At 28.4% G+C, this 57671-nt stretch carries 56 protein-coding genes (2 of these 56 cut by a window edge); 24 read left to right on the top strand and 32 right to left on the bottom strand.

The window, feature by feature from the left end; translation table 11 throughout:
* The 22 genes from RT575_RS04275 to RT575_RS04380 form a co-directional block, all read right to left on the bottom strand.
* Window positions 1-580, bottom strand: partial view of a DHA2 family efflux MFS transporter permease subunit gene (locus tag RT575_RS04275; RefSeq protein ID WP_313579059.1) — the 5' portion only. The gene continues 818 nt to the left of window position 1, outside the view; only the first 580 of its 1398 coding nucleotides appear in the window; the start codon lies at window positions 578-580; its stop codon lies beyond the left edge, outside the window.
* 11 nt (window positions 581-591) lie between these two features.
* Window positions 592-984, bottom strand: coding sequence for a hypothetical protein (locus RT575_RS04280; protein ID WP_313385502.1), 393 nt, complete (start codon window positions 982-984; stop codon window positions 592-594).
* Between the two features lie 3 nt (window positions 985-987).
* Window positions 988-1992 carry an alpha/beta hydrolase gene (locus tag RT575_RS04285; protein WP_313579061.1) on the bottom strand — a complete coding sequence of 335 codons (1005 nt, stop codon included), beginning with the start codon at window positions 1990-1992 and terminating at the stop codon, window positions 988-990.
* 5 nt (window positions 1993-1997) lie between these two features.
* Window positions 1998-2735 (bottom strand): dienelactone hydrolase family protein, encoded by a 738-nt coding sequence (locus tag RT575_RS04290; RefSeq protein WP_313579063.1) that lies wholly within the window; start codon window positions 2733-2735, stop codon window positions 1998-2000.
* 9 nt (window positions 2736-2744) lie between these two features.
* A complete protein-coding gene (locus RT575_RS04295; RefSeq protein WP_313579065.1) occupies window positions 2745-3857 on the bottom strand; it encodes an L-dopachrome tautomerase-related protein in 1113 nt (370 codons plus the stop codon).
* 12 nt (window positions 3858-3869) lie between these two features.
* A complete protein-coding gene (locus RT575_RS04300) occupies window positions 3870-4769 on the bottom strand; it encodes an MBL fold metallo-hydrolase (RefSeq protein ID WP_313579067.1) in 900 nt (299 codons plus the stop codon).
* Entirely contained in the window at window positions 4766-5830 is a 1065-nt protein-coding gene (locus RT575_RS04305; RefSeq protein WP_313579069.1) for a Gfo/Idh/MocA family oxidoreductase, read from the bottom strand. The genes RT575_RS04300 and RT575_RS04305 overlap by 4 nt, the downstream gene beginning before the upstream one ends.
* Window positions 5831-5938: 108 nt before the next feature.
* Window positions 5939-6790, bottom strand: coding sequence for a shikimate dehydrogenase (gene aroE / locus RT575_RS04310; protein WP_313579070.1), 852 nt, complete (start codon window positions 6788-6790; stop codon window positions 5939-5941).
* Between the two features lie 21 nt (window positions 6791-6811).
* Window positions 6812-7318 (bottom strand): DNA-binding protein, encoded by a 507-nt coding sequence (locus RT575_RS04315; protein WP_313579072.1) that lies wholly within the window; start codon window positions 7316-7318, stop codon window positions 6812-6814.
* 12 nt (window positions 7319-7330) lie between these two features.
* On the bottom strand, window positions 7331-7720 hold the full coding sequence (locus RT575_RS04320; protein ID WP_313579074.1) for a DoxX family protein: 390 nt from the start codon (window positions 7718-7720) through the stop codon (window positions 7331-7333).
* A gap of 15 nt (window positions 7721-7735) precedes the next feature.
* Window positions 7736-8401, bottom strand: a complete 666-nt coding sequence (locus RT575_RS04325) for an NAD(P)-binding domain-containing protein (protein WP_313579076.1) — start codon at window positions 8399-8401, stop codon at window positions 7736-7738.
* Window positions 8402-8403: 2 nt separating this feature from the next.
* Window positions 8404-8994 carry a cupin domain-containing protein gene (locus tag RT575_RS04330; protein WP_313579078.1) on the bottom strand — a complete coding sequence of 197 codons (591 nt, stop codon included), beginning with the start codon at window positions 8992-8994 and terminating at the stop codon, window positions 8404-8406.
* Window positions 8994-9764 (bottom strand): alpha/beta hydrolase, encoded by a 771-nt coding sequence (locus tag RT575_RS04335; RefSeq protein WP_313579080.1) that lies wholly within the window; start codon window positions 9762-9764, stop codon window positions 8994-8996. The genes RT575_RS04330 and RT575_RS04335 overlap by 1 nt, the downstream gene beginning before the upstream one ends.
* Window positions 9764-10051, bottom strand: a complete 288-nt coding sequence (locus RT575_RS04340) for a putative quinol monooxygenase (protein WP_313385518.1) — start codon at window positions 10049-10051, stop codon at window positions 9764-9766. The genes RT575_RS04335 and RT575_RS04340 overlap by 1 nt, the downstream gene beginning before the upstream one ends.
* An 11-nt stretch (window positions 10052-10062) precedes the next feature.
* Window positions 10063-10587: a DUF1440 domain-containing protein gene (locus tag RT575_RS04345; RefSeq protein WP_313579082.1), complete on the bottom strand. Its 525-nt coding sequence runs from the start codon at window positions 10585-10587 to the stop codon at window positions 10063-10065.
* A gap of 3 nt (window positions 10588-10590) precedes the next feature.
* Window positions 10591-11109: a VOC family protein gene (locus tag RT575_RS04350; RefSeq protein WP_313579084.1), complete on the bottom strand. Its 519-nt coding sequence runs from the start codon at window positions 11107-11109 to the stop codon at window positions 10591-10593.
* 39 nt (window positions 11110-11148) lie between these two features.
* A complete protein-coding gene (locus tag RT575_RS04355; protein WP_313579085.1) occupies window positions 11149-12000 on the bottom strand; it encodes an NAD(P)-dependent oxidoreductase in 852 nt (283 codons plus the stop codon).
* 12 nt (window positions 12001-12012) lie between these two features.
* Window positions 12013-12867: an aldo/keto reductase gene (locus RT575_RS04360; RefSeq protein WP_313579087.1), complete on the bottom strand. Its 855-nt coding sequence runs from the start codon at window positions 12865-12867 to the stop codon at window positions 12013-12015.
* 18 nt (window positions 12868-12885) lie between these two features.
* Entirely contained in the window at window positions 12886-13176 is a 291-nt protein-coding gene (locus RT575_RS04365; RefSeq protein WP_313579089.1) for a DUF3861 domain-containing protein, read from the bottom strand.
* A 3-nt stretch (window positions 13177-13179) separates the two neighbouring features.
* Window positions 13180-14304 (bottom strand): aldo/keto reductase, encoded by a 1125-nt coding sequence (locus tag RT575_RS04370; protein ID WP_313579091.1) that lies wholly within the window; start codon window positions 14302-14304, stop codon window positions 13180-13182.
* An 11-nt stretch (window positions 14305-14315) separates the two neighbouring features.
* Complete coding sequence (locus tag RT575_RS04375; RefSeq protein WP_313579093.1) at window positions 14316-15299, bottom strand: aldo/keto reductase; 984 nt, start codon at window positions 15297-15299, stop codon at window positions 14316-14318.
* Between the two features lie 12 nt (window positions 15300-15311).
* Entirely contained in the window at window positions 15312-16424 is a 1113-nt protein-coding gene (locus RT575_RS04380; protein ID WP_313579095.1) for an L-dopachrome tautomerase-related protein, read from the bottom strand.
* A 146-nt stretch (window positions 16425-16570) separates the two neighbouring features.
* On the opposite strand from RT575_RS04380, the gene RT575_RS04385 reads away from it, so the two are divergent.
* The 3 genes from RT575_RS04385 to RT575_RS04395 are packed head-to-tail and all read left to right on the top strand — an operon-like array spanning window position 16571 to window position 19487.
* On the top strand, window positions 16571-17416 hold the full coding sequence (locus tag RT575_RS04385) for an AraC family transcriptional regulator (protein ID WP_313385533.1): 846 nt from the start codon (window positions 16571-16573) through the stop codon (window positions 17414-17416).
* Complete coding sequence (locus tag RT575_RS04390; protein ID WP_313579097.1) at window positions 17413-18390, top strand: D-glycerate dehydrogenase; 978 nt, start codon at window positions 17413-17415, stop codon at window positions 18388-18390. Before RT575_RS04385 ends, RT575_RS04390 begins: the two co-directional genes overlap by 4 nt.
* A gap of 23 nt (window positions 18391-18413) precedes the next feature.
* Window positions 18414-19487, top strand: a complete 1074-nt coding sequence (locus tag RT575_RS04395; RefSeq protein ID WP_313579098.1) for an FUSC family protein — start codon at window positions 18414-18416, stop codon at window positions 19485-19487.
* 29 nt (window positions 19488-19516) lie between these two features.
* Here the strand turns inward: RT575_RS04395 and RT575_RS04400 are convergent, their stop codons facing one another.
* The gene (locus RT575_RS04400; protein WP_313385538.1) at window positions 19517-21466 is read right to left on the bottom strand and encodes a KUP/HAK/KT family potassium transporter; all 1950 of its coding nucleotides are present in this window, start codon (window positions 21464-21466) and stop codon (window positions 19517-19519) included.
* A gap of 301 nt (window positions 21467-21767) precedes the next feature.
* Between RT575_RS04400 and RT575_RS04405 the strand changes: the two genes are divergently transcribed.
* The 6 genes from RT575_RS04405 to RT575_RS04430 all read left to right on the top strand — a co-directional run bounded on the left by RT575_RS04405 (window position 21768) and on the right by RT575_RS04430 (window position 29323).
* Window positions 21768-22229, top strand: coding sequence for a MarR family transcriptional regulator (locus tag RT575_RS04405; RefSeq protein WP_313385540.1), 462 nt, complete (start codon window positions 21768-21770; stop codon window positions 22227-22229).
* Window positions 22213-24612, top strand: a complete 2400-nt coding sequence (locus RT575_RS04410) for a 3-hydroxyacyl-CoA dehydrogenase/enoyl-CoA hydratase family protein (protein WP_313579100.1) — start codon at window positions 22213-22215, stop codon at window positions 24610-24612. The genes RT575_RS04405 and RT575_RS04410 overlap by 17 nt, the downstream gene beginning before the upstream one ends.
* Before the next feature lie 35 nt (window positions 24613-24647).
* Window positions 24648-25007 (top strand): four helix bundle protein, encoded by a 360-nt coding sequence (locus tag RT575_RS04415; RefSeq protein WP_313579102.1) that lies wholly within the window; start codon window positions 24648-24650, stop codon window positions 25005-25007.
* Window positions 25008-25045: 38 nt separating this feature from the next.
* Entirely contained in the window at window positions 25046-26227 is a 1182-nt protein-coding gene (locus RT575_RS04420) for an acetyl-CoA C-acyltransferase (protein WP_313579103.1), read from the top strand.
* 104 nt (window positions 26228-26331) lie between these two features.
* Complete coding sequence (locus RT575_RS04425) at window positions 26332-28134, top strand: acyl-CoA dehydrogenase family protein (protein WP_313579104.1); 1803 nt, start codon at window positions 26332-26334, stop codon at window positions 28132-28134.
* A gap of 514 nt (window positions 28135-28648) precedes the next feature.
* On the top strand, window positions 28649-29323 hold the full coding sequence (locus tag RT575_RS04430) for an NAD-dependent deacylase (RefSeq protein ID WP_313579106.1): 675 nt from the start codon (window positions 28649-28651) through the stop codon (window positions 29321-29323).
* A 115-nt stretch (window positions 29324-29438) separates the two neighbouring features.
* Here the strand turns inward: RT575_RS04430 and RT575_RS04435 are convergent, their stop codons facing one another.
* From RT575_RS04435 to RT575_RS04445, 3 genes are read right to left on the bottom strand one after another with little or no spacing between them, the layout of a single operon-like run.
* Window positions 29439-30335: a DMT family transporter gene (locus tag RT575_RS04435; RefSeq protein WP_313385550.1), complete on the bottom strand. Its 897-nt coding sequence runs from the start codon at window positions 30333-30335 to the stop codon at window positions 29439-29441.
* A 54-nt stretch (window positions 30336-30389) separates the two neighbouring features.
* Window positions 30390-31757, bottom strand: coding sequence for a DNA-3-methyladenine glycosylase I (tag, locus tag RT575_RS04440; RefSeq protein ID WP_313579107.1), 1368 nt, complete (start codon window positions 31755-31757; stop codon window positions 30390-30392).
* Window positions 31754-33760, bottom strand: coding sequence for a thioredoxin domain-containing protein (locus RT575_RS04445; protein WP_313579109.1), 2007 nt, complete (start codon window positions 33758-33760; stop codon window positions 31754-31756). The genes tag and RT575_RS04445 overlap by 4 nt, the downstream gene beginning before the upstream one ends.
* 78 nt (window positions 33761-33838) lie before the next feature.
* Here RT575_RS04445 and putP point away from each other — a divergent pair, with 78 nt between their 5' ends.
* From putP to RT575_RS04480, 7 genes are all read left to right on the top strand, one after another.
* Window positions 33839-35338, top strand: a complete 1500-nt coding sequence (gene putP, locus RT575_RS04450) for a sodium/proline symporter PutP (RefSeq protein WP_313579111.1) — start codon at window positions 33839-33841, stop codon at window positions 35336-35338.
* A 133-nt stretch (window positions 35339-35471) separates the two neighbouring features.
* The gene (gene mutL, locus RT575_RS04455; RefSeq protein WP_313579113.1) at window positions 35472-37259 is read left to right on the top strand and encodes a DNA mismatch repair endonuclease MutL; all 1788 of its coding nucleotides are present in this window, start codon (window positions 35472-35474) and stop codon (window positions 37257-37259) included.
* Window positions 37260-37265: 6 nt separating this feature from the next.
* A complete protein-coding gene (locus RT575_RS04460) occupies window positions 37266-38018 on the top strand; it encodes a rhomboid family intramembrane serine protease (RefSeq protein WP_313385559.1) in 753 nt (250 codons plus the stop codon).
* Window positions 38019-38021: 3 nt separating this feature from the next.
* Window positions 38022-38912, top strand: coding sequence for a rhomboid family intramembrane serine protease (locus tag RT575_RS04465; protein WP_313579115.1), 891 nt, complete (start codon window positions 38022-38024; stop codon window positions 38910-38912).
* Window positions 38913-39149: 237 nt separating this feature from the next.
* Window positions 39150-39956: an endonuclease/exonuclease/phosphatase family protein gene (locus RT575_RS04470; RefSeq protein WP_313385563.1), complete on the top strand. Its 807-nt coding sequence runs from the start codon at window positions 39150-39152 to the stop codon at window positions 39954-39956.
* A 39-nt stretch (window positions 39957-39995) separates the two neighbouring features.
* Window positions 39996-41543, top strand: a complete 1548-nt coding sequence (locus RT575_RS04475) for a helicase HerA-like domain-containing protein (RefSeq protein WP_313385564.1) — start codon at window positions 39996-39998, stop codon at window positions 41541-41543.
* Between the two features lie 4 nt (window positions 41544-41547).
* Entirely contained in the window at window positions 41548-42912 is a 1365-nt protein-coding gene (locus tag RT575_RS04480; RefSeq protein WP_313579118.1) for an exonuclease domain-containing protein, read from the top strand.
* Window positions 42913-42977: 65 nt separating this feature from the next.
* Here the strand turns inward: RT575_RS04480 and RT575_RS04485 are convergent, their stop codons facing one another.
* Both RT575_RS04485 and folK read right to left on the bottom strand, forming a co-directional pair.
* Complete coding sequence (locus tag RT575_RS04485) at window positions 42978-44366, bottom strand: OmpA family protein (protein WP_313579120.1); 1389 nt, start codon at window positions 44364-44366, stop codon at window positions 42978-42980.
* A gap of 73 nt (window positions 44367-44439) precedes the next feature.
* Complete coding sequence (gene folK, locus RT575_RS04490) at window positions 44440-44850, bottom strand: 2-amino-4-hydroxy-6-hydroxymethyldihydropteridine diphosphokinase (protein ID WP_313579122.1); 411 nt, start codon at window positions 44848-44850, stop codon at window positions 44440-44442.
* Window positions 44851-44884: 34 nt separating this feature from the next.
* Here folK and sppA point away from each other — a divergent pair, with 34 nt between their 5' ends.
* From sppA to rodA, 6 genes are all read left to right on the top strand, one after another.
* Window positions 44885-46654 (top strand): signal peptide peptidase SppA, encoded by a 1770-nt coding sequence (sppA, locus tag RT575_RS04495; RefSeq protein ID WP_313579124.1) that lies wholly within the window; start codon window positions 44885-44887, stop codon window positions 46652-46654.
* A gap of 201 nt (window positions 46655-46855) precedes the next feature.
* Window positions 46856-47881 carry a rod shape-determining protein gene (locus RT575_RS04500; protein ID WP_019975837.1) on the top strand — a complete coding sequence of 342 codons (1026 nt, stop codon included), beginning with the start codon at window positions 46856-46858 and terminating at the stop codon, window positions 47879-47881.
* Between the two features lie 14 nt (window positions 47882-47895).
* Window positions 47896-48753: a rod shape-determining protein MreC gene (gene mreC / locus RT575_RS04505; protein WP_313579126.1), complete on the top strand. Its 858-nt coding sequence runs from the start codon at window positions 47896-47898 to the stop codon at window positions 48751-48753.
* Window positions 48743-49252: a rod shape-determining protein MreD gene (mreD, locus tag RT575_RS04510; protein WP_313579128.1), complete on the top strand. Its 510-nt coding sequence runs from the start codon at window positions 48743-48745 to the stop codon at window positions 49250-49252. The genes mreC and mreD overlap by 11 nt, the downstream gene beginning before the upstream one ends.
* Window positions 49253-49254: 2 nt before the next feature.
* Window positions 49255-51171 (top strand): penicillin-binding transpeptidase domain-containing protein, encoded by a 1917-nt coding sequence (locus RT575_RS04515; protein WP_313579130.1) that lies wholly within the window; start codon window positions 49255-49257, stop codon window positions 51169-51171.
* The gene (gene rodA, locus RT575_RS04520) at window positions 51168-52712 is read left to right on the top strand and encodes a rod shape-determining protein RodA (RefSeq protein WP_313385576.1); all 1545 of its coding nucleotides are present in this window, start codon (window positions 51168-51170) and stop codon (window positions 52710-52712) included. Before RT575_RS04515 ends, rodA begins: the two co-directional genes overlap by 4 nt.
* A 12-nt stretch (window positions 52713-52724) precedes the next feature.
* Here rodA and RT575_RS04525 read toward each other — a convergent pair whose 3' ends face one another.
* Window positions 52725-53837: an ionic transporter y4hA gene (locus RT575_RS04525; protein WP_313579132.1), complete on the bottom strand. Its 1113-nt coding sequence runs from the start codon at window positions 53835-53837 to the stop codon at window positions 52725-52727.
* Between the two features lie 154 nt (window positions 53838-53991).
* Here RT575_RS04525 and RT575_RS04530 point away from each other — a divergent pair, with 154 nt between their 5' ends.
* Window positions 53992-54291: a DUF3817 domain-containing protein gene (locus RT575_RS04530; RefSeq protein ID WP_313385579.1), complete on the top strand. Its 300-nt coding sequence runs from the start codon at window positions 53992-53994 to the stop codon at window positions 54289-54291.
* On the opposite strand, the gene RT575_RS04535 is transcribed toward RT575_RS04530, so the two are convergent.
* Entirely contained in the window at window positions 54292-54579 is a 288-nt protein-coding gene (locus RT575_RS04535; RefSeq protein WP_313579134.1) for a helix-turn-helix domain-containing protein, read from the bottom strand.
* 14 nt (window positions 54580-54593) lie between these two features.
* Window positions 54594-55013: a transposase gene (locus tag RT575_RS04540; RefSeq protein WP_313385582.1), complete on the bottom strand. Its 420-nt coding sequence runs from the start codon at window positions 55011-55013 to the stop codon at window positions 54594-54596.
* 126 nt (window positions 55014-55139) lie between these two features.
* Here RT575_RS04540 and fabV point away from each other — a divergent pair, with 126 nt between their 5' ends.
* Window positions 55140-56339, top strand: a complete 1200-nt coding sequence (fabV, locus tag RT575_RS04545; protein WP_313385584.1) for an enoyl-ACP reductase FabV — start codon at window positions 55140-55142, stop codon at window positions 56337-56339.
* Between the two features lie 56 nt (window positions 56340-56395).
* Here the strand turns inward: fabV and RT575_RS04550 are convergent, their stop codons facing one another.
* Window positions 56396-57671 carry the 3' portion of a hypothetical protein gene (locus tag RT575_RS04550; protein WP_313579137.1) on the bottom strand. It continues 98 nt past the right edge of the window, so 1276 of the gene's 1374 nt are visible here — the last part of the coding sequence; the start codon falls outside the window, past its right edge — the gene reads right to left on this strand; the stop codon is at window positions 56396-56398.

The raw sequence follows: 57671 nt of genomic DNA on the forward strand, positions 1-57671 counted from the left end.
CAAGAGGTTTATTTTTATTATAAATTTTATTAGGAACATACTTTAAACTTAATAAAATAGCAATAATTCCTAATGGAATATTTATAAAAAATATCCAATGCCAAGAATGGTAAGTTGTAAAATATCCGCCAATAAATGGTCCACATATAGGTCCTGCCAATCCTGGCCAAGTAATAAGAGCAATAGCGGTTACAAGGTCTTTTTTTTCAGTATTACCTAATACAGCTAATTGACCAACAGGAACCATCATGGCTCCAAAGAAACCTTGTAAAATTCTTGCTCCAACAAAAGTTGGTAATGATTCTGATAGGCCACAAAGAATAGAACTAATTACAAAACCAGCTATTGCAGTAACAAAAATTGTTCTTGTTCCGTATCTTTCGGCAAACCAACCACTAATAGGAATAAAAACAGCTAACATAATAACGTAAGCTGTGATTCCCATACTCATTGTAACAGGTGAAACTCCAAAATCATGAGACATCTGTGGAATAGCAGTGGTGATTGCTGTTCCATCTACGTTTTCCATAAAAAATGTAGTTCCAACAATAAGTGCAATAATGAGAGCGCTTTTTTGCATTTAATTTTTAATTATTTATTTAAATCTTTTTCTTTTTGTAGCATTTGAGGGTAGACAGGTAAAAAATCGTAAGTAGGATAAAATTCTGTATTGAATCCTCCCCAAGCACCTTTTTCAAAGACATTATTTACTTCTCTTAAATATTGAGCACTAAATTTTAATGTAAGAATTTGTCCTATTCCCATTACAACATTCCAACTTAGTATTTTAGCATGACTGCTTGTTAGTTTTTCGTAGAATTTTTGTTTCATTACTTTCTCTTGAATAGCTTCTACAGGATTTGTTTGTTGATGACGTAAAACAACTGTCATCATAATACTATCATTATTAGAAGTGTTATTTTTATTCTGTGCTGAACAAAATGTTATAGTTAATAGATATATAAGTGCAAATAATCTACTCATATTTTATTTTTTTAAAAAAGTTTTTAATGGAGTAATAAATTTTTCAAAAACCTCTATATGTGGTAGATGTCCTGTGTTTTCTATTTCAACTAACTCAGAACCTTTTATTTTCTTTTGTGTAGCTTTACCTAACAATTCATAATGTCCCATTTTTTCTGCTACAACAGGATCTTTTACATTTACTTTTCCTATTGCAGTACGATCTCTAGTACCAATAATTAACAATGTTGGAACATTTAATTTATCAAATTCATAAATAATAGGTTGAGTAAATATCATATCAGATGTTTTAGCATTAACTAATGCTACTTTTGGGTAATCTGGAGATTTTGTCCAACCAGTTAAAAGGTAAACCCATTCATCATATTCAGGTTTCCATTTATTGTCATAATAGAATCCAGCTTGGTATTTACGTGTTGTTTCGTAATCTGCTTTTAATTCGTTTTGATAATTTTTTTCAATTGATGTATATGGAGCAACTAATTTCCAATCTTCTAATCCTAGAGGGTTTTCTAAGATTAATTTTTCTACTGTATCAGGATACATTAGTGTAAATCGAGTAGCAATCATTCCTCCCATAGAATGACCTAATAAATAAATCTTATTTATTTTTAGTTCATCTAAAATAGCTTTTGTGTTTTGCGCAAGCTGTTGAAAAGTAAATTGATAATCTGTTGGTTTAGATGATTTTCCAAATCCTATTTGATCGGGAACAATAACACGATAACCTTCCTTTGTTAATGCTTCAATTGTTGTTTTCCAATAAGCTCCATTGAAATTTTTACCATGTAATAAAGCTATAGTTTTACCATTTGGTTTTTCTGGATGAATATCCATATAAGCCATTTTTAGATCATCATTTTGACTTTTTAAATTTAAATAATGAACATCGTAAGGATATTCATAATTCGTCAACATGATATCTAAAACTGGTCTATTTGTTTGTGCTTTTGTTGTTGTAAAAATACTTAGTAGAGCAAAAGCTGTTATTTTTATAATTTTTTTCATTGGTGTTATTTTAATATTTCCTCTAAAAATAAAAGAGTATGTTTCCAGGCTCTATCTGCCATTATTTTATTGTATTCAGGAGATTCAGGATTTGTGAATGTATGTCCAGAATTAGCGTAAGTTATAATTTGCCAATCAGCTTTTCTGTCATTCATTTCTTTAATAAGATTATCATAATCTTCTTTCGTTACACTTTTATCATCTGCTGGATTTTCAACTAAAATTTTAGTTTTGATAGGACTGTTAGTTCTTGTGGGATCTTTAAATAAACCTCCATGAATAGAAACAACTCCCACAACTGGTAAATCAGCTCTAGCAGACTCTAAAGCACCTGTACCCCCAAAACAGTATCCAATAATAGCTATTTTATTAATATTGATACCTTGTTTTTTTAATTGTTCTAGTGCTAGCTTAATACGATGTTGATAAGCTTTATAATCTTTTTTGTATTGTGTTGCTATTTTAGCAGCCTCAGTATTATCTTTTGGAATATTTCCTTCTCCGTAAATATCAGCAATAAAGGCTTTATATCCATTTTTTTGTAAGTCTAATGCAGCTTGTTTTGCTTCATTATCAATTCCTTTCCATGCTGGTAAAATTAATACAGCTGGTAAATTTTTTTCAGAATTAGAAGTAACTAAACCGTTTAGTTTTTGGTTACCATCTTTATATGTAACTGTTTTTAATTCTTGTGCTTGCATAATTGTAGTTATAAATAAGCAAATTGCTAGTATTTTTTTCATGATTAATTTTTATTGAGGTAATTTAACTTTAAATATTCTATATGGTAATTCTACTCGGTTTTCACCATCGTTCCATTTTGGATCTCTAGGTAATTGTGCACAAGAAAAATATAAATATCCATCTGTACCAATTCCTAGAGAATCAGGCCAAATTAGACGTGAATCCTGAATCAAGGTATGTAATTTACCATCTGGACTTAAATATTTTATTGTATAATCTATAGAGGTTGTTAAATAAATATTTCCTTTTTTATCTGCAATTAAACCATGAGTAATTCCAACATCTCCCATATTTTCAACTTTTTGTTCTAAATCTTTGTCAGATAATTTTTCATCAACTAAATATTTAGTTTCAATTCTAAACAATTGATTTTTATTAATAGGTTTGAAATAGAAATATTTAAAATCATGTGTCAATGCAATTCCATTAACATTAGACAAAAAAGGTTTTCCATCTTTATCTTTCATCACAATTCCATCATAAGAAAGAACGATAGAAGGGTCAGCTAAAGTGAATTGAGTTTTTTCTAAAACTTTTCGTGTTTTTCCAGAATTCAAATCAAGAACAATAATTGCAGCTTGACCTGGGTCAGAAAAATAAGCTTTGTTTTTTTTGACATCTACACGAATATCATTTAACCCAGATGTTTTTTTATCTAAATCATCAAAAGTATAAATACGTTCAACCTTGTTAGTTTTAGTATTTATTTTTAATAATTTAAATTGCCCTTCTGTTTCTTTTTCTGTACTTCCGAAAATTGATGCAGAAGGAGCTGGTTTAGAGTCTAAAACCCATAAAAAGTCATTCGCATCAACAAATAAATCTTGTACATTTACAAAATGATTTGCTTCATCTCCTTTTTTATTCCACTCTATGTTTGGATAAGGAACTCGTTCTCCATTTACAATTTCTGTTAATCCATATTGATAATCATCATTTGCTTTTGGAAAAGAAACAAATAATCTATTATTAGAATTGACACTTACACCAATAGCCTTATATTTATCTAAAGAGGCTGCGGTAATTAAATTATCACTATGATATTTTTGAGCAAAACTATTCATACCTGTACATAAAGTTATTATAATTAAACATAAATGTTTGATTCGTTTTCTAATCATAATTTTAAGTTTTTAGTTAATTAATAATTTATCTTTTAAAATGCCTTTTTTTACAAGCTGAGGTTGTATAATATTATCATGACTAACAATTAATTGAATACCTTTATTTGGAAGAGTATTTAACCAATCCAATTGGTATTGAATTTTAGTTTCATCTTCACCAATACGTTTTATTTGTTCTTTTGGTTTTTGCTTTTTTTCTTCAATACCTGCATAAGACCAACTAACATCACCAGTAAAAAGGTATTCTTTTCCATTTTTCATTTTTGTATAAACCATAATTTCTCCAGGAGTGTGTCCAGGTGCTTTAATTAAAACTACTCCAGGTGCGATTGGAAGAATATCATAAAAATCTACAGCTATGAAATCTTTAATTTGTGTCGAGTCAATTTTTAATTGAGGCATTTGCGGTTTATTAAGCAGTGTATTAATTTGCTGATATGTCATGATTGTTTTAAGGGCATTTTTTTTGTAATTTTTTGACCTTAAAACTCCTGCAACATGATCTCCATGTTCATGTGTAATAATTATTTTTTCAGCTTGATTTAATGCTAATTGAACGCTATCGTTTTTTGATTTGAAATAAGGTTGTTTAGTACCATTCCCAAAAAAGTTATGCACTTCTTCGTCCATTCCTGAATCAATCATAATTGTTGATTTTGGAAAAACTAATTGGTATGCAGTTCTAGCCTGTATATATGGTTTATCATCACCGCCTTCTATTGTTGCTTTAAAAGTTCTAGGGCTTTCAGCAAAAATTGTATAACGAACTTCTTTTGCTTTATCTCCATGAACAGATTCTGACGCTTTTCTAATTTTATTTAATAGGACATCATTATATTCTATTTGTTGTGCATTTGTTGTCATTAATAGTCCAAAAGTCATTAGACAACTTATTAAAGTTTTTATCATGATAGTTTACTTTTATCAATATTAATTACTTTTTTAGTTGCAGCACTTTCCCTTGCAGCATCCATAACAAGCATTGTTTTATAACCATCCCAGCCTGTTACAGGCGAAGGGGCATTATTTCTGATTGACTGAAATACAGCTTCAAAATAATTATAATAATTCCCATCTTCTGTAAGAATTGTTTCTACAACTTTCTCTCCATTTTCAAGATAAGTCAGCTTTCCTTGTTCAGATTTATCTTCACTGCTCCATGGTGTTGATTTTGGTTTTTCTCCATCTAATAATCGCTCTTCTTGTATATCTGATCTCGATTTAAGAAAACTACCATTTATCCCATGAATAATATATCCATGTTGATTGGCTAAAGAAATATCAGTTGCACGAACTTTAACTCTTTTATCTGGATATATTAATATTACTTCAAAATAATCCTCTACTGGAGAATTTGGTCTAAAGGCTGAAAAATCTGCGAAGACAGCATCTGGGACATCAAATAATTTTATAGCTTGGTCAATAACATGAGATCCTCTATTATTAAATTCGCCTCCACTTAGAGCTTGTTCAGTATGTACATCTCCTCGAGTTTTAGGAATGTAAAAATCATAAGAGATAGTTGCTTCTACAATTTTACCTAATTTACCAGAGTTAATAACTTTTTCTGTTGTCAGAAAATCACTATCAAAACGTCTATTTTGGTAAACAAATAAATGTAAATTTTTAGATTTTGCTAATTCAAATAATTCTAGTGCTTGTTCAGCATTATTAGTAAATGTTTTTTCTACAATTACATTTTTACCAGCTTCTAATACTTTTTTCGCTAACTCATAATGTGTGTCAATTGGAGTATTTACAACAACTAATTCTATAGTATTATCATTTAATAATTCATCAATAGTGTCAAATGATTTTACATAATCATAGTCTTTTTGGATTTTTTTTGTATTTCTTTCTACAGCACCAATTAGCTCAAAACCATCATGTAAATGTAGAAAAGGTGCAAAAAAAATAGAGCCAGAAAAACCGTATCCAATTATTGCAGTATTTATTTTATTTTTAGTCATTTTTAAATGTATTTTTTGTGGTTTGTAGACAGTTAAGATAGACTTTTAAATAAAAAAAATAAAGCATTAATAATTGAAATAATCTATTACTAATGCTTTATTTTTAAATTATATACCTAAAACATTTTTTAATTCATCATGCATAACTTTAGCATCAACATCAACATTAGTCCAATATTTTACGCCAATTACACCTTGGTTAACTAACATTTGTAAACCATTTACAGTTTTGCAACCTTTTGAGATAGCGGTTTTTAAAAAATGAGTTAATGGAGGATTATGTATTCCATCAGCAACAACCATTTCTGGTAAAATTGAATCAAAATTTATATTTAATTGATCATCAACATTAGGAAATAGACCAATACTTGTTGCATTAATTACAATATCAGAATCACTTTCAATAGAGTAATTGTCAACCCAAGAAACATAAGAAGATTTTGCATTGGTATTAGTATTAACTAATTCAGCAACTTCTTTTCCTCTTTCTTCGCTTCTATTTACAATTAGTATTTCTTTCGCACCAGCTAATGCCATTTCTACAGCAACGGCTCTTGCAGCTCCACCAGCACCAAATAAAGTTACTTTTTTCCCTTTTGGATCAATGACTTCTTTCATCGCTTTAACGAAGCCTTTTCCATCAGTATTTTCGCCTATCCATTTGTTATCTCTTTTAACAATAGTATTTACAGCACCAATTAATTTTGCTGATTCACCTAATCCATCTAAATATTGTATAACATCTACTTTATGAGGAATTGAACAATTAAAACCAGTCCATCCCATTGCTTTAGCACCTTCTACAGCATTCTTCAAATTTTCTGAAGTTACCTCGCAGTTTAAATAACGAAAATGTAAGTTATGATGTTTATATGCTGCTTCTACCATAGCAACTGTAGGGTTTTCTGATGCAGGATTAGCAAATGATCCTGTAATTTCAGGTAAAAAATCTGTTGTCATTTTTTTATTGTGTTATATAAATTATTTTTCAAAATCATAGATATTAAGACCTATGTTTTCATTTTTTGTTTTTATTATTTTACTGTCTAATGGATAAATGTATATTTCTCCAGCACCACGAATATTTGCATCCAATAAGTGACCTGCTAAAGCTGTGTAATCATTTCTTCCTAATGTTATATGTAAATGGAGTAGAGGAGAACCATTGTTTTCAGAAATATTACCAGATAAATTAGCAATCTCCATTTGCTCTTTAAAAGTTTTATCTACATATTTTTTTGTCACTGGATCAAAAAATCTTAGAGTAGCATTATTGGTCGCTCCAATTCCTGTAATCTGTCCAGATTTTATATTCTGATTTTTTACAAAATCAGTTAATGCATCAATAATACTTGCTTTATCATTTATACTTATAACATAAGTATTTTCTACTTTTTTAGCATTCCAAAGAGTGCCTTTTATAACTTGTGCATTCATATGACTTGAGATTAATAAGATTAAAAAATTTAAGATGAATATTTTTTTCATTTTTCATTTTTTTTAATTAGTTTTTGAAGGAATTAATTCCTCTTTTTCTTTAAACCATAACAACCCAAAAAGGTAAAAGCTATGTAATAATTGAGCTTCAATAGCTCCCCAATTTTCGATAGAACAACTTCCAAAAATTAGGATACTCATTAATATTAAACCAGCATAGAGACTATAATTTATTTTAAAACCTATTAATAATAAACCAATAATAGCCTCAGCAATAGGAAGAATATAACTAAAAGGAATGATTAAAGATGTAGGTAATATGGAAGGTTCCATTTGTTTTACCATCCAAGCGCTAAACCCCTCTAATTTTGGTAGCCTTACTAATCCATGACCAGCAAGAGATATAGCGATAGGTAATCTTAGAAAGAAAAATGTGGTTTTAAAGTTTTTCATTTTTTATAAAAATTTTTAATAATCCAAAGACTTACTGTTTTTAATATCACCGATATATCTAGGAATTCCATCAGTAGCAATTATCAGTTCTTCTGCAATGTTTTTTATAGAATTATCAGATAGTGCATAAGGAACTGTTATAGGATTATTTTTATTAGCATTTCTAATATTAACAATAGCTGAAGAACTAAATGCACGAATCATTTTTACATTAGGAAAATAATGTTGAAAAGAGTAATAAGCAACACCGATAGCTTTCGCTTCATTTGCTATATCACCATCTCGACCAGGGTAGGCATTGTCACAGTCTAATAAAATTTTACCTTCAATCAATGTTCCAATTTGTTTACTAAGTGATGCTTCTGCTTTAAAAGGAACAGCAAGTACAATTATATTTCCTCTTTTTGCAGCATCTTCAACTGAAACTCCTTCTGATTGATGACCAGTTTTTTCAGCTAGCTTTTTAGATTCTTCAAGATTCAAACTACTAAATAAAACTTTATATCCAGCCTTTGCCCATTTTTCTCCCAATGTACTTCCCACATTTCCGGCACCTATAATTCCGATTGTTTCTTTTGTTGGAATCGAATTATCCGATTCTTTATTTGATTTATTTTGTCCACATGCTGTTATAGAGCAAAATAGACAGAATAAAACTGTTTTTAAAATCCACTTTTTCATAATTATTTTGTTTTCCATTGTTTCATTAATCCTCCATTACCAAGTAATGGGTCTTCTGGGGGGAAAGGAACCTGAGCAATATTTTTTACAGCTTGCTCATGTTTATTTTTTTCTTCTTTTATTAAATCCCAAGTCATTCCATTAGGATAAGCACCAACTACAGTAAAATCATTAGAATGTGAAATACATTTGTGTCCAACTCCTGCAGGAATAATAAGAATGTCACCAGCTTCTATTTTCATTTTCTTACCATTAGGGCCACCCATATGTACTTCTGCATTACCTTGGAAACAACCCAATACTTCGTGCGTAATACTATGGTAATGATGAAAAGGATAAATACCCCATCGCCACGAATTGTACCAATCATTTGCTTTGAATTTCTTTTCTAGCCAGTCAGCACCTGTTGTACCTCTTTCCGAAAAAGCATTTTTATACACCAAAAGAGGATATTTACTATTTGGAATTATACCATCATCTTTAAAAAAAAATTCTTCATGTTTTACATCTAAATTCAACATAGCATTCAATTTTACAAAAGGTATAAAAGCTAAACCCATAGCAGAGTTTTTAATAAACTTTTTTCTATCCATTACTCTAAGTTTTTATGTATAAATTCAGCTAAATCATTTATTTCTTGTTCAGAAATAGAATGAGATATTCCTTTGTAAGTATGAAAATCAACAGAATATTTATTTTCTTCTAACCATTTTTTGGCTGTTTCAGCTTCACTATAAGGAATTCTATTATCTTGGTCTCCATGACCAATAAAAATTTTTAATCCAGAAGATTTATCAAGTTTTTTATCATTTTTTATTCGACTAAAAATAGTACCACTTAAAATAGCAATACCTTTTACTAATTTCGGATTTTCTAAACCTATCAAGTAACTCATATTCGCCCCTTGACTAAATCCACCAATAAAAGTTCTATCACTTTTTATCTTGTATTCATTTTGTAGATATTTTATTAAATCTTCTATTTTATGTATACTATTATCTAAATCTTCTTTTCGTCCACTAAAATTTCCATTTTTATCTTTCTCATTTTTATACCATTGGTAATTATCATTCCCAATCTTATAAGGAGCTTGTGGGGTTACTACAATATAATTTTCAGGCAAAGATGCGGCTATAGGGAATAAATCTTCTTCATTTGCCCCAAATCCATGCATTAATATAAGTAAAATAGGCTTTTCAGACCCCTTTGCATCACGAATCAGATAATTAAGAGAATCATTCTCGACAACAGAATTTTCTTCAATTATATTTTTTTCTATCGTTTCAACTTTTTTATTCTTGCCATTGCAACATATAAAAAGTAAACATATACAAATAGATGATAATAACCCCGTAACTCTCATTATGCTAATTTTTCTAATAATGAAACTTCCATAGGCTCTTTCAATAATGTTTTTGAAAGTTCAGCCCAGTTTACTAAATGAGGTTGTTTTAGATGAACTTCTAATTTAGCTTTACTTTCCCATTCTTCCGAGAATACAAAAACTTCAGGATGATCTAAATCTTGAAATAATTCATATTTAATGCAACCATCTTCTTTTCTTGTTGGATTAACTAAAGCTTCTAAAGCTTTTTTAGTTTCTTCTATTTTATCGTCTTTTGCGATACTTTTTGCAATTACTTGTAACATAATTTTATTTTTTATTTAATAATTTTTTTAATCAGTTTATAACTTTTTTCTAATGCAACTCCAAAAACAAGATGAGATCCATATTCCCAAACCCACCAAGATTTTGGCATATCTTTTACTTTACCTTGTAATCCTAATTCTGGAACAGTAGATCCATGTGTTGCTAACCATACTGCAGAACCAGTAGCTAAACCCTGTAGAGGAAATGATTTTTTTTGTTGACTGAAAATCTTAGCATATACAATTCCAATGAATGCACCTAAACCATAATGAATGTGTTTCATAGATTTTAGAGTGTCTTTTTTAGATAGGTTTTTATCAGTATAACAGTGATAAACTTGTTTTGATAATACAGCAGGAGGCATATTTTCTGGTTGACCATTTACATCAGCGCCCTTTAATTCTAATTCTTCTGAAGTAGGAGGAAAATATTTTTCACCGATTTCTTGAAGAGGAGGTTCAGCTAAAGATTTTACCCATGAAGCAAATAGGCCTATTGCAATACCTTGTAATACTATTTTTGAAGAATTTTTCATGTTTTATTTTTTTGGTGTCCAACGATGTAAATTTTTGTCTTTTAAACCATCAGGATAAGAAATTAATTCAATCAAGCTACCCCATGGTGATTTAAAATAAACACCTCTGTTACGAGGTCCATTTTCTACATTAGCTAAAGGATGAGGTTCTGATAATAATTTTCCTCCAGCTAATTTCACTTGCTCAGTTGCTTTTTCTATATCATCTGTATATAATGCAATATGTTGCCAACCAAAATCATTTAAGTTAGCAGTATCTTTCTGAGGTGTATTAGAAAATTGAAACATCTCTATTGTTGGACCATTTCCTATTTCTAATAAACGCATATGTACTATTTTACTATTTTTTGGAATACCTAATTGAGTTTCTGTTTCTTTACCTTCCATTGGTTTATCATCTTTTGGAAGTACATCATATAAAACATTAGCATTTAAGGCATTTTTAAAAAATATAGTAGCATCTTCAATATCAGGAACTGTTAAACCTATATGGTCAATTCCACGAAAAATTCCATTATTCATATTAATAGTTTTAGAGGTGGTTATATAGTTTATTTAAGTTTATTTTAAATTTTTTAGATAGTTGATAATTCCAATGACATCATCATTTCCAAATCCATTATCATGCGCAGCTTGGTAAGATTCAAAAATAGTTTTACCAAGAGGATAATTTGCTCCAGCATCTTTAGCTAGTAAAACATCTTTTAACATTAAATCTAAACCAAAAGCTGGTGTGAAATCATTCTCTAGTAACAAAGGAGTTTTTACTTTCGTAGCACCACTTCCACTAGCACTTTCATTTATAATTTCTAACATATCACCTTTGTCAATACCTAATTTATCTGAGAACAAAACTGTTTCTGCTAAACCTTGATAAATCATAGACAAAAAATAATTAATAGAAAGTTTAGCCGCAATTCCTTTCCCATTTTCACCAAGATGTTTTACTAGTTTCCCCATTTTATTTAAGTAAGGTTCAGCTTTTTCAACATCATTTTTATCTCCTCCAGCCATAATGATTAAAGTACCATCGGTAGCTGGTTTAGTACTTCCAGCAACAGGTGCATCAATTAAAGAAGCGCCTTTACTTTTTATAAGTTTAGCATTCTCTGTTGTAGCTTCTTGTGATATTGTGCTCATATCAACAAATAATTTTCCTTTAATGTCTAAAGAAACAATTTGTTCATAAACATCTTTTACAGCTTTATCATTAGTAAGCATTGTAAAAATTATATCACTATTTTCTACTAATTTTTCTATACTATCATAAATAGTAGATTGTTTTTCAAAATCTTTTGCTTTCTCAATAGTTCTATTATAAACAGCTAAAGAGAAACCTGCTTTTTCAAGGTTTTTAGCCATCGGATGTCCCATGTTTCCAAGTCCGATGAACCCTATTTTGTTTGTACTCATTTTTTTCTTTTTTTATGATGCAGGTAAACGGTCTGGCCATTCATTTGGTAATTCTCCACTAAATCCTATTTGCGGAATTTCATTTATTTCTAGCATTTCTTTTTCTGTTAATTCAAAATCAAAAATGTCTATATTATCAATAATTCTATCTACAGTTGTAGACTTAGGAATAGGAATTACATGATGTTGTAAGCACCATTTTAAACAAATTTGTGGAATAGATTTTTTATGTTTTTCTGCTATTTTTTGTAATAATTCATTATTGAAAACTCTTCCTCTTGCAAATGGAGACCAAGCTTCTACAATAATATTCTTATTGTCACAATATTCTTTAACTTCTTGTTGCCAATAACCTGGATGAAATTCTATTTGGTTGATTGCTGGGATTACTTTAGCAGTTTCTAACAAAGCCTCTAAGTGTTCCACTAAAAAATTACTTACACCAATAGATTTTATTTTTCCTTCCTCTTGTAAATCTTCTAAAGCTCTCCAAGTATCTGCATTCACTTTTTTCCAATTATCACCAAAATTTTTATAATTGGCAGGCCAGTGAATTAAATAAAGGTCAATATAATCTAGTCCCAATTGTTTTAAAGAAGTATAAAAAGCTTTTTTTGTTTCTTCATAACCAAGATGTTCTCTCCAAACTTTAGTTGTGATAAAAACATCTTCTCTAGAAAGACCACTTTCTTTTATACCTTTTCCTACAGCTTCTTCATTCTCATATCTTGCAGCACCATCAAGTAAACGATAACCATTTTTTAAGGCTTGTTTCACAGATTCTATTCCTTCTTGCTCTGTTGCTTTATAGGTTCCAAATCCAATAGGAGGAATTATGTTTCCATCATTTAATTTTATGTATTCCATTGTATGAGATTAATTTTATTATTGACTTTTTAATTTTTTCATAAAATCCATTATTGCTGGACGTAATTCATCAAATAAAGGATTTTCTTTATTTTTAATAATTACTTCTGTAAATAATTTTAAACCAAGTGCAAACTCATTTGAAGTTTGTTCTGTGTCAAAAATATTTTTAGAGCGAATAATATCAAAAATCTTAAACAAATCATCATGATTATCAAACTCAAAATTTAGCGTTTGTGAACCTTCTGTACCATCTTTTAGTTTTATTTCTTTTAAATCTATTTGATAGGTATTATTTCTTTTTTCCATTTTTTAAATAATTGGAATTGGAGCATTTTGCTCAATTAATTTTTCATGTTTTAATTCTTTCCAAAAATCAGAAGGAATTGTAGCTTTAAAAGAGGCAGCATTTTCTTGTGCTTGTTGTATTGTATGTGCTCCTGGAATTACAGCAGAAACAACCTCTGGAGCAGCAGCAAACTGTAATGCGGCAGTTCTTAAATCTACCTTATGATTTTTAGCAATACGATTTAATGCTGTTAATTTTTCTTTTACCCCATTAGGAAATTCACCTCCATATAAGTAACGGTCTTTTCCTGATAAAAAACCTGCACAAAGAGGAGCTCCAACAACAATAGAAATATCTCTTTCAGAAGCTTTTGGAAATACTTTGTTTAAATCATCAGCATGATGTATTAAAGAATATTGACATGCAGATAAGAATATGTCAGGGTCAGCAACATCAATTGCCTTAATAATAGGTTCTATTGTATTAACACCAAATCCCCAACCTTTAATCAAACCTTCTTCTCGCATTTTTGTTAATTCAGGCATGGCACCTTTAGTTGCAATATCAAAATATTTAACCCAATCTTCTTTCATATCACCGTTATCTGGAGATAAATCATGAATAAAAACAATATCTAAAGAACCAACGCCTAATCGTTGTAGACTATCTTCGACACTTTTTCTAACTCCAGCAGCAGAATAATCATATTCATACGAAAAATTAAGTTGTCCTTTCCATAAACCACGTTCTAGTTTAAAATCGTTATGAGGTTTCAAAATTCTTCCAACTTTTGTTGAAAGTGTATAATCTTCTCGTTTTTTATCTTTAAGAAATAATCCCATTCTACGTTCACTAATTCCTAAGCCATACCAAGGTGAAGTATCAAAATAGCGAATACCAGCATCCCAAGCAGCTTCAATAGATTGTAAACATTCTATGTTTGGATTTTCATTAAATCCATTTCCTAAAGCAACTCCACCAAAACCTGCTTTATGTTTTGGACGAAATCTTTTGTGTTTATCTGAGTTTTTAAATTGTTCCATTGGATTATTTTTAAATAAGTTTGTTGCGAAAGCAGGAATAGAAGACATTGTAGCTAGACCTGCTGATGCTAATGTTGTATTTTTAATAAATTTTCTTCTGTCCATGATTTCAAATTTTAAAATTGGTTTACAAACTCATTGATTGTATTAATTTCTTCTTGCGATAATTTAATATTAATTGCATTTGCATTTTGTACTGCTTGTTCAGCATTTCTTGCACCTGCTAAAGCAACTGTAATTCCAGCACGTTCTATAGTCCAACGTAAAACAAGTTGACCTAATGTTGCTTCATGTTTTTCAGCAATAGGTTTTAGTTTATTTAATAAAATTGTTGTTTTTTCAATAAATTCAGGCTGAAAATGAGGTAAATTAGCTCTATGGTCACCTTCTTGGAATTTATAATTGGTATGAATTTTACCAGTTAATAATCCTCTTTCTAAAGGACTGTAAGCAAGGATTGATTTATTGTGTTCGATGCAGTAAGGAACAGTTTCGTCTTCAATACCTCCATTAACCATACTAAAAGGAATTTGATTAGAGACTAATTTTAATGTCTTTTCAGCTTCCTCCATTTGTTTTGCATCATAGTTACAAACACCAGCATAACGAATTTTTCCTTGTTCTATTAGTTTTGATACTGCTTCAAAAGTTTCATCTATTGGGGTTGTAGAATCAGGCCAATGAATCTGATATAAGTCGATATAATCTGTATTTAGACGTTTTAAACTTTGTTCACATTCATAAATGATACTTTCTTTACCAGCATATTTATAAACATCAATATCTTTACCATCATTATTTTTACTATGCATTGCAAAATCACCTTTAGCTAAGTCCCAACGCATTCCAAATTTTGTTAAAATTTGGACTTTGTTCCTTGAAATTTCTTTGATAGCTTCACCTACAATTTCTTCACTTGTTCCTTGTCCATAAATAGGAGCAGTATCTATAGAAGTTACTCCAACATCATAGGATGCTTTAATAGCTTCTATAGCATCATTTCTATCTGTACTTCCCCACATCCATCCTCCTGCAGCCCAAGCTCCAAAAGTTATTGCAGAAACTTCTAAATCACTATTTCCTAATTTTCTATATTTCATATTAAGTATTTTTTATTGTTGTTCAGTTTTTATTTTTACAACTAAATATGGAGGTTTTCTTAAATCTTTACCACCATTAAAACCTGGTAATCTATTCCATTGTCCAAGAGTTACATATAAATAACCATTGCGATAAGCTAATCCATCAGGCCAAACAAAATTTTCTTTGTCATGAGCAAGTAAGGTGTAATGTCCTTCTTTATTTCTTTTTAATAAAGACTGTTGTTCAAATGATCCAAAGAAAATATTTCCTTTTTCGTCTTCTGCTAATCCATCACAAGCAGGATGTTCTCCTTCAAATTTTACGGCATCTTCCACTTGTTTTTCTGTTGCATTAAAATCACTCAAAATAGTTGTTGGTAAGCTGTATAATTTTCTTCCTGTAATGGCAGTCCAATAAAGTGTTTTTTCATCTGGACTAATTGCAATACCATCTGCACCTCCATTTGGAAAAGTCTGATTTTTAAAATCATATTCATGCGGTTGACCTTCTAAAAATCCCATAAAACCTGGATCAGGTGAAGTAGAATAATGGTTAAGTAAAACTTCTTTTCCTTTTCCCGTTGCTACATCTAATACAACTAAAGAAAAATTTTGACCAAAGCCAGAATTCGCTATATATATTGTACCTTGTTTACCATGAGAAAGATCAACACGAAGATCGTTATAATGGGCTTCATTTGATAAAACGTTTTTAGGAACGATAACTGAATGAAGTATTTTTTTTGAATTAATATCTATTGCAACAACTTTAGCAGCTCCTTCAGGAATTTCTTTTATTCCAGCTCTTTTACCATCATCTAAAACCCATAAAACATCATTTTTATCGATATATATTCCATGAGGAGAAACTAACCAATTTTTATAAGATTTTGAATTTGGATAAACATAATCTTTTGAAGGAAAGGGAATTATTTTATTGTTAACTAATTCAGCTAGCGCAAATTCTTTATGATTATCTGCATGTCTTGGAAAACCAAGAAAAATACGATTACTTTTACTTACTGCAATACCAGAGGGATCTGGATTTGGAGGATTAATTTTAGTTACAATTTCATATTTTGTTTGTGCATTTGTATATAAAATACTACTAATCAAAAAGGTTATGAATAATATTTTTTTCATTTTTACTTATTTGGTGGAACATAATAATTGTCTTTAAGTTAAGACATTATTGTTGAATGGTCGTAACAAAGATTTATAAAATAACTAACTTTAATGTTGTAATAACATTATAAAAAATTGTAATTTTATAACATTAGTATTTTATTATGAAAAGGAAGCAATACGAAACTTTATTAATTGAAGATATGATTACAGAGCAATATAATTTGCCTTTGCATAGTCATACTTATTATGAAATGATTTACGTCTATAAAGGTACAGGACAGCATTTCTTGAATAATAATGTATTTAATTATAAGACAGGAGATTTGTTTTTATTATCACCAGAGGATAAACATTATATTGTTTATAACAAACCCACAAGACTAATTTTTATAAAATTTACGGATGCTTATTTTAAAGATAATAAGTATTTATCTCCGGATAATTTATTTATTAATTCTCCTCTCACAATCATGAGAAAACAAGTTTTGAAAGAAGAAAAATTAAAATTTGATGAACCATGTAAAACAATATTAAGAAAAACAATAGAAAATATTTTATCTTATAATTGTAAACCAAATATAACTTCATCTCCATTAGTATTTTTTCAGATTTTATCCATTTTTGGATTGGTTAGGGAAGCAGCAGATAAATTTAATATTAGAATAGACGATGGAGCTCCTAATAATGAAGACCTTATTTCATATATCAATCAAAATATATATGATCCCAAAAAGATAAGAATAAAGTCAATTTCTTCACATTTTAATATAGCAGAAAATTATTTTAGTACATATTTCAAACGGAATTTTGATGTTTCCTTCAGAGAGTATTTAGATGATTATCGTATCAAATTAATTGAAAAAAGATTAGAATTTAAGCAAAATACTATTAAACAAATTGCTAATGAATTTGGTTTTACAGATGAAAGTCATTTAACAAATTATTTTAAAAAACATAAAAAGACAAGTCCGTCACAATACACAAATCAATTAAAACAAACAGTATGAAAATTTTTTTAAACAAACGTATTCCAAAAATAGGAATTGAATTATTAAATCATCCAAATATTGAACTTATTTTTCCTGATAAAGAAGAGTTGACACACGAAGAATGGTTGGGGTATTGTAAGCAAAGTGATGCTTTATTAAGTGTAGGAAAATCTAAATTTAATGAAGAATTTTTTGAAGAGTGTCCTAACATAAAGGCAATAGCATTATTTTCTGTAGGGTATGATCATGTTGATATTGATGCTGCTACAAAACATGGTGTTGCAATTACTAATACACCAGATGTTCTGAGTAATGCGACTTCTGATACTTCATTCTTATTGATGCAAATGGTGGCTAGATACGCTTTTTTTAATTTAAATAAAGTAAGAAATGGTGAATGGTCTAGTAATTTTAATCCAATTGCTAATCTTGGTCAAGAATTAAAAGGTAAAACTTTGGGTATTTTAGGTTTAGGTAGAATTGGTTATGAAATGGCAAAAAAATGTATTGGAGCATTTGATATGCCGATTATTTACCATAATAGAAATAGACATCCTGAGATAGAAAAAGAGTTAAATGCTAAATATGTTTCTTTTGATGAATTATTAGAACAATCTGACGTAATAACTATACATGCCAATTATACAGCAAAAGATCAACATAAATTTAATAAAGAATCTTTTAATAAAATGAAATCATCTGCAATATTGGTTAATACAGCAAGAGGAGGTTTTGTGAATGAAGAAGATCTATATTTAGCTTTAAAAAATGGAGATATATTTGGAGCTGGACTTGATGTAACTGAAAAAGAACCATTAGCTAAAGATTCAAAATTAAATACATTAGATAATATATGTATTTTTCCACATATAGGATCAGCAACAGTTGAAGCTAGAAGCGGAATGGCAAGGGTTGCTGCAGAAAATATTGTAGCATTTGTGGAAGGTAAAAAATTACCAACGATTGTTAATCCAAGTGTTTTTGATAATTAATTTATAGTTTAAAATCATAAGTTTTGGAGTATAAACAGAATTTAATTAATGAATTAAAATCAATTTTTAAAATAGGAAAAGCTAAAAGACATTGGGCTATTCCTGTTATGGCTTCATTGTGTGTGGGTTTACCATTGTTAATAGGTTACTTTTTAGATAATTTTAGTGCATCTTTAACTGTAAGTTTAGGAGGTTTAGTTATTCTTTATTTACCAACAGAAGCAAATCTTTTAGGTCGTGTTTCTAAACTTTTATTGTGCTCTTTTGGTTTTGTATTTTCTTATTTGATTGGAATTTTTTTTAGTTTTAATTATTGCATTTCTTATATAGTATTTGGAATTTTTTCTACAATAGTATATATTATTACAAAAAAAGTAAAATTAAATCCTCCAGGAACATTCTTTTTTATTTTAATAGCTGCTATGGCCAGTGGAATACCTTTTTCTTTAGGTGAGATACCTTACAGAATAGGATTAATGACTTTAGGAGTATTTTTTTCATGCTTTATAGCTTTTTTGTTTAGTTTATTATTTATTAAATCAGATATAAAAAGTGAAGCAAAAAATATTTTATCAAATATCGATATTCAAGATAATATTGATTATTTAGAAGCTATAATAATAGGAATATTCATGTCGTTATCATTTTTTATAGCACATATGTTTGGATTGAATAATCCTTATTGGGTTCCTATTTCTTGTTTAGCTGTAATGCAAGGTGTAAATGCAAAACATATATGGCAACGTGGGTTTTATAGAGTTTTAGGAACAACATTAGGAATGATATTATGTTGGTTTATTTTATCATTCTTGAAGACACCACTTGAAATTATTATTTCAATCATGATTTTTCAATATATTATTGAATTGTTAGTTGTTAAAAATTATTTTTATGCTGTTCTATTTATTACTCCAATGACAGTTTTATTATCCGAAGCTGGTCATCCGAATTCAATTGATCCTAATCTTTTGATTCTAGCTAGATTGAAAGATGTTTTTTTAGGCTCAACATTTGGAGCTTTTGGAGGCTGGATATTGTATAATGAAAAATTTCGATATCAAATTAAAAAGCATATTCAAATTAAAACAAAAAAATAGAGCTCAGAAATGAGCTCTATTTTTTTGTTTTAATCCAATCGCTCTAGTCTATCAACTGAATGTTTATGCATGTATAAAGGTATATGTTCTATAAACACATCGTTTTTTTCTAAACCGAATGATTTTAAAAGATTAAATTCTATTTTTTTAATTAGATAATAAACTTTAAGTGTAAAGAATTCTTTCATACTTAACTTAGTTTCAATTGAAGGGAATTTTTCTATTAAAACAAACTTCATATCTAATTCTTGATTATACTTTCTTAAGTTAGCACTTAAATCTTTTAAATCTAATTCTCCATTTGTACACATATCACTAATAACTTTTTTTATGTATTGCTCCGTTTTAGGCTGAACTCTAAAACCAATATTAAAAGTTAATCGATATATTTTTTGATCTGTAATAGGTGTTATTTTATAGTTTAATGTATAAGGTTCGCTATCTCTATTTAGGTTAACAAACCAATAAACATCTGCTCTTTTTGGTCTTTTAGATAAAATAGATTGAATACTAAATTTTTCAACATTTTTTACATTAGTAGATTTTGTTAGATAAAATAAAAACGTAGAGAATTTAGGAACATTTTCATCTTCACTTAATTCAGTTAAAATATTTGCGTAACGTTTTATTTTAACAAACTCTAAATTTCTAGAATTTAAAATTTTTCCATAGAAACTACAATACATTATCGCAAAGAAAACCCATCCCATTAATAAAGCTAAATACCCTCCTTCAACAAATTTTACAACATTAGCAACAAAGAAAGAGCTTTCTATTGAGACAAAGATTCCGAGTATTAGCGCAATAAAAATTTTATTGAGTTTTGTATAGTAATTAAGATAGTATCCTAGTAATAGAGTAGTCATTAACATGGTTACTGTAATAGCTAAACCATATGCAGCTTCCATATGTGATGAATCTCTAAAGTAAAGAACAATAAAAATACATCCAGCCCAAAGCATAAAATTTATTGTAGGAATATAAACCTGACTTTTATGTTCATTTGGTTGAATAATAAATGTCCTTGGCCAAAACCCTAAATTTATAGCTTCGTTAATTAATGTAAAAGAACCTGTTATTAATGCTTGTGATGCAATAATGGCAGCGCCTGTAGCAATACAGATACCAGGAATTAAGAACCAATGTGGCATCATTTCATAAAAAGGATTTCTTCCATCTAAGAAAGGGTTGTCTTGATGCATTAACCAAGCTGCTTGTCCTAAATAGTTTGTTACTAAACAAATTTTGACATAAATCCAGCTTATTCTTATATTTTTTTTACCACAATGTCCTAAGTCAGAATATAATGCTTCAGCTCCTGTTGTACAAAGAAAAACGGCTCCAAGAACCCAAAAACCATGAGGATAATTAGTTAATAAGTTGTAAGCATAATAAGGGTTTAAGGCTTTAATAATATTGGGATGATGAATAATATGTAAAATTCCTAATCCTAAAAGCATAGAGAACCATATAACCATAAAAGGGCCAAATATTTTTCCAACTTTATTTGTTCCAAATCGTTGAAAGAAAAATAATAAAGATAGAATGACAATAACAATAGGTATCGTAGGTAACCCTTGAAACCCATCAATCATTCTAAGTCCTTCTACAGCCGAAGAAACAGATACTGGTGGGGTGATAATTCCATCTGCTAAGAGAGCTGATGCGCCTATAATTGTAGGGATTATTAAACTTTTTCCTCTTTTTTTAATTAATGAATAAAGAGAAAAAATACCTCCTTCTCCATCATTATCAGCTTGTAAAGTTAGCCATACATATTTCACTGAAGTCTGAAAAAATAATGTCCAAAAAACACATGAAACTCCTCCGTAGACAATACTTTCTTCAATTTCACGATGCTCACCAATTATAGCTTTCATTACATATAATGGACTAGTACCTATATCTCCATATATGATACCAAATGCTATTAACAATGTAGCTGCTGTTACTTTGTTCATTGTATGGTTTGATTCCATAAGCAATACTTATTTTAATTTTTTACGAATGTATGTCGTAGAAAAGAGATTATTCCAACTTATTAATTTATATTATCTATAACTATAGGGTGTTACTATATTAATTATCGATTATTATTTGGTGTAATAATACACTATAGTGAAAATATAACTTTATTTTAAAACTTATTTTTATTATAATTTGTAAATTTTTAATAAATATACACTATTGAAATTGTTTTTTATCAGATGTTAATTTTATAATAATACTATGCTTGCATAATAAAAAAAATATTATATTTGTTATAGATACACTAAAAAAATGTTGAGAGAAGATTTTACAATCGATTATTTATTACGTTCCACTTGGCTTTCTATTCAGAAAATGTACAATGAACAAGCTGGAGAATATAATTCTACAATGGTTTATGCATTTACATTATTATCAATAGATCCTAAAGGAGGTACTCCAAGTACATATTTAGGACCAAAAATGGGAATTGAGCCAACAAGTTTGTCTAGAACTTTGAAAAATCTAGAAGAGAGAGGTTTTATAACGAGAAAACCTAATCCTGAAGATGGAAGAAGTGTTTTGATAACTTTAACAAAAGAAGGTTTGAGAATGAGAGATATTTCAAAGTTTTTTGTTTTACAATTTAATGAATCAATAAATAAACATATAGAACCAGAAAAAATGGAGGTTTTTTTGGAAGTTATTTATAAAATAAACCAATTGATCTCTGATAAAAAAATATTTAAAAACAATTATGAGAAAACACATTAAACATGTAACCGTATTAGGTTCAGGAGTAATGGGTTCAGGTATTGCATGTCACTTTGCTAATATTGGAGTTCAGGTCTTGATGCTAGATATGGTTCCTCGCGAGCTTACGCCACAAGAGCAAGCGAAAGGGTTGTCTTTAGAAGATAAAGTTGTTCGTAACAGAACAGCTCAATCTCATTTAGATTTTGCTCTTAAAAGTAAACCTTCCCCAATTTACGACGTAGCTTTTGCATCTCGTATAACCGTAGGTAATTTTGATGATGATTTAGAAAAGATTAAAAATTCGGATTGGGTTATCGAAGTTATTGTAGAGAGATTAGATATTAAAAAATCGATGTTCGAAAAAGTTGATGCTTTAAGAAAACCAGGGACTTTAATATCTTCTAATACATCTGGAATACCAATTCATTTAATGTCTGAAGGTAGGTCAGAAGATTTTCAGAAACATTTCTGTGGAACACATTTTTTCAATCCTCCACGTTATTTAAAATTGTTTGAAGTTATTCCTGGACCAAAAGCAGAGAAAGAAATTGTTGATTTCTATCAAAGTTATGCTTCATTATTTTTAGGTAAAACACCAGTTTTATGTAAGGATACACCAGGTTTTATAGGAAATAGAGTAGGTGTTTATTCTATGGCAAAAATTATGGAGCTTACACAAGAATTAGGTCTATCTATTGAAGAAACTGATACATTAACAGGTTCCATATTAGGAAGACCAAAAACTGGAACATTTAAATTAGGAGATTTAGTAGGGTTAGATACTGCGTATAATGTAACAAAAGGTCTGCAACAGAATACGACAGACGATTTGATGATACAAGATTTAAAAGAATCTAAATTCTTAGACTTTTTAATCGAAAATAAATTTCTTGGAGATAAATCAAAAAAAGGTTTTTATTACAAAGAGGTTGATAAAGAAGGAAAAACAAACCGTTTTGCTTTAAATCTTGATACATTAGAATATCGACCAATGGAACGTGCTAAAGTTTCTTCAGTTGAATTAGCAAAACAAGCAGGTTCTACCAAAAATAAATTAGCAGTTTTATTAAAGGATACAACAAAAGCAGGTGATTTAATTCGTAAACATTTTGCATCTTTATTTGCTTATGTATCTCAAAGAGTTCCAGAAATAACAGATGTTTTTTATCCTATAGATGATGCGATAAGAACAGGATATGCATGGAAATATGGACCTTTTGAAACATGGGATTATGTTGGTTTAAAAAAAGGAATTGAATTAGTTGAACAAGAAGGTTATACTGTTGCTTCATGGGTAAAAGAATTAGCAGATTCTGGTGTAGATTCTTTTTATAAAGTTGAAAATGGTAAAAAGTTATTTTACAATCAAACAACGAAACAATTTGAATTAATTCCAGGTCAAGATTCATTTATTATTTTAGATAACATTCGTAAAACAAATGAAATTTGGTCGAATAAAGAAACTTCAATTCAAGATTTAGGAGATGGGATTATCAATTTAGAGTTCCGTTCTAAAATGAATTCTTTAGGTGGTGGAGTTCTTCAAGGAATTAATAAAGCAATAGAGTTAGCTGAAAAAGATTATAGAGGTTTAGTTATCGGTAATCAAGCAGATAATTTTTCTGTTGGTGCAAATTTAGCAATGATTATGATGATGGCTGCTGAGCAAGATTGGTGGGAATTGAATATGGCAATTAAGACATTTCAAGATACCATGATGAAAGTTCGTTATTCTTCAATTCCTGTTGTTGTTGCTCCTCATGGAATGGCTCTTGGAGGAGGATGTGAAATAACAATGCATGCAGATAAAGTTGTTGCAGCAGCAGAAACTTACATTGGTTTAGTAGAAGTTGGTGTTGGTCTTATCCCAGGAGGTGGTGGATCTAAAGAATTTGCTTTACGTGCTGCAAAACATATGTTAGCAGATGATATAAAAACAAATCATTTACGAGAAGCTTTTATGAATATAGCAATGGTAAAAGTAGCAACTTCTGCTTATGAAGCTAAAAAAATGGGGATTATAAGAGACCAAGATATTATTGTTGTCAATAGAGATCGCCAAATAGCTGAAGCAAAAAAACATGCTATTATTCTAGCTGAAGCTGGGTATACTCAGCCTATACGACAAAAAGTAAAAGTTCTTGGACGTGAAGCTCAAGGAATGTTTTATGTAGGTACAGATCAATTAGTAGCTGGTCATTATGCTTCTGATCACGATCGATTAATTGCTAATAAATTAGGTTATGTAATGACTGGAGGAAATTTATCTGAGTCTACAGAAGTTTCAGAACAATATTTATTGGATTTAGAAAGAGAGGTTTTCTTATCACTTTGTGGAGAAAGAAAAACGTTAGAGCGTATTCAACATATGTTAAAAACAGGAAGACCATTACGTAATTAAAATTTAGAAGTTAGATTTTAGAAATTAGAATTGAGATGCATAAAATAGAGGATTTAATTATTTGGAAAAAGTCAATTGAATTAGCTAAACAAGTTTATTTGATTTGTGAAAAATTACCTCAAGATGAAAAATTTGGATTAATTAGTCAAATAAAAAGATCTGTAATTTCAATATCCTCAAATATAGCAGAAGGAGCAGGAAGGAATTCTAATAGAGAATTTATTCATTTTTTATCAATAACAAATGGTTCTTCTTATGAATTAATGACACAGATAATTTTATGCATAGAATTGGATATTTTAAAAAAAACAGATACTGAAAAAGTAATTAATTTAATAAATGAAATTCAGAAAATGAATTATGTTTTTCAACAAAAATTGAAGTCTAATATTTAAAATCTGTTATCTAAAATCTAAAAAAAAGTAAAAAAAACATGAAACAAGCATATATTGTTACAGGATATAGAACAGCAGTAGGAAAAGCTCCAAAAGGAACTTTACGTTTTACTCGTCCAGATGAAATGGCTGCAACAGTTCTAAAAAGATTGATGGAAGATTATCCATCATTAGATCCAGCACGAATAGATGATTTAATAGTTGGTTGTGCAATGCCAGAGGCTGAACAAGGTTTAAACATGGCAAGGTTAATCTCATTAATGGGATTATCAACAGATAAAGTACCAGGAGTTACAGTTAATCGTTACTGTGCATCAGGTTCTGAAGCAATAGCATTAGCTGCTGCAAAAATTAGAACAGGAATGGCAGAATGTATTATAGCTGGTGGAGCGGAATCGATGTCTTATATTCCAATGGGTGGATATAAACCAATTCCGGAAACAGATCTAGCAAAAGAACATCCAGATTATTACTGGGGAATGGGATTAACTGCAGAAGCAGTTGCAAATGAATTTAAAGTTTCTAGAGAAGACCAAGATCAATTCGCTTTTAATTCTCATCAAAAAGCATTGAAAGCATTAGCAGAAGGTAAATTTGATTCTCAGATTGTTCCATTAGATGTTGAATACAATTTCTTAGATGGAAATGAAAAAATTCAAACTAAGAAAATAACTTTTAAACAAGATGAAGGACCAAGACCAGATACATCAGTGCAAGGTTTGGCAAAGTTACGTCCAGTTTTTGCTCATGGAGGTTCTGTAACAGCAGGTAACTCTTCACAAATGTCAGATGGTGCTGCTTTTGTAATGGTTATGTCGGAAGATTTAGTTAAAGAATTAGGTTTAGAACCTGTTGCTCGTTTAGCAGCATATTCAACTGTAGGTTTGGCACCAAGAATTATGGGAATGGGACCTATGTTTGCAATACCAAAAGCTTTAGAACAAGCAGGATTGAAACAAGAAGATATTGATTTATTTGAGCTAAATGAAGCGTTTGCATCTCAATCTGTTGCAATTATGCGAGAGCTTAATTTAAATCCTGATATCGTTAACGTTAATGGAGGAGCTATTGCATTAGGACATCCGCTTGGTTGTTCTGGTACTAAATTAACAGTTCAGTTATTACATGAAATGGAAACTAGAAAAGCAAAATATGGAATGGTAACAATGTGTGTTGGTACAGGCCAAGGAGCAGCTTCTGTATTTGAATTTTTAAAATAAATAAAGATTTGAGATATTAGGAAATTAGATATTATATTTTTAAAATCTGACTACTAATATCTCAATATCTGAATCAAAACATAAACAACAAAAAAATTATTACAATGTCAGCAAATCAAAATAGATTAATAGGAGGTGAGTTTTTAGTTAAAAATGCATCTTATAACGATATTTTTACTTTTGAAGATTTATCAGAAGAGCAAAAAATGATTATGGAATCTGCAAAAGAGTTCATAGATAAAGAAGTTGTACCTAATAAACACAGAATCGAGAAAAAAGATTACGCATTAATTGAAGAATTAATGAAAAAAATCGGTGAATTAGGTTTACTTGGAGTCTCTGTTCCAGAAGAATATGGAGGGTTAGGAATGAGTTTTTCTACAACAATGCTTGTTTGTGACTATATTTCTGGTGCTACTGGTTCATTAGCAACTGCATTTGGAGCTCATACAGGAATAGGAACAATGCCAATCACATTATATGGTACTGAGGAACAAAAACAAAAATATTTACCAAAATTAGCATCAGGAGAATGGTTTTCATCTTATTGTTTAACTGAGCCAGACGCAGGTTCTGATGCTAATTCAGGAAAAACAAAAGCAACTTTATCTGATGATGGTAAAGAATATATCATTACAGGGCAAAAAATGTGGATAACTAATGCAGGTTTTGCAGATTTGTTTATTGTTTTTGCTCGTATAGAAGATGATAAAAATATAACTGGATTTATTGTAGAAAAAGATAAAGCAGGAGAAGGTTTTTCTTTAGGAGAAGAAGAGGATAAATTAGGAATTGTATCTTCATCTACTCGTCAAGTATTTTTTAATGAAGTTCGTGTTCCTGTAGAGAATCTTTTAGGAGAAAGAAATGGAGGGTTCAAAATTGCAATGAATGCTCTAAATGTTGGTCGTATAAAATTAGGTTCAGCTTGTTTAGATGCACAAAGACGTATTTTAGATAATTCATTACAATATGCTGCAGAACGTAAGCAGTTTAATACTTCTATTAATACTTTTGGTGCTATAAAAGAAAAACTAGCAGATATGGCTGTTTCTACTTTTACATCTGAAGCAGGATCTTACAGAGCTGCAAAAGATGTTGAAGATGCAATTGCTGATAATATAACTTCAGGTATGTCTCATGCAGATGCTGAATTAAAAGGGATAGAAGAATATGCAATAGAAGCTTCTATACTAAAAGTTTGGATTTCTGATGCGACTCAAGTGGTTTCTGATCAAGGTATTCAAATCTATGGAGGTATGGGATATTCTAAAGATATGCCAATGGAAGCTGCTTGGAGAGATGCTCGTATTTCAAGAATTTATGAAGGAACGAATGAGATTAATACATTATTATGTATTTCTATGCTTGTAAAAAGAGCTTTTAAAGGGAAACTTGATTTAATGTCTCCAGCTAAAAATGTTGCAGAAGAATTAATGTCAATTCCATCATTTGATATTCCAGATTATTCTGAATTATTTGCTCAAGAAAAGGAAATTATAGAAAATCTTAAAAAAGCATTTTTTATGGTTGCTGGAGCTGCTTTACAAAAATTTGGAGCTGAGTTAGAAAAACATCAACAGTTAATTATTGCAACATCTCATATTATGCAAGAAATATATATGGTAGAATCAGCGATGTTACGTGCAGAAAAAATTGCAAATGTAAAAGGAGCTGATAATGCAAAATATGCTGTTAAATTAGTAGAATTACAATTGTTTAAATCTGTAGAAATTGTTAAAACAGAAGCGACAAAAGCTATTATTTCTTTTGCAGAAGGAGATGAACAAAGAATGATGTTATCTGGCGTTCGAAGATTTACTCGTTATAATGAGTATCCAAATGTTATAAATTTAAAAACTGAAATAGCAGATTATATTATTAGAGAAAATAAATACATATTCTAAATAATATTTAATTCATTGATTTGTAGTTTGGTATATTATTTGTTTAACTAATATTAAAAGTACTAATTTACAAATTAGTGGAGTTTTCATGGTACTTAAAGTTTTAGTAGAGAGAAAGACCTTAGTTGTTTCAGCTAAGGTTTTTTTTATTCATTAAAAATAAGCAGGTTATGTTATTCTAGTGAGTGATAATGTTTTAATTATATGTAAATTTATATCAATGTATTTAACCCCTTAAAAAATACTATTATGATTATTAATGCAGCAATTCTAACGTTCACAATGTTTATAACATTTAGTATAATGTGTCTAGTAAAATTGGATGAGTTGAAAAAGTTAAAACAAGATACTTGGAAGAATTTCAAGTAATTTGATAATAGTAAATTATAAAAAATAATTTGTGTTTTTTGTAAAAGTTTTAAATATTTGTTAATTAAGTAGTTATTTGTAAAATGCATATCAAATAAATTGATATGCATTTTTTATTCTATTTTTAGATATTTAATAATAAATTATGAAAAAAATTGTTGTTCTAACTGGTGCTGGGATTAGTGCAGAAAGTGGAATTTCTACATTTCGAGATTCAAATGGTTTATGGGAGAATCATGATATTATGGAAGTTGCGTCAGTATCTGGTTATAATAAAAATCCACAATTAGTTCAAGATTTTTACAACAAAAGGCGTCAACAATTATTTGAAGTTCATCCAAATAAAGCTCACTTATTTTTAAAAGAATTAGAACAAAATTTTAATGTAACTATTATCACTCAGAATGTTGATGATTTACATGAAAGAGCAGAATCATCTCATCTCATTCATTTACATGGAGAATTACGAAAGGCAAGAAGCGAGCGAAATGAGAATATGATTATAAATTGGAATAAAGATATAAAAATAGGAGATTTAGCAGAAGATGGAAGTCAATTACGACCACATATCGTTTGGTTTGGTGAAATGGTACCTATGATGGATAATGCAATAAAAGAAGTAAAAACAGCAGATATACTACTTGTTATAGGGACTTCTATGAAAGTTTATCCAGCAGCATCACTTATTGATTATGTTAAAAATAATATACAAATTATATATATTGACCCAAATGATTCATTTCAGTCTAATTCCATAATTCATATCAAGAAAAAAGCAACAGAAGCTATAGATGATATAAAAAAAATATTGGGACTATAATTTTTGGGCAATCCCTTCGGGCACGCTTTTCATTGCAATCTTTTCTGATTGGTTTTATTCTTTTTTATAAGAATCCAATCAGAAAAGGATTTACATTACAATCGTTATTGCGTTTTTATTGTAGAATTTCTCGTTGTTTACTTTTACTCGTCTTCTGAGCTAAAAACACACCAGATAGAATCATTATAAAACCAACTAAATGCATCCATGTTATTTTTTCTCCAACCATAAATCCCCAAAAAACAGAGATAATAGGCATTAAATAAGTTACCATAGAAGAAAAAATAGTTCCTGTGGCTTGAATTAATTTATAAAATAAAATCATAGCTAATGCGGTTCCTACTAATCCTAATATAGCGACAAAACCAAGACTTTTTAATTGTTGACTAGTCCCTTCAAATGTTTCAAAAAAACCTGAAAAGAATAATATAATAATTGCTGGTAAAAGCCAAATAGTAAATAAGGCAGATGATAACTGGAATGATGGAACATCATTTAAATAGCGAGTCAAAATTAAACTATTCATTCCATACAAAGCTGTTGCAAGAACAATTAGTAAACAATGAGGAATACTATTTTCTCCAGAAAAACCATCACCACTAATTAATAATACAGCTCCAAAAAATCCAATCAATGCACCAATAATTTGATTTTGAGTTCCTCTTATATTGAAAAATAATGCACCAAATAATAAAATAAATAAGGGAACCAATGAGTCTAATATTCCAGCCATAGAGCTAGAAACATGTGTTTGAGCCATTGGGAATAAAAACATGGGAATAAAATTTCCACAAAATCCAGCTAAAGCAACGTATTTCAATTTATTTTTAGGAATTTTAAATAAACTAGGAATTCCCCATATAGCCAAAACAGTACCTGCAATAGATAAGCGTAATGCTCCTACTTGGTATGGAGTATAAGAAACTAATCCTTGTTTTATAAGAATAAAAGAACTTCCCCAAGTCAGTGCTAAAATCCCAAGAATTACCCAATATTTAAACTCTATTTTCATGTGTTAATTTTCAGCAAAGATGCAAAAGTTTAAGTGAAAAAAAAACTAAAAAAACTACTTACAAAAACAATCATTTGTATGGTCATTTACTATTCCAACTGCCTGCATATAAGCGTATATTGTTGTAGAACCAAAAAACTTGAATCCTCGTTTTTTTAAATCTTTTGCAATTTGGTCGGAAATAATAGTTGTTGCGGGGACATCTTTTATAGAATCCCAATTGTTTTCTATAGGTTCATTATTTACATAATTCCATATAAAATTCGAAAAAGAACCAAATTCTTTTTGAATAGCAATAAATAATTTTGCATTATTTATAGCAGCTACTATTTTTCCTCTATGTCTTATAATTCCTTCGTTTTCTAGTAGTTTATTTATTTTATCTTCATTATAATCGGCTACTTTTTTTACGTCAAAATTATCAAATGCTTCTCTAAAAGCTTCTCTTTTTTTAAGAATTGTATACCAACTCAATCCAGCTTGAAATGATTCTAAAACTAAAAATTCAAATAAAGTTTTATCATCTTTTGTTGGTTTTCCCCATTCATTATCATGATAATCAATGTATAATTGGTCTTTATTCACCCAAGCGCAACGTGTTTTCATCATTTTTATTTCTGTTAAATTTTTAATGCAATCTTTCAATTCGTTTTTCCAACTTTCATTTATTTCAGAGTCATTTTCTATTTTAGAAAATTGTTCTTTTAATATAGGTAAAAAATCTAAATTCTTTGTTTCTAAAATAGCTTCAAAAATTAGGCTTGAATAATCATCTTTCAAAAGCTCATCTTTTATAATTTTTATTATATTTTGTTCATTTCTAATGGCCAAACCACAAATGGCTTCAAATCTTGTTTCTTGATGTTTATCTTTAATACGATTCCATAAAGTTTCTCTAATAATAGAATTATCTATTTCAGATTGTCCTATAAAAAAGGTCGCCCAATTTCTGATATAATTTGATTTATCTTTAGTTAGTTTAATTAAAATATTAATAGATTCTAAATTTTCAATAAAACCTAATGCATGTACGAGTCCTTCTTTTATAATATAGTTATTGGTATTTTGAAAATCACATATTTTTTTTATTTGAGTATTAGTAAGATTATCGTTGTTATGACTAATACCATAAAGCGTAGACTTAATGATGTAAGGGTTTGTTTCTGTTTTTAATATATCAAAGTAAATTTTTAATGTTTTTTGGATAAAAGGTCTTGGAGGAATGCCTAATTGAGCTAAAATATCAATTCCAATAAGCTTATCTTTGTAATTATTAGATTTTATTAATTCTTCACATTTTTTGAATAAATCTCTACTTGGACGTGTTCTTAATATTTTAATATTTTCCCAACGAGTTTTAGTAGACTTATTGTTTTGCAGTCTAGAAATTATTTTATCATTTGTCCAATTTAATCTACTCATTGTAAGTATTTATAAGCGTCTTCTATTGTGTAAAGAGGAAGTTTACAGGTATTATTTTCACAAATATAGATTGATGTTTTACCATCTATTAATCTATTTTTTGTTAATTCTAAATCTTCTTTTTTACTACCTATAAATATAGCATTAGGAATATAATTATTTTGTATTTTTTTTATGTAATCTTTATTTTCGTTTCCAACGACAACAATTTCTTTAAATGGAAAAGTGAAATTTAAATATAAGTTAATCCAATTAGCAAAACCACTTGGATGATTTTCTATTTTATCATCAATATTCATTAACATTTGTTTCGCATGTTTTATATATTCATCATTGTTTAAAATTTTACCCAATCGGAATAAATTATTCGCCATAATAGAATTTGAAGATGAAATAACATTATCATAAATTTCAAAAGTTTCATTGACTAATGGTGTGTCATAATGAGACTTATAGGCAAACATTTTATTTTTATAATTATAAAACTGATTAAATATTTCTTTTGTAATTATTTCTGCAGTTTCAATATAATTAATTTTAGTTGTTGTTTCGTATAATTTTATTAAAGCTTCTACAGTTAAAGTATAATCATCAAGAAATCCAGGAATAGTTGTTTGTCTATCTTTGTAATTTCTGAAAAGAATTTCTCCATTCCATTGATTTTCTAAAATGAAATTCATACAATTTTCAGCCAAATCTAAATAAGTTGTGTTCTCTATAGCTTGATAAGCATCACATAAACCAATAATAGTAATAGAATTCCAACATGTAAGAATTTTTTCATCCCGATGAGGTTTTATTCTTTGATTTCGTACATTATTTAATTCTTGTTTCCAATGTTTAATTTTAGAATTTAAATTTTCAATAGAAATATTATTTGCTTTACAGAAATCTTCATCATCAGTTAATCGTATTAAAATGTTTTTAGAATTTTCCCATTCTCCAAAAGCATTTACATTATAGTACTTAGAAAATAAATCATATTCTTCTTTTAGTACATTTTCTAATTCATTGCTTGTCCAAACATAATATTTACCTTCTTCCCCTTCGGAATCTGCGTCAATTGCAGCATAAAAAGCATTTTCAGGCGAAAGCATTTCATCTTTTAACCAATTTACTGTTTCATCAATAATATTTTTATATTCTTTTTCGCCAAAAATTTTATATCCATTTGCATATAAAGAAAGTAATTGACCATTATCGTAAAGCATTTTTTCAAAATGAGGAACTTTCCAATAAGCATCTACAGAATAACGAGAAAATCCACCTTTTATCTGGTCGTATATTCCTCCAAAAGCCATTCTATCTAAAGTTATTTTAGTTTGTATTAAACAATTTTCGTCTTTATTTTGTAATCCATAACGTAAAATAGTTTGCCAAGCATTTGGTAACATAAATTTTGGAGCACGGTTAAATCCTCCCCATTCATCATCAAATTGTTGTTTCCAGAATGAAAATGTATCTTTAATCTTATTCTTAGAAAAATTAGAATCATTTTTTAATTCAATTTTTTCCATTTCGTTCAAACCATTTGCTATAGAATCTACATATTCCATTGTTTTAGGTTGATTGTTATGATACATTTGTTGAATATTATCCAATAATTCTATCCATTGTTCTTTAGGAAAATAAGTTCCACCATAAAATGGTTTTCCATCCGGTAAAGCAAAAACATTTAGAGGCCAACCTCCAGATTGATGAATGAGTTGTACAACATTCATATATAAAGCATCTAAATCCGGTCGTTCTTCTCTATCTATTTTTATACAAACGAAATAATTATTCATTATTTCCGCAACTTCATCAACTTCAAAAGATTGTTTTTCCATTACATGGCACCAATGACAAGCCGAATAACCAATAGAAATTAATAAAGGTTTATTTTCTTGTTTAGCATATTCTATTACTTCATCGCTCCAACTTTGCCACCATACAGGATTATTTTTGTGTTGTTGTAAATATGGGCTTGTTACTGTTTTTAAATTATTTTGTTTGTAATTCACTTTTAGTTTTTTAGAAAAATAAATTTCGTTTAATTTATTGTGGATTAAAAATTATATTTTTAGTAAAAATACTATAATATGAATATTTACGAATATATTTCTATCGGAGGTTATTTATTGATGATGATAGGAATTGGAATTTACTCTTACAGGAAGTCTACAAATGACTCTGAAGGTTTTCTAATTGGAGGTAGAAAAATGGGAGCTGCTGTAACAGCGCTTTCTGCCGGAGCTGCAGATATGAGTGGTTGGTTATTAATGGGATTGCCTGGGGCAATGTATTTTACAGGACTTTCTAGTGCTTGGATTGCAATAGGATTAACATTAGGTTGTTATCTAAATTATGTATTTGTTGCACCTCGATTACGAGCATATACAGAAGTAGCTCAAAACTCGATTACTTTACCTGTATTCTTCGAGAATCGTTTCAAAGATAAAACTCGTTTACTTCGAATAGTTTCATCTATATTAATTTTAATATTTTTTACATTATATACTTCTACAGGAATGGTTTCTGGTGGAAAACTATTTGAATCTGCTTTTGGTTTAGATTATATGACTGGATTATTAGTAACAAGTTTAGTTGTTGTTTTTTATACTTTTCTTGGAGGTTTTCTTGCTGTTAGTTTAACAGATTTTGTGCAAGGAACAATTATGGTTTTAGCATTAGTTATTGTTCCAATAGTTGCTGTATCAGAAATAGGAGGAGTTGGAGAAACAGTTTCCTTAATCAATCAAAAAGGCACAAATTATTTAGATCTATTTAGAGGAACAACAACAGTTAGTATAATTTCTTTGATGGCTTGGGGATTAGGATATTGTGGGCAACCGCATATTTTAGTTCGTTTTATGGCAATTGATAAAGTTTCGGATCTTAAAAAAGCAAAAAATATTGGAATTACTTGGATGATTTTTACTGTTGGTGGAGCTTTATTAGTAGGATTAATAGGAATTGCTTATCTATTAAAATTTGATCATTCAACAATGAATATTTTTGATCATTCTAAAACAGAAGCTGAAACAGTTTTTATTTATTTCTCAAGAATATTATTTCATCCATTAATTGGTGGCTTTTTATTATCTGCAATATTAGCTGCTGTAATGAGTACTATTTCATCTCAACTTTTGGTTACATCAAGTTCTTTAACGGAAGATATTTATAAAGCTTTTTTAAATAAGAAAGCTACTGATAAACAGCTGTTGATTGTTAGTCGATTATCAGTTTTGATTGTAGCGATAGTTGCAGTTTTATTATCTTTAAATCCAAATGATTCTATTCTTAATTTAGTTGGGAATGCTTGGGCAGGTTTTGGAGCAGCTTTTGGTCCAATAATTATATTTTCTTTATTCTGGAAAAAGACATCTTGGCAAGGTGCTTTAGCAGGTATGTTAACAGGTGGTATAGTTGTTTTATTATGGGTGTATACAAATCATCCATATAAAGATTGGTACGAGATTATTCCTGGTTTTGTATCATCAATTATTGCAATTGTAATAGTATCTTTATTGACACAAAAATCAAATAAACAAATAGATCAAGAGTTTGAAGAAGTTAAATCAATTTTAAAAAATGATTAATCTTTAAGAAAAACTTATAATTTTTGTTGATAATTTCCCTTCTTTAGAATAATTAAAAAAGGGAGATTTCTTTGTATATTTGTATCGTTTGGTTAAAAAATAATCAAAAATATAAATCAATTTATACTAAAAAATGACTGATATTATCCAATTATTACCAGATCATGTAGCTAATCAAATCGCTGCAGGTGAAGTTGTTCAAAGACCTGCTTCTGTGATAAAAGAGTTGATTGAAAATGCAGTGGATTCTGGTGCAACTTCTATCCAAGTTATAGTAAAGGATGCTGGTAGAAGCCTAGTTCAAGTAATTGATAATGGTTGTGGGATGAGCGTTACAGATACCAGAATGGCATTTGAACGTCATGCAACTTCTAAAATTAGAACGACAGAAGATATATATAATATTCATACTAAAGGTTTTCGTGGAGAGGCTTTAGCATCTATTGCTGCAGTAGCTCAGATAGAAACTAAAACAAGAAAAGAAGATAATGAAGTAGGAACACAATTAATAATAGAAGGTGGAGAAGTTAAAGGTCAAGATCCTGTTGTTTGTCCTATAGGAACTTCTATTTCTGTTAAAAATTTATTTTTTAATGTTCCAGCTCGAAGAAATTTTTTGAAATCGAATCAAGTAGAATTTCGTCATATTCAAGATGAATTTCAACGAGTAGCAATGGCTCATGAAAACATTAGTTTCTTTTTACATCATAATGATTCAGAAATTTATCATCTTAAAGCTGGGAATTTAAAACAAAGAATTTCTCAGATTTTTGGTAAAAAACTGAGTTCACAAATTATATCTGTTGAAGAAGATACTGAGATTGTAAAAATAAAAGGATTTGTTGGTAAACCTGATGCAGCAAAAAAATCAAGAGGAGAACAGTTTTTCTTTGTCAATAATCGCTTTATAAAAAGTGGATACTTACATAATGCAATTGTTAATGCATTCGAAAGTTTGTTGCCTTCAGGTTATAATCCGTCTTATTTTTTGTATTTGGATATAGATCCTTCTAAAATTGATATTAATATTCATCCAACAAAAACAGAAATAAAGTTTGAAGATGAAGCATTAATTTTTACGATTTTAAGAGCAGCTGTAAAACATGCTTTAGGACAGTTTAATGTAACTCCATCTTTGGATTTTGAACAAGATCCTAACTGGGCTTTTATACCTTCTGCTTCTGAAGAAGATGAAATTAAAATGCCAGAAATTTCTGTTGATTCTAGTTTTAATCCTTTTGAACATCATCAATCAAGAGCACCAAAACCTTCGGATATAAAGGCTAACTTTGATTTTTATAATGATGCTGTAGAACTAGAAATTGAGAATAATCATGCTCATCAGTTATTTGAATCAGAAGAAATACAACCAGATAAATTTGAAGTTATTCAATGGATGAATCAATTTTTAGTTGTAGAATACAGAGGTGAACTTTTGATTATTGATCAGCACAGAGCTCATCAAAAAATATTATTTGAAAAATTTGTACGTTCTAATCATGAAAATGCTTTGGTTCAACAAATGTTATTTCCTATAGAAATAGAGTTATCTCCAAATGATAGACAAAAATTAATTAATGTAGAAAGTCAATTAATTAGTTTTGGTTTTGATATTTCATTGGATGAAGAAGTAATACAAATTAATGCAATTCCGGTTGATGTACAGCAAGAAGATGTTGTTTCTGTATTTATGGATTTTATTGAAGAATTAGATTATCATGATACAATAGAATTGAACCAAACTTTTGCAAAAGTTTTGGCTAAAAATGCTGCTGTAAAAAAAGGAATTGGTTTAAAAGTTGAACAAATGCAGACATTAGTGGAAGAATTGTTAAAGTTACCTAATCCAAATTTTACACCTTATGGACGTCCAATTTTTGTTCAAGTAAATACAGATGATATCAAAAAAACATTAGATTAAAATTATATGAGACAATCAATACCACCAATTACTAAAAATTTAATCATTATTAATGTTTTATTCTATTTAGCAAGTATCGTATTTAGTGTAAAAGGAATAGATTTGAGTGTTTTTTTAGGAGCTTTTTACCCTGAATCACCAAATTTTAAATTCTGGCAGATTTTAACGCATATGTTTATGCATGCAAGTTTTCCAGAAATCTCACACATACTATTTAATATGTTTGCTCTTTGGATGTTTGGTTCTGTAGTAGAATATACGTTTGGACCTAGAAAATTTTTAACCTTATATTTTTTAGCAGGTTTAGCAGGTTTTTTATTGTTTAATTTAACAAACTATTTTCAAGTAGAGCAACTTAAAGAAATAGTACATTCACAAGGAATATCTGTTCAAGAATTATACAATTATTCAAAATTAAATTTTCAAGGAGTTTTATATAATTTACCTGAAAATTTCAGATCATCTGAACAAGGGATTGAGCTTATAAATGCATATAGAACTCCAATGGTTGGTGCATCAGGTGCTATTTATGGCTTATTATTAGCTTTTGCAGTTTTATATCCTGATGAAAAATTAATGTTAATATTTTTTCCTGTTCCGATAAAAGCAAAATATTTCATTCCAATAATGGTATTAGTAGAATTCTACATGGGTTACAAAAATATAGGTAATATTGCTCATTTCGCTCATTTGGGTGGAGGAATAGTAGGTTTTATTTTGGCAAGATATTGGAAAAAGAATTTATATAGAAGAAACTAATCAATGGCAAAAAATATTGTAGACGAATTAAAAATAAAATATTCATCGGGAGATAGTGTAATTAAATTAATATACATTAATGTAGTCATATTTTTCACATTATTGATTGTAGATTTTTTAATTAAGACGATAGGATTAACATATTACACAACTACCGATTTTTTTGCATTAGCATCAGCTCAAGAATTAATATATAAACCATGGCAATTATTTACTTATTCATGGTTACATGGTAATTTATTGCATTTAGTAATGAATATGGTTTTACTTTACTTTGTTGGACAATTATTTTTACAACAATTTCAAAATAAAAATCTTATTACATTTTATATTTTTGGTGGTATCGTAGGAGGTATATTTTTTATATTGTTTCAATCAGTATTTAATTATTCACACTTATTAGTAGGGGCATCAGCTTCAGTTTATACGTTATTTTTTGCATTAGTATCCTATAATCCTAAAATGCCAGTACGTTTAATGTTTATACCATCATCATTTCCATTACAATATGTTGGTTATGTATTTATAGCTTTTGATGTTTATAATATTATTACAGATCAAAATGCTGGCGGAAGTATTTCACATCTCGGAGGAGCTGTTTTTGGTTATCTTTATATGAAACAATTTGAAAAAGGGAATGATTTTTTAGGTAACTTTATTTTTAGAATAGAGAATCTTTTTAAGAAGAAAGAAAATAAAACAACGTTTAAAACGTATAAGAATAAATCATCAGATTTTTCTAGGAATGATGTACCTAGAAATGATTATGATTACAATCATCAAAAAGTAGAAAAACAAAAGAAAATAGATAATATTCTAGATAAAATTTCTCGTTCAGGTTATGAAAGTTTATCAAAAGAAGAAAAAGATTTTCTTTTTAAAGAGGGGAGATAATAAATGGGTTTTACCAATAAGTTTAAATTAAATTATTTTAATCGATTAATACTGACAATAAATATATTTTTCTTGTTAGTGGCTTATTGTGTGTATTTAAATTTATTCTTTTCTCCTAAAGAAATACCTTATTTTAATTTTTTATCAATAGGTTTTCCGGTTATTTTTATAGTCAATTTATTTTTTTTAATTTATTGGTTGTTATTTAGTTGGAAGCATTTTATTTTAGTTTTTATTTTGTCTTTAGGTTTAGTTTATCCTATATATCTGTCCTATCCATTAATTAACTTTAGTAAAAAAAATAATGTTAAAAAAGATTTTTCTGTTTTGACTTATAATGTTCATGGTTTTAAAGATGAAGGGACAAAGGAATTTTTAATTGAAAATAAAGCTGATATTATGATCTTGCAAGAAGCAAGAGAAAGTCAGCAAAAATTATTAAAAAATCAAGAGTTTAAAGATTATTATTCAGAATTTTATGGATTACTTACGATTTATAGTAAATACCCAATAATACAGACAAAAGAGATCTTTACAAAAAATAATGATTTTAATGGCGCTGCAGCTTATGTTGATATTGATTTAGGAAACGATACTATCAGGATTATAAATCTTTATTTAGAACCAATGTATATCGATAAAGATTTAGTAAAAGATATTATAAAATCAGATAATCAGCAACAAGTAGAAGAAAATAGTAAAAAAGTTGAGTTAAAACTTGTAAAAGGAATGCAATCTCATGTTTCTCAATTAGAAGAGGTTAAGCCTTATATAAAAGCATCTAAACATCCTATTATTTTAGGATCCGATTTAAACTCAACTCCACTTTCTTATGAATATAATCAAATCAATAAATTATTAATAGACTCTTATATTAATTCAGGAAAAAGTGGAATAGCTACAACTTTTCATGGATTTAAATTTCCTATTAGAATTGATTATTTATTTAATTCTAAAGAGTTAATACCAACTAATTCATTAATAATCAGAAAAAGATTCTCGGATCATTACCCTGTTATTGTTAATTATAAATTAGAAAAATAAATTTTATTATACATTTATCCATCTCTAAATTAAAGTATCATGAATCAAAAAGAAAACTTTATTCAAGAAATTCAAAGCCGATATTCTTATAAAAATGATAAGATTATTCTAGGTAAGGCAAAGCTTGATGGAGAAATAGTTGAAGAAGCAGAAATTTCTATTGCTTTAAAAACAATGAATCGTCATGGACTTATTGGAGGGGCTACAGGTACAGGAAAAACAAAATCTCTTCAGATTATTGCAGAACAATTATCTTTAAAAGGAATTCCAACTTTATTGATGGATATTAAAGGAGATTTATCTGGTATAGGAGCTGCAGCAAACTCTAATGATAAGAATGCGATAGAAAGAATGGAGGCTTTACAGTTACCATTTCACCCCAAAGCTTCTAATGTTGAATTACTATCAATATCAGATGAGCCTGGTGTAAGATTAAGAGCTACTGTAGAAGATTTTGGCCCAATATTATTTAGTAAAATTTTAGAATTAAATGAAACACAAGAAAGTATAATTTCAATTATTTTTAAATATAGTAAGGATAATAATTTACCATTAATTGATTTAGAAGATATCAGAAAAGTTCTGCAATATGTAACTGAATCTGATAAAGGTAAAAAAGAATTAAATTCAAATTATGGAACTATTTCTCCAGCTTCGTTAGGGGCAATTCTTAGGAAAATTGTAAGTTTAGAACAACAAGGAGCTGCCAAATTTTTTGGAGAACCAAGTTTTGATGTTCAAGATTTGTTAAAAACTAAAGATGGAGAAGGTATTGTAAATATTATACGTTTGATTGATATACAAAATCAACCAAATTTATTTTCTACTTTTATGTTGAGCTTGCTGAATAAAATTTATTCTCAATTTCCAGAATCTGGTGATTCTGATAAACCTAAATTGGTTATTTTTATTGATGAAGCTCATTTAATTTTTAAAGAAGCTACTAAAGCTTTATTAAATCAGATTGAAACTATGGTGAAATTAATCCGATCAAAAGGAGTAGGATTGTATTTTGTTACACAAGTTCCAGGAGATGTTCCAGATAGTGTTTTAAGTCAATTAGGATTAAAAGTTCAACATGCATTAAGAGGTTTTACAGCAAAGGATAGAAAAGAAATTAAAAAAGCAATAGAAAATTATCCTACGACTACTTATTATAAGGCTGATGAAGTAATAACTCAATTAGGAATTGGAGAAGCTTTTATAACAGCTTTAGATGAAAAAGGTATTCCAACTCCTTTGGCATATACTTATATGAGAGCACCAAACTCTAGAATGGATATCTTAACACAAGATGAGATAAATAATATTAATTCATCTTCGCAATTAGTAGGAAAATATTCGCAAGAGATAAAAAAAGAATCAGCAAATAATATTTTATCTCAAAAAATAAATAATGAATTAAATAAACCTGTAGAAAATAATAACGATAATAAAGAAGTAACTCAATCATCAAGAAAAAAAGTTGTAAAAGAAAAAGATTGGACAGATAATCCTATGGTAAGGGATGTTAGTAGAACAGCAACAAGAAAAATTATTGATTGGGGAATGAAATTATTAACAGGTTATCTTAAAGGAAAAAAATAATATAGTGTACGCAATTTTAGATATTGAAGCGACAGGAGGAAAGGTAGGTGAGGAATCTATTATTGAGATTGCTATCTATAAATTTGATGGTAGAGAAATTATAGATCAATTTATTTCTTTGGTAAATCCCAATAGAAAAATCGATCAATATGTTCAAAAATTAACAAATATTACCGATAAAATGGTGTTAACAGCACCTAAATTTCAAGAAGTTGCAAAGAGAATAGTAGAAATTACTGATGATTGTACTTTGGTTGGGCATAATGTTATGTTTGATTATCGTATGCTAAAACAAGAATTTGAACGACTTGGTTATAATTATGATAAAGAATGGATTGATACATTTGAATATAGTGAAAAATTACTACCAGATTTACCTTCTTATTCTTTAGGTAAATTATGTGAATCTCTTGGTATAGTTGTTACAGATAGACATCGAGCTTCTGGAGATGCTAGAGCTACAGTTGCACTTTTTAAAATACTTTTAGATAAAGATATCAATAAGGTTATTACTAAAAAAACGGGATTAAAACAACCTAAAAAAGTTAATTCTAAATATTCGAAATTATTAGAAGGTTTACCTAATACTATTGGCGTATTTTATCTTTATAATAGTAGAAAACAATTAATATACATCAGTAGAAGTAATAATATATTATTATCTGTCACTAAAATTTTTACTTCGAAATCATTTAAATCAAGTAAGTTAAAGCGTTTTACAAAATCTATAAAATTTGAGGAAACTGGTAGTGGATTTTTAGCGGCAATAAAAGAACATAACGAAATTGTTAGTAATCAACCAATGTATAATCAACCTTTAGTTGAAGATAAAGTTTATCCATTTGGGTTGTATTATTTAGAATCCAAAAGAGGTTATTCTCGTTTAGAAATAGGTAAAACAAGAAAGGCAGAGCCTGTACTCAAATTTAAAACAAAAGAACGAGCGAAGGTTGTTCTAGAAAAAATTATTAATGAATACCAACTTTGTCAACAAGTTAATGATGGGATTAAAGAAATAAAATCTTGCTTTAAATATAAAGTTGATGAATGTAATGGTGCTTGTATTAAAAAGGAACTAAGAGAAATTTATAATAAAAGGATAGAAGATTTTATTTCGACAACAAAATACCCTTCAAACACATTTTTGATTATTGATAAAGGTAGAAATGGAATTGAGAAATCTTTTTATTTAATTGAAGATAATATATTTAAAGGTTTCGGTTATTTTGAATATCATCATCAAATAAAAACGTTAGAAAAAATTCATAATATTTTAGTTCAAATTCAAGAAACAGAAGAAATAAAAAATATGTTAAAATATTATTTATATAAAATTTCAAAAAATAAAAATCAAATTATTAAATTTTAAGGTATTGATTTTTAAATAAAAAAAGTCGGTTAATTAACCGACTTTTTTTATTTATAATGTATGTTTTACTTTACTTCTTTGAAAATAACACGTCTGTTTTCTAAGTTTTTCCAAGCTGGACAACTAGTTACAGGATTACATTCTGGCCATTTTAAGTCAGATTTACCTTTACCAACAGCTGTTAATCTATCAGTACTAACACCTTTATTTGCGAAATATCTAATTACTGAATTTGCTCTTCTTTCAGATAATTTTTGATTATATTCTGCATTTCCAGCTGCGTCAGTATGTCCCTCTACAATAAATTTATAATCAGGATTAGCAACTAGAACTTCTACAGCATGATTTAATTTATCATAAGATTGTTCTCTAATTTTATCAGAATTGTATTCAAATTCGATTCCTTCTAAATATGTATTAATTTTAGTAGCAACATCATCACCACTAATTCTTAATATTTTTTCAGGACATCCTCCATTTGTAATAGGACCTGGAATTGTAGGACACTTATCTTCAGAATCAGGAACTCCATCTCCATCAGAATCTAAAGGACAACCTGATCCGTCAACTTTAACACCTTCAGGAGTACCAGGGCATTTATCCCATTGATCACATACCCCATCATTATCTTCATCTACACACTCAAATGGCGCAGGAGCAGCTAATGGTCTATATAATGGAGAAACCCACTGTACAGCCTCTTTATGCTTTCCTATTTTATAATGTAAACCTAATGATACTGTTAACATATTATCACCTCCATATGTAGGATGTGTATCTGCTGCAGTAGTATAACCAGGAGCAACTTTACCAGAAGCATCAAAATCTTCATCTCCTGTCATTACATACATAGCTCTTAACTCAAAATCAAAGTTTTTGTTAAGTTTATATCTTAAACCAGCACCTACTTGAGAATAGACAGATTTTTCATCCATTTTTTGATCAAGAGTAACTTCGTAATTTTCTCCAGAACCATACCAGTTATTTCTTTTAGCTTTGTATCCTAAAATACCTACTCCTCCATATAAATGTATAGCCCATTTAAATTCATGTTTACTATCAACTCTTCTAAGTAAATTAGAAGCATTAATATCTGCTAATAATGAGACTCCATGATATTGTGTTTTACCATGAACTCTACCAGTAAATGAATTTCCCCAAGGAGTATTATCATAAATTGTAGAAGCTTGTCTGGTTTGTCCCATTTGAAATTGAGCAATTACACCAAATGCATGAGTTATCTGTTTATTAACTTGAAATTGAAGATCATATCCAGGAGTAAAGTATCCTTTGTCAAATGAATTTAAATCAGAATTTTGCATTAGATTTCCTCCTCCAAATACTGATACAGACCAGCTATTAAATTCTCTTTCCTTAGCCAGATTTTTGTTATCTATTTGAGCAGATGTATAAGTAACTGAACTCAAAAATAGTAAATATAAAAGTTTTTTCATAGGTTAGAATTATTTCTTTTTCAAAATTGTAATAATTTTATTTTACAAAACTAATGAATTAATAATTAATATCTTAAAAAAACATTAAACTTTTGATAAATTCTCTCGTATAAACTTGATGATGCGGTATTTTTAAACGATTGCTATCTAATGTAATAGAGTTGAAAAATAATATATCAATATCAATTATACGATCAACATAGATCTCATTAATTAAAGGTTTGGTATACATACGACCCATTTTTTGTTCTATTTCTTTAATTATTTTTAATAAATTAAAAGGTGATAATTCAGTAACCAATTCAATCTTTTGGTTGAGAAATAAATTGTTAGTAGTGAATCCTATAGCTTCATTTTTTAATATATTAGATTCTTTTATTACAATACCAATTTCTTTACTTATAAGAAATTTGGCTAATTCTAAATTTTTATTTTTGTTACCTAGATTTGTTCCTAGTAACAAAATGGCTTTATTTTGCGACATATATTAAAACAAAATTATTAATAATTTAAAAAAAATGAAAAATTTTTTTGGGAGAGTGTTCTCAACTATAGTAGGTAATATATTAACATTAAGTGTTTTTATTTTTTTTATAGTAGTTTTAGTATTTGTATCTATACTATCTACTCCATCTAAAAGTGTAAATAATAATTCTGTTCTTGAATTGTCATTTAATAATATTGTTATGGAGAGTGAAATGGACCAATCAGTTTCATTGTTTGATCTATCTAAACAGTCGAAAGTATATTTATTAGATATTATTAATTCTATTGAAAATGCTAAAACAGATGATAATATAAAAGGAATAAGTTTAAAATTAGATGGAATTTCTTGTGGAGCAACTCAAGCAGAAGATTTACGTCATGCTCTAGAAGATTTTAAGAAATCAGGTAAATTTATTTATTCTTATTCAAATACAGGAAGTCAATTGTCTTATTATATAAGTTCTGTAGCAGATAAAATTTATCAAAATCCTTTAGGAGGGACTTTATTACAAGGTTTAAGTTCTAATGTTATGTTTTATAAAAATGCAGGAGATAAATACGGTGTTGATTTTCAGGTAATAAGACATGGTCAGTTCAAAAGTGCTGTAGAACCTTTTATGAGAACTTCGATGTCTGACGCTAATCGTTTACAATTGTCAGAATTATTAAATGATTTATGGGGCAATATGTCAGCTTCAATAACTAAATCTAGAAAAATAAACGATCAAAATTTTAGATTAATTACTGATAGTCTTTATGCTTTTATTCCAGAACTTGGAAAGGAAAATAAAATATACGACGTATTAGCACAAGAGAATGATTATCAAAAAATGTTATTTAAAAAATTAGATTTATCAAATGATAAAAATAAATCAGATTTTGAAATTCTTGAAGAGCATACAATAAACATTGATGATTATAATCAAACTTTGAAACCAGATACAAACAAAGAAAAAATAGCTGTCTTATATGCATCAGGTACTATTGTTGAGGGAGATGGTTTTGACGGGATTCAATCTAAGACATATGTTGATGCAATTAGAGAGATATCGAGTAAAGATAATATTAAGGCTCTTGTTTTAAGAATAAATTCGCCTGGAGGTAGTGCAAATGCATCAGAGGAAATCCTATATGAATTGCAAGAGTTAAAGAAAAAAATGCCAATTATTGTTTCTTTTGGAGATGTTGCAGCTTCTGGAGGATATTATATAGCTCAAGCTTCAGATAAGATTTATGCACAACCAAATACAATTACTGGTTCTATTGGAGTTTTTGGAATGATACCAAATGGGAAAAAATTATTTAATAATTTAGGCTTTGATTTTGATGAAGTAAGTACAAATGCAAATTCTGATCAATTAAAAAGCTTGACAACTCCTTTGTCAAATACAGCTAAAAACACAATATATAAATCAATAGTATTAACATATAACAAATTTGTAAATCATGTATCACAAAATCGTAAATTGACTTTCGAACAAGTTGATAAAATTGGTGAAGGTAGAGTTTGGTCTGGAAAGAGAGCTAAAGAAATTGGTTTAGTAGATGATTTTGGAAATTTAAATAATGCTATAGCAGCAGCAGCTAAAATGGCTAAGATTGAAAAATATTCGACAGTTTCTTACCCTAAAAGAAAAGATTCTTTTGAAGAGTTTTTAAATAAATTTCAAGGAGGAAGTGTAGAAGCTTCTTTGCAAAAAGAATTAGGGACTGATGGTATGAAAATTTACAAAGAAATAAAAATGATTAATGAACAAAAAGGTGTTCAATTAAGACTTCCTTATGACATTCAAATTAATTAATTATTAATATTTAGTAATTAATCTAAAAAAAATCATAAAAAAAGGGTTAAATTAATATTAACCCTTTTTTATTGTTAATTTCTTATTAATTTAGTAAAAAATTAGTTGAAGAAAAAAAATATATTGTCTTTTTCTTATCATCTAAAATTTATCATATTTTTGTACATTCATTTTTAAAACAATATTGAGACATAATCAACCATGGGATTATTCGATTTTTTCACGCAAGAAATTGCGATTGACTTAGGGACTGCGAATACTTTAATAATACACAATAATAAAGTAGTTGTAGATAGTCCTTCTATAGTCGCTATTCATAGAAGAACAAACAAAGTTATTGCTGTAGGAGAGCAAGCTAAACACATGCAAGGGAAAACGCATGATGATATAAAAACAATTCGTCCATTAAAGGATGGAGTTATAGCTGATTTTGAAGCTTCAGAATTTATGCTAACAGAATTTATAAAAAAAATACCAGGAATTCAAGGAAAATTATTTTCACCTTCTCTAAGAATGGTTATCTGTATCCCATCAGGTATTACGGAAGTTGAAAAAAGAGCCGTTAAAGATTCTTGTGCAAGAGTTAATGCTAAAGATGTTAGATTAATATATGAACCAATGGCAGCTGCGATTGGAGTTGGTATTGATATTACTCAACCTAAAGGTAATATGATTATTGATATAGGAGGAGGAACTACTGAAATTGCTGTTGTAGCCTTAGGAGGTATTGTTTGTGATAAATCAGTTAAAATTGCTGGAGATGTATTTACAAACGATATTGCTTATTATTTAAGAACACATCATAATTTATATATTGGAGAAAGAACTGCAGAGAGAGTTAAAATTGAAGTAGGAGCAGCAGTAGAAGAATTAGAACATGCACCAGAAGATATGCCAGTGCAAGGAAGAGATTTGATTACTGGAAAACCTAAAGAAATTACAGTAAATTATAGAGAAATTGCTAGAGCTTTAGATAAATCTATTTTGCGTATAGAGGATGGTGTTATGGAAACTTTATCTCAAACACCTCCAGAATTAGCTGCTGATATATACAATACAGGAATATACATGGCTGGTGGAGGAGCTATGCTTAGGGGATTAGATCAACGTATTTCTAAAAAAACTGGTTTACCAGTATTCTTAGCTGATGATCCTTTACGAGCTGTAGTTCGAGGAACAGGAATAGCTTTGAAAAATATTGATAAATTCACTTTTTTAATGAAATAAGAAAGTAGGAAACAATGCAATACATTCTGAGTTTAATTAGAAGAAATGGAATGCTATTAATTTTTATTTTTTTAGAATTGATTGCATTGTTTCTTGTATTTAAAAGAAATATATATCATGAGACGATATTAGCCTCTGTAAGTACAGAATTTACAGGTTATATTGATGATAAAATTATAAAAGTTACCAAATTCTTGAATTTACCGCAAGTTAATCAAGAGTTATTGGAAGAAAATGCTAGTTTAAGAAAAAATCTTATAAAATATAAAGATTTAAATCGTCAGAATAGTAATAATATAACTTCTGATTTAGATAGCTTAAAGTATAATCAAAAATTTACTTTTATCCCTACAGAAATTATTAACAATTCTATTACAAAAACTCAGAATTTAATTACTTTAAATAAAGGAATTAATGATGGAGTAGAAAAAGGTGATGGTATTGTAACAAATAATGGAGTTATTGGAATTGTAATTTATGCTAATAAAAATTATTCGAGAGCAATATCCCTATTAAATAAGGATATTAGCGTTAATGCAAGAATAAAAGGCAATCAGTATTTTGGAACAATCAAATGGGATGGAAAAGACCCTCGTTATGTTCAATTATTAGAAATTCCTAAATTTATTAAAGTAAATAAAGGAGATGTAATAGAGACTGATGGTAAATCTCCTGTTTTTCCTGAAGGAATTGTTATAGGAAAAGTTATTAGTAAAGAAATTGATGAAACTGGAGAATTAAAAATTCAAGTTAAATTAAAACAAGACTTTGGTAATTTATCATATGGTTACATAATTACCAATCTTGATAAGATAGAAATAAATAAAGTAGAAAAAAACGGAGATATAACAAACCCTAATAATGTTCAATAAAGACTTTTTAATCAATCTTATAAAAATTATAGTTTTAGCTTTACTACAAGTTTTTGTTTTTAATCATATTAATTTTCTAGAAAGTTATCAGCCTTATGTTTATATAGCTTTTGTATTATTTTATTCTCCTAATCAAAATAAATATGCATTACTATTTTTAGCATTTTTATTAGGTTTAATTATCGATACATTAGAATATACAGGAGGAATACATGCTTTTGCTTTAACATTTATAGCTTTTTTTAGAGGAGGAATAATAAAAGTTTTAGCAGGTAAACAAGATTATGAAATGGAATTTTTTAATTTCAAATCTTTTAGTTTTATACAATGGTTATTTTATTTAGTGATTTTAATATTACTTCACAATTTTATATTATTCTTTTTAGAAAACTTTAAAATTCAAGGGTTAACACCTCTAATGATAAGAGCTTTAATAAATTCAGCTTTAACATTAGTATTCGTTTTTATTTATAAAATTTTATTTAAAAACAAGATTTGAGTATGAAAAAATTGATGATTGTTTATGTATTAATTCTATCAATAGTTTGTTTATTTATAGGTCGTTTAGCTTATTTACAATTGTTAACAGATCGATATACATTAAATGCTTTTAATACATCTATAAAACAAGAAATTGTTTATCCTAATCGAGGAGATATATTGGATAGAAATGGAAAATTATTAGTTAGTAATACATTTTCTTATGAATTAGATGTTATAGCAAGTAGAGTGATTGATAAATCAGGAGATCCCGTAAATGATTTTGATAAAGAAAAATTTTCTAAAATGGTAGGTATATCTACTTTAAAATTTGACTCTATCATTTCTAAGATTACTAGTGCTAAAGATTATAAAAAATTATCTCCTTATCCTTTTTTAAAAAATATATCTAGAGAAGATTTCGCTCGTATGCAAGAGCAATTATATTTATATCCGGCTTTTAGCATAATAAAAAGACCTGAACGTAAATATATGGTAAATACTGCAGGTAACATATTAGGTTATATAAATGAAGCAAACCCTTCTTATATTAAGTCAGACTCTACTTATTACCAACCTGGAGATCTAGTAGGAATTGCTGGTGTAGAGAAATCATACGAGAAAGATTTAAGAGGAGTAAAAGGGGTTAAAAACCTTATTGTTGATAGAACAATGAGTGTAGTAGGACCATATAAAAATGGAGATTATGATCGTCCAGTAAAAAGTGGAAAAACAGTTAATCTAACAATAGATTATCGTTTACAAGAATTAGCAGAGCAAATGTTAAGTAATAAAAGGGGAGCTATTGTTGCAATAGACCCTAATAATGGAGAAATATTAGCTTTAGCATCTGCTCCAACAATTAATCCAAATGATTATTTAAATTCAAAATTAAGAAATGAATTAATTAGAGATTCTATTTCTAAACCCACTTTTGATAGAGCTTTACAAGGGGCTTACCCTCCTGGATCAACATTTAAAATGATGACTGCTTTAGCTGGTTTACAAATGGGAACAATGACAGAGCAAACAACATATGTATGTAAACACGGTTTTAGATATGGTCGTATGCATATAGGTTGTCACTGTGGTATGTATTATGTACCTCAAGGTTTAGAACATGCAATTGGTAAATCATGTAATAATTTCTTTTCTGAAGCTTATAGAGATATTGTTCGTAAAGACCCTAATGATTATAGTGTTGGAATGAATCAATGGGCAAGTATTATGAATAGTTTTGGTTTAGGTAAATTTATGGGGACTGATCTTCCTGTTGGTAGTAAGGGACTTATACCTAATTCAGATTTTTATGATAAACGTTTTGGAGAAGGAGTATGGAATCCCTATCGTATAATTTTTAATGGTATGGGACAAGGTGATATCAATACAACACCTCTTCAAATGGCTAATTTTACAGCAGCAATTGCTAATAAGGGATTTTTCTATACACCACATATTGTTCATCAAATAGATGGTAAACCTCTTACAGATTCAACTTACATGGTTAAGAAGAATACATTAGTTGATCCTAGTCATTTTGATATTGTATTACGAGGAATGAGAAATGTTTTCACAATGGGGACAGCTCGTAGTTTTGATACTAGTTCATTTACTCAAATGGGTAAAACAGGAACAGCTCAGAATTCACATGGACAAGATCATTCGTTATTTATTTTAATAGCACCCGCTGATAAGCCAAAGATAGCAGTAGCAGCAATAGTAGAAAACGGATCTTGGGGAACGACATGGGCAGGTCCAATGTCTAGTTTAGTAGCTGAACTATATATAACAGATACTATAAAAAGACCAGCTTTATTAGAAAGAATGAAATCTGGAAATTTACAAGGAGAATATCGTCGTCAGTGGATCGATTATCTTAAACGAAAAGGTTTATATGTTGAACCTCAAAAAGAAAAAATTGTAACATTAAAAGGATGAGCCAAAATAGATTATTAAAAGGTGTAGATTGGCTAGTTTTAATTCTTGGCTTAATGATTGTCGCTTTTGGAATAATGAATGTTTACAGTGTTAATCAAGATTTAGGAATAAAGCAAATTATTTGGTTTGGGTTAGGTTTGGTTATGGTTCTAGCTCTAATGATAATGAGTGGAAATAACAGAAATTTCTTTGAAGTTTATAGTCCAGTTTTTTATATTATATCTATTATTTTACTCGTAGGTGTTTTACTCGTAGGAAAAGAAATAAATGGTGCAAAGGCTTGGTATAGATTTGGTTCTTTTAGTTTACAACCTGCTGAATTTGCAAAAATTGGAACATCTTTGTTACTAGCTAATTTAATTAATCATTTTAATGCTAGTTTTAAAGACTTTAATTTCTTAGGGAAACTTCTTATAGTTATAATAATTCCTATAATGCTTATATTATTACAACCAGATTTAGGTTCTGTAATAATATTTTGTTCTTTAAGTATAGCTTTTTATAGAGAAGGTTTAAATCCATGGATAATAATTTCTCCAATAGTTTTATTAGTGATTTTTTTAATTTCAATTGTGCAAATTCCTTTCTATGTACTTTTATTTTTCGGATTTATATTACTATTGGTCGTATTATTAATACTAGTTTCCACTAATAATAGAGAAGTTAAAGACTCAATGTATGGTAGCTTAGTAGGTCTATCTGTTTTTTTCCTATTATTAATATTATCATGTTATTTAGTAGAAAATCTTCCAGAAAAAATGAGAGAATCTTTTGGTTATCTTTTTCCTATGAGATCATTATTTTTTTCTGAACCTATATTTTTTAATACAGTATTTTTTGGATTATTTGGTTTCTTTATTTCTATAATACCTGTTCTTATTAATAAATTAACTCAGCAAAAAGAAACAAGTAGTTCTCCATTCAAAAAACAGTCAGGTTTAATTGCAAATGTTTTTAGTTTAAGTATAATAGTTTCGTTTGTAATTTTACTTATAGCTAGTTCAATAAGTTTTATTTCTCCTATAGTTTTCGAAAAATTACCTAAGCATCAGAAGGAGCGTGTAATTGTATTATATGAAGGGGAAGCAAAGTATAGAGATACTTCAGGATATAATCTTCTATATGCTAAAACAGCTATAGGATCAGGAGAATTATATGGAAAAGGTTACCAACAAGGAACTATAAAAAAAGGTAGATTTGTTCCCGAACAGCAAACAGATTATATTTTTACAGCTGTTGGCGAAGAATGGGGATTTTTAGGGAGTACAGCACTCGTATTAATATATGCTATTTTTATAGCTAGACTATATTACATTGCAGAAAAACAAGGAAATCGTTTTGCTCGTTTTTATGGATACGCTGTTGCTTCAATTCTTTTCTTTCACTTCTTTATTAATATAGCAATGGTTGTAGGGTTATTTCCTACAGTAGGAATACCTTTACCTTTCTTCAGTTATGGAGGTAGTTCATTATGGGGATTTACAATATTAATAGGAATATTTTTAATTATTCATTATAAAAACAATCAAGGCCTTATTTAAGGCCTTGATTGTTTACGGAACTATTGTTGTAAATAAGTAAGTTAGAAATAATGTTAATAAAACAATACCTTGTTGTATATTACTTCTTCCAGAATTCAAAGATAAATAAACTGTAAATAAAGATAGAACAAGTAATATTGATGACTTAGCGTCTATTCCTAAAGAAACTTTTAAATCAGCAAAATAACATACAATTGCAACAGCAGGGATTGTTAATCCAATTGATGCTAACGCAGAACCTAATGCTAAATTTAAACTTGTTTGTAATCTATCTTGCTTTGCTGCTTTATAAGCAGCTAAACCTTCAGGAAGTAATATCACGGTAGCTATTATTATTCCTACTAAAGATTTCGGAGCACCCAATTGTATTACCATATCTTCTATTGTTGGTGATAATTTTTTAGATAATAATACCACAGCTGCTAATGCAATTAAAAGTAAAATTAAACTAAAAATAGAAGTTAATGAATTAGGTTTTTCTACATGAATTTCTGAAACCGTTTCTGATGTTTGAGGTAAAAAATAATTTCTATGACGTATTGTTTGTACAGAGATAAATCCTCCATAGAGTATTAATGAAATAATAGCAACAAAAATTAATTGACTTGAAGAAAATCTTCCACCAGGTTCAGTAGTTAAATAATTAGGTAATATAAGTGTTAGAATAGAAATAGCAACTAATGTTATAAGTGCTGTAGAAACGCCTTGTTTTATAAAGTTTTGTTCTCTATATCTTACACCTCCTGCTAATAAACATATACCAATTATTCCAGTAAGAATAATCATTGTAGCAGCAAATACAGTATCTCTAGCCAAAACAGATGGTCCATCTGTCGGTTCTGACATCATTAGAGATACAATTAGAGATACTTCTATAACTGTTATGGCTAATGCTAAAATTATTGTTCCAAAAGGCTCTCCAACTTTATGAGCAACAACTTCAGCGTGATGAACAGCAGCAAGTACAGCACTAATAAGTATAAATCCTAATAAAGCTGTAAACCATGAGTGATCTTTAAAATCATCAGCAATTGTTAGAGTAGATATGGCAAGTAAAGGGCATATAATAGCCCAATAAGGCAAGGATAAATTTAATTTTCTAGATATAAAATTATTTACGTGCATTTAATTATGGTTTAATGTTTTACACAAAAATAATAACTTTTGTTGATTATTTATACATAACATTATAGTTATTTCAAATAATTAAATTAAATATTCTAATTAAATTTTAAATATAATTTTACTTTAAATAATTAATAAAATATAAATTTGCAAAATGATAAATGTACCAGAATATAAATTAAAAAAATGGTTTAGTATAGCTTGTGTATGGGAAACAGTAAGCTGTGTCCTTTTATTTTTAGTAGCTATGCCAATAAAATATCAATTTGGTTACATTTTACCCATGCCATTTGCAGGATGTTTTCATGGATTCTGGTTTACGGCATATTTAGTTTTACTTGTTAAAGTAAGAAAAATTTATAATTTTGATGATGAAGATTTTATCTTCTTTATTATGTATTCTTTTATTCCATTTGCTACTTTAGCTGTACATAAAAAAATAAGTAATAAATAATTATAAATTGAAATTTTTCTTCCATTTTGTAATTGTATTTCTACTTAAATTATATTTATTTGCAACTTCAGTATTTGTGTAATTATGTTTTAATTGATCATTTAATACATAATTAATATAATCTAAATCATAAGATTTATGTTTTTGATTTTTATCTTGGTTATTTGGATTAATTATTTTAGATATTTTTAAAACGTCTTTTATACTCATTTTATCATTTATTTTTTTTTTGATTTTTTTACGTTTCAAAATTTCTTCATAGATTTTTTTGTAGTTAGGTTTTTGCATTTTTTTGGTTTTTATTAAAGATATTTTTTAGTCCAGTTTCTTATAGTGTTTTTTGGGATATTATATTCTTCAGATATTTCTTGTATAGATTTATTTTCTTTAGTAAAAAGTTCTAAAATAAAATCTATTATTTCTATTGTATATATATTTTTTTTGAATTGAGGAAGTTTAGAATCTTTCTCATAGTTTCTATTTATTTCTTTATTCAGAGGTGAAAATAATATTATGTGTTGCGTATAGATTCTAAAAAAATCATATTCTAGTAACTTAGACCATTTAAGTAGATCATCAGAATCAATTGATGGTTTTTCATATTGTTCTAAAATTTGTTCTTCAGTATATTTATTTTTAAAAAATTTGATAATTCTTTTAATATCTATGTTTAATTCAGATACTCTTGTTTTTATAAGAAAACCAATGTGGATATTTTTCATTTCGATTAAATAAATATAAATATAGTAAACTTTAACCATTATTGTTTATTTTTATTTTATTACTTAATTCCTAATTTTTCTTATTTAGAATTTATTTCATAATTTTATCCAATTAAATATAGCATAATGATTATTCAACCAAGAACAAGAGGTTTTATATGTATTACAACTCATCCAGAGGGTACTGCAAAAAATGTTCATAACCAAATTGAGTACGTAAAATCAAAAAATATTACGACTCAAGGTCCTAAAAAAGTATTAGTTATAGGAGCTTCAACAGGTTTTGGATTATCTTCTCGTATTACAGCCGCTTTCGGATATAACGCTGCTACTATAGGAGTATTTTTCGAAAAACCAGCAGCGCCAAATAAACCTGGTACTGCAGGTTGGTACAATACAGCAGCTTTTGAAAAAGAAGCTTTAGAAGCTGGTTTATATGCAAAAAGTATAAATGGAGATGCTTTTTCTGATGAAGTAAAACAACAAACAATAGATTTAATTAAAAAGGATTTAGGTCAAGTAGATTTAGTTGTTTATAGTTTGGCTTCTCCTCGTAGAACTCATCCTAAAACTGGTGTTGCTCATTCTTCTGTATTAAAACCTATCGGAGAACCTTTTACAAATAAAACGGTAGATTTTCATACAGCAAATGTATCAGAAATTACAATTAACCCAATCGAATCTCAAGAAGATATAGATAATACTGTTGCAGTTATGGGGGGGGAAGATTGGAAGTTTTGGATTGAAGATCTTAAAGAAGCTGGTGTTTTAGCTGATGGTGTAAAAACTGTAGCTTATTCTTACATTGGACCAGAACTTACACATAGAATTTATAAAGAAGGAACAATTGGTATGGCTAAAAAAGATTTAGAAAATACTGTTCCTGTAATTAATGATATTTTAGCTGATTTAAACGGAGTTTCTTATGTATCTGTAAATAAAGCTTTAGTTACACAATCTAGCTCTGCTATTCCTGTTGTTCCACTATACGTTTCTTTATTATATAAAGTGATGAAAGAGAAAGGTATTCATGAAGGGACTATAGAACAAATGGAAAGATTATTTACTGAACGTCTTTATACAAAAGATGGAATTATACCTTTAGATGATGAAGGAAGAATTAGAGTAGATGATTTAGAAATGAGAGATGATGTTCAGAAAGAAGTAGATGATTTATGGAAAATAATCAATTCTGATAATATTAACGAAATTTCAGATATCAAAGGTTACCGTGATGAATTTTTCCAATTATTTGGATTTAATTATGATGATATCAACTACGAAGCTGATACAAATGAATTAGTAGAGGTACCTAGTATCAAATAATACTATTTTTTTAGAATATAAAAAAGTCGAACATTTTTGTTCGACTTTTTCTTTTTTTATTGAAACGCTCCTATTGTAGGGGATATTTGTCGGTTATTACCATTGTAATCTGTAGGGAATAAATTAGCATATTCAGCTTTACCAGAGTTCTTTGCTGGTGAAGTCTCTTTTACTGATAATCTATTTGCATTATAATTAGGATTTATAAATTCGGGGTCTTTTATATTATTTGATAAGAAATTGTTATTATTTAATACATTTAAAATACTTATGTCAGTATTATGAATAATATTATTATCAAATAAATAATTAAAAGTAACTCCATCTTGTTTACTAAAAACTAAGGCATTTGGAGTTCTTTGGTTGTAAATTATACAATTTCCAAAAATAGCTTTTGTCAATGGGTGTATATTTTGATTTGAATCTGTATTACTTAAATAAACTGAATATGCAGGTCCTACAGATGTATTAAAATTAAAATAATTAGCAAAAGTAGAATGATAAAATTCGTAATTACCACCAGATTCTATAGCTAAACTTGCAAGATTACTATTGTTTAAAATTAAATTATAACCTTTTATAGTAGAATTATTTGCTAGTATACCATAAGATTGATTATTTACTATTTTTGTATTACTTATTTCTAGAGATGCATTATTAACATTCAATCCAGTATCTCCACCAATAATTTTAGCATAATTAATTGTAGAATAGCTGTTAGGACTTAATTCAATTTTTTTCCATTGGTCAGGAATTGAATCATATTTATTATCATGACGTGCAGATCTAAATTTTACTTCATTATTTAATGCACCATTAACTATTAATTTCGCATTATCAGCAATTGTAAGACTTGCTCCTTTCTTAAAATAAACAGTAGTACCTTTATTTATTGTTAAATCACTTGTAATAGTTAAATTTCCATCTATTACTTGTGCTTCATTAGAATTCCAGTTTTCAGATGAAATTGTGGCATCTTTTTCATGGACTTTAGCTTTTTCAATCCATGATAATAATTTTATTTTTTTTGTAGAACTTTTTGTTTCAAAATTTATTTCATCATCATACAGTGGATTTGTTGTAGCTTCTTGGGCTGCAATTTCTATAAATATATATAAACTATCTTTTTTGCGAATAGGAACATTCTCAAAACTACTTCCTGCTTTTCCATCAACATTTATATTAAAAAATGATTTATCTCCTTTTGATAAATATATTTTCGGAATAACTCTATTATCATTTTCAGGATTATATATTTTCAATACATAAGTTTCAGATTTAGAAAAATTATATACAGTATCTACAGAAATTGTATCTCTACTATATCTTAAA

The sequence above is a fragment of the Chishuiella sp. genome, assembly GCF_032109125.1.
Lineage (GTDB): Bacteria > Bacteroidota > Bacteroidia > Flavobacteriales > Weeksellaceae > Empedobacter.

Coding starts and splice junctions, on each gene's coding strand:
- RT575_RS04280 (WP_313385502.1), bottom strand. CDS start 984: ATGAGTAGATTATTTGCACTTATATATCTATTAACTATAACATTTTGT.
- RT575_RS04285 (WP_313579061.1), bottom strand. CDS start 1,992: ATGAAAAAAATTATAAAAATAACAGCTTTTGCTCTACTAAGTATTTTT.
- RT575_RS04290 (WP_313579063.1), bottom strand. CDS start 2,735: ATGAAAAAAATACTAGCAATTTGCTTATTTATAACTACAATTATGCAA.
- RT575_RS04295 (WP_313579065.1), bottom strand. CDS start 3,857: ATGATTAGAAAACGAATCAAACATTTATGTTTAATTATAATAACTTTA.
- RT575_RS04300 (WP_313579067.1), bottom strand. CDS start 4,769: ATGATAAAAACTTTAATAAGTTGTCTAATGACTTTTGGACTATTAATG.
- RT575_RS04305 (WP_313579069.1), bottom strand. CDS start 5,830: ATGACTAAAAATAAAATAAATACTGCAATAATTGGATACGGTTTTTCT.
- aroE (WP_313579070.1), bottom strand. CDS start 6,790: ATGACAACAGATTTTTTACCTGAAATTACAGGATCATTTGCTAATCCT.
- RT575_RS04315 (WP_313579072.1), bottom strand. CDS start 7,318: ATGAAAAAAATATTCATCTTAAATTTTTTAATCTTATTAATCTCAAGT.
- RT575_RS04320 (WP_313579074.1), bottom strand. CDS start 7,720: ATGAAAAACTTTAAAACCACATTTTTCTTTCTAAGATTACCTATCGCT.
- RT575_RS04325 (WP_313579076.1), bottom strand. CDS start 8,401: ATGAAAAAGTGGATTTTAAAAACAGTTTTATTCTGTCTATTTTGCTCT.
- RT575_RS04330 (WP_313579078.1), bottom strand. CDS start 8,994: ATGGATAGAAAAAAGTTTATTAAAAACTCTGCTATGGGTTTAGCTTTT.
- RT575_RS04335 (WP_313579080.1), bottom strand. CDS start 9,764: ATGAGAGTTACGGGGTTATTATCATCTATTTGTATATGTTTACTTTTT.
- RT575_RS04340 (WP_313385518.1), bottom strand. CDS start 10,051: ATGTTACAAGTAATTGCAAAAAGTATCGCAAAAGACGATAAAATAGAA.
- RT575_RS04345 (WP_313579082.1), bottom strand. CDS start 10,587: ATGAAAAATTCTTCAAAAATAGTATTACAAGGTATTGCAATAGGCCTA.
- RT575_RS04350 (WP_313579084.1), bottom strand. CDS start 11,109: ATGAATAATGGAATTTTTCGTGGAATTGACCATATAGGTTTAACAGTT.
- RT575_RS04355 (WP_313579085.1), bottom strand. CDS start 12,000: ATGAGTACAAACAAAATAGGGTTCATCGGACTTGGAAACATGGGACAT.
- RT575_RS04360 (WP_313579087.1), bottom strand. CDS start 12,867: ATGGAATACATAAAATTAAATGATGGAAACATAATTCCTCCTATTGGA.
- RT575_RS04365 (WP_313579089.1), bottom strand. CDS start 13,176: ATGGAAAAAAGAAATAATACCTATCAAATAGATTTAAAAGAAATAAAA.
- RT575_RS04370 (WP_313579091.1), bottom strand. CDS start 14,304: ATGGACAGAAGAAAATTTATTAAAAATACAACATTAGCATCAGCAGGT.
- RT575_RS04375 (WP_313579093.1), bottom strand. CDS start 15,299: ATGAAATATAGAAAATTAGGAAATAGTGATTTAGAAGTTTCTGCAATA.
- RT575_RS04380 (WP_313579095.1), bottom strand. CDS start 16,424: ATGAAAAAAATATTATTCATAACCTTTTTGATTAGTAGTATTTTATAT.
- RT575_RS04385 (WP_313385533.1), top strand. CDS start 16,571: ATGAAAAGGAAGCAATACGAAACTTTATTAATTGAAGATATGATTACA.
- RT575_RS04390 (WP_313579097.1), top strand. CDS start 17,413: ATGAAAATTTTTTTAAACAAACGTATTCCAAAAATAGGAATTGAATTA.
- RT575_RS04400 (WP_313385538.1), bottom strand. CDS start 21,466: ATGGAATCAAACCATACAATGAACAAAGTAACAGCAGCTACATTGTTA.
- RT575_RS04405 (WP_313385540.1), top strand. CDS start 21,768: ATGTTGAGAGAAGATTTTACAATCGATTATTTATTACGTTCCACTTGG.
- RT575_RS04410 (WP_313579100.1), top strand. CDS start 22,213: ATGAGAAAACACATTAAACATGTAACCGTATTAGGTTCAGGAGTAATG.
- RT575_RS04415 (WP_313579102.1), top strand. CDS start 24,648: ATGCATAAAATAGAGGATTTAATTATTTGGAAAAAGTCAATTGAATTA.
- RT575_RS04420 (WP_313579103.1), top strand. CDS start 25,046: ATGAAACAAGCATATATTGTTACAGGATATAGAACAGCAGTAGGAAAA.
- RT575_RS04425 (WP_313579104.1), top strand. CDS start 26,332: ATGTCAGCAAATCAAAATAGATTAATAGGAGGTGAGTTTTTAGTTAAA.
- RT575_RS04430 (WP_313579106.1), top strand. CDS start 28,649: ATGAAAAAAATTGTTGTTCTAACTGGTGCTGGGATTAGTGCAGAAAGT.
- RT575_RS04435 (WP_313385550.1), bottom strand. CDS start 30,335: ATGAAAATAGAGTTTAAATATTGGGTAATTCTTGGGATTTTAGCACTG.
- tag (WP_313579107.1), bottom strand. CDS start 31,757: ATGAGTAGATTAAATTGGACAAATGATAAAATAATTTCTAGACTGCAA.
- putP (WP_313579111.1), top strand. CDS start 33,839: ATGAATATTTACGAATATATTTCTATCGGAGGTTATTTATTGATGATG.
- mutL (WP_313579113.1), top strand. CDS start 35,472: ATGACTGATATTATCCAATTATTACCAGATCATGTAGCTAATCAAATC.
- RT575_RS04460 (WP_313385559.1), top strand. CDS start 37,266: ATGAGACAATCAATACCACCAATTACTAAAAATTTAATCATTATTAAT.
- RT575_RS04465 (WP_313579115.1), top strand. CDS start 38,022: ATGGCAAAAAATATTGTAGACGAATTAAAAATAAAATATTCATCGGGA.
- RT575_RS04475 (WP_313385564.1), top strand. CDS start 39,996: ATGAATCAAAAAGAAAACTTTATTCAAGAAATTCAAAGCCGATATTCT.
- RT575_RS04485 (WP_313579120.1), bottom strand. CDS start 44,366: ATGAAAAAACTTTTATATTTACTATTTTTGAGTTCAGTTACTTATACA.
- folK (WP_313579122.1), bottom strand. CDS start 44,850: ATGTCGCAAAATAAAGCCATTTTGTTACTAGGAACAAATCTAGGTAAC.
- sppA (WP_313579124.1), top strand. CDS start 44,885: ATGAAAAATTTTTTTGGGAGAGTGTTCTCAACTATAGTAGGTAATATA.
- RT575_RS04500 (WP_019975837.1), top strand. CDS start 46,856: ATGGGATTATTCGATTTTTTCACGCAAGAAATTGCGATTGACTTAGGG.
- mreC (WP_313579126.1), top strand. CDS start 47,896: ATGCAATACATTCTGAGTTTAATTAGAAGAAATGGAATGCTATTAATT.
- mreD (WP_313579128.1), top strand. CDS start 48,743: ATGTTCAATAAAGACTTTTTAATCAATCTTATAAAAATTATAGTTTTA.
- RT575_RS04515 (WP_313579130.1), top strand. CDS start 49,255: ATGAAAAAATTGATGATTGTTTATGTATTAATTCTATCAATAGTTTGT.
- rodA (WP_313385576.1), top strand. CDS start 51,168: ATGAGCCAAAATAGATTATTAAAAGGTGTAGATTGGCTAGTTTTAATT.
- RT575_RS04525 (WP_313579132.1), bottom strand. CDS start 53,837: ATGCACGTAAATAATTTTATATCTAGAAAATTAAATTTATCCTTGCCT.
- RT575_RS04530 (WP_313385579.1), top strand. CDS start 53,992: ATGATAAATGTACCAGAATATAAATTAAAAAAATGGTTTAGTATAGCT.
- RT575_RS04535 (WP_313579134.1), bottom strand. CDS start 54,579: ATGCAAAAACCTAACTACAAAAAAATCTATGAAGAAATTTTGAAACGT.
- RT575_RS04540 (WP_313385582.1), bottom strand. CDS start 55,013: ATGAAAAATATCCACATTGGTTTTCTTATAAAAACAAGAGTATCTGAA.
- fabV (WP_313385584.1), top strand. CDS start 55,140: ATGATTATTCAACCAAGAACAAGAGGTTTTATATGTATTACAACTCAT.